Consider the following 57,671-nt stretch of genomic DNA (forward strand, 5'->3'; position numbering starts at 1 on the left):
TTCCTCTTTTCAATCTCTCACTTAGCCTTGCGCCTCGCTTTCCCTTGTTCGTTTTGGGACTGCAAAGATGGGAACTTTTTGTATTCCCTGCAAGTGTTTAAGGCTTTTATTTTCATCTACAGGGGCTTTTCGGGGCAGCAGAGAGGACAGCGGCTTTGAAATCAGAAGATTATAAAGTGAAATTTGATCAAACAATTTTTAGGGGGTGTTTGTAAAGGGGGTCAAAAGGGTAAGTGGATAGGGTTTGAGGATATAATATTGGGAGCTATATGTGCGATCCAGGCTCTGAGCGAAGAGAAAGGAACCTTCATCTGATATAGCCTGGAAAGGTTATAGATATATAAAGCTTACCGTGTATAACAAGAAACAATGATCAAAGCAGGCGATCAGCCAAACGGACGAACGGCGGCAGGTTTCAGCTCCTCGAGCTCCCCGTATAGAAAGCTCTTGTTATTAACCTGGGTGCCTATGTTCCTCGTATTTATTTACAGGGCCTGTATCTATAATACCATTAATAGCGCTGTAATACTTTAACAGCAAACTGGCAAACTTTGCTGTATAGACAAAGCAAAGGTCGGGGAATCTTCGCGTCCAAAGAAAGAAACCGTTCAATACTGCTACATGTACTTTTTAAGATAGGCCCAAAAACAGATTCGATCTGCACCTTTTTATATCTCCTTTATATAAACTCAAATTAACCTCCATACACCCCCCTACCAACTTCGGCTTTTCTTCGCATTTTATCGAAGCTGGTACGACGCTGGTACGACTTTCGTACGGAGCTGACAAGGCATTGATTAACCGTGATCAGAAGTGAATCCGAACAAGATGTGAAGCATCCTGACCTCGGCTTAACCATGATACAAAGGGGATCCGGATAAGAAGCGAAGCATTCCGGCCTTTTTTACGAAATCAACAAACAGCTTAAAAAACAATATCCAAAGAAAAAGAGGAACCACATAATGCAATTCCTCTTCAACTAAAACTTCTTATTAACTACTAAAGGCAATTCTTTAGTATTGCCCTGTCGATAACATCACCAACGTACAACCTTCCACCGTTTCAATACCTCGCTCGCGCGCCATCTGTTCAAGCTCATCATTTTCCGTACCCGGATTAAATATGATCCTCTTAGGATTAGTCCCTAATATATAATCATACAACGGTGGCTGATTGCGGGTACCTATATAAAGAGTTACCGTATCAACATCCTGATGAAGTTCTTTTGCTTCCTCAATAGGAACTCCGGCAACATCTCCTTTCTTAATACCCACATTGACAATTTCATGTCCATGTCTTACTAACTTATTCGAAGCGAGATACGCGTAACGACTTGAATCAGGCGTAGCTCCTAGTACTAATGTCTTTTTCATCTTTATATAATTTATCAGGAAATAGACTATCTCCTCTAATTAGTTATTTATACATCTCATATACAGCATCTGCACAATTCATGCCATCAATAGCTGCGGACACGATTCCTCCGGCATACCCAGCTCCCTCCCCGCAGGGAAACAAACCTATAGCATCGGGATGTTGTAAACTTGCCTTATCTCTGGGAATGCGGACGGGTGAAGAAGTGCGGGATTCTACACCTACGAGAATGGCCTCATTAGTAAAGTATCCCCTCATTTTTTTACCGAACGCAGGCAGAGCTTTCTTCAGCCTGGTGTATACTAATTCAGGCAGAACTTCCGTCAGATCTGTACTCCTCGTTCCAGGAAGATAGGAGTTTACAGGAAGATCCATGGAGACCCGGCCTTCTGCGAAGTCGACCATGCGTTGTGCAGGGGCGACCAGACTCCCCCCTCCTGCCTGGTAGGCCTTCCTTTCTGCGTCGGCCTGAAAAGCGAGTAGCCTGAAAGGATCGTCGGGAGATCCGGGGACATCTTCCAGATTGATTTGCACCACTGTGCCGGAGTTGGCAAATGGATTATTTCTTTTGGAGGGCGACCACCCATTCACGACGATCTCATTGAAATCTGTCGAGCAGGGAGCGATGATACCACCGGGACACATACAGAATGAGAATACGCCGCGGTCGTTTACCTGTTCCACCAAACTATAATAAGATGGCGGAAGATACGGATCGCGAACCTCGCAATGATATTGGGCTTTGTCTATGAGCTGCTGGGGGTGTTCAATGCGCACACCCAGAGCAAAAGGCTTGGCCTCGATCTGCAAATCATGCTCGCGCATCAGATAATAGATGTCGCGGGCTGAATGTCCGGTTGCCAGGATCAATGCGTCTGCTTCGTGATTAGCGCCATCAGCGGTCTTAACTCCTTTTATATGTCCGCTTTTGAGGATAAAGCCGATGACTTTGGTATCAAAAAAGATTTCTCCTCCAGCATTGAGAATAGACTCGCGCATGGCGGTGATGATTTGCGGGAGCTTATTGGTTCCGATATGCGGACGGGCATCTACCAGAATATCTTCCGTAGCGCCATGTGCCACGAACGCCTTGAGCACATACTGCACATCTCCACGCTTATTGGAACGGGTGTATAGTTTGCCGTCGGAGTATGTCCCCGCCCCTCCTTCACCAAAACAATAGTTGGATTCGGGATTAATCAGTCCCTCTTTATTAATGGCTGCCAGGTCGCGACGTCTTTGCTTAACATCCTTACCTCGCTCGATGATGACGGGTTTTAAACCCAGTTCGATACACCGCAAGGCTGCAAAAAGACCGGCTGGCCCCGCACCAACGATTAAAACAGCTTTTTTGTCGCTGACATTCGGATAGTTAACTGAAAAAACTTCAGGTGCGGGCATTTCTTCGAGGTAGACCTGCACCTTCAGGCGGTAAACGACCTGTTTCCCCCTTGCGTCTATAGAGCGTTTATGAATTTTAACGTGTTTGAGCTTCTGGCGGTTCACCTTGAGGGCAGTAGCAACTTTGTTATAAAGTATGTCAGCATCTGCCGTTTCGTGCGGAAGTAGCACAATTTCAATTTCTTTCATCGAAAAAAGCCGGGTTTTTATCCCGGACGGTAACAAAGGTATGAATTTTGACGTCTTAGATCTGAATCAAAAAATTTAACTTTAACATTATGAGAAAACTAGTCTATACAATTGCAGCTTTATTTGCAGTCCTTTCTTTTTCGTCGTGCGGCTATAACAGCATGGTTCAGCTGGATGAGCAGGTACAGTCTCAATGGGCACAGGTACAGAACGTTTACCAAAGACGCGCAGACCTGATTCCTAACCTGGTCAACACGGTAAAAGGAGCAGCGAACTTTGAAAAAGAAACCCTGACTCAGGTAATCGAAGCACGTGCTAAAGCTACGTCTGTTAATGTTGATCCTGACAAGCTGACCCCAGAAAACATAGAGAAATTCCAAAGTGCCCAGGGCCAGTTAAGCTCTGCCATCGGACGTTTGTTAATGGTTACTGAAAACTATCCTCAACTAAAAGCTAACGCTAATTTCCAGGAATTGCAGGCGCAGCTGGAAGGTACTGAAAACCGTATCACCGTTGAAAGACAGAAGTTCAATGAAGTAACTCAACAGTACAACTCCAAGATCAGAACTTTCCCGAACAACCTGACTTCAGGCATGTTTGGATTTGAGAAGAAGGGATATTTCCAGGCTGAAGCCGGATCTGACAAGGCTCCTAAAGTCGAGTTTTAACAATCGCTATGGGCAAGAAACCAGATTTATTTACGGACTTTGAACAAGAGCAGATCCGTATAGCTATTGAAAATGCTGAGAAAAACACATCCGGTGAGATCCGGATTTGTGCTGAACGCAACTGCCCTGAACCAAGTGCATTTGATCGTGCTGCGAACTATTTCCTTAAAATTGGAATGGACAAGACATCCCAGCGCAATGGGGTGCTTATTTATATTGCGACAGATGATCATAAGTTTGCCATCATTGGCGACGAGGGTATCAATAAGCAGGTGCCTGAGGGATTCTGGGATAGCACAAAGGAACGGATGATCGGCAAATTCAGAACTGGCAGCCTTGCTTCGGGTATCATCGAAGGCATAACTGCAGCGGGTGAACAGTTGCAAAAGCTGTTTCCGGTGCAAGACGGCGACAAAAATGAATTATCAGATGACATCTCGTACATCTGATAAGAGAATGAACAACATGAATGTAAAACAAGGTATTTTAATTGCATTAGCCTTTCTTTTAGTCAGCACAGGCCTTTTCGCCCAGGAGCTTCCTCCGAGGTCTAATACACTGGTGACTGATTATACAAACACACTTTCCCCGGACCAGAAGGCGCAGCTTGAGCGCAAGCTCGTGGCTTTTAACGATACGTCGTCTACTCAGATCGCCGTGGTGATGATTAAGTCGGTTGGCGTTTATGACATCGCCGACTATACCGTCAGGTTGGCAGAGAGCTGGGGTGTAGGACAGAAGGGTAAAAACAACGGAGTGGTACTCCTGGCAGCTATCGGCGACAGGAAGGTAACCATCCAGACTGGCTACGGTGTGGAAGGAGCACTTCCAGATGCAATTACCAAGCGAATTATCACGAATGAAATAAGACCGGCGTTCCAGCGTGGTGACTATTACACTGGGCTTGAGCGGGCGACCGATGCGATCATCTCTTATACTAAAGGCGAGTACAAAAGTGACAAGCCTGCAAGTAAAAGGTCCGGATCTAAAGGATTCCCTGTCGGCTTAGTCATCCTGATCGTTATCGTTATCGCGGTACTGAACAGAAGAGGCGGCGGCGGTGGCGGCGGCCGGGTGATCGGAAGTCGCGGTGGCGCGGATTTGCTATGGTGGACTATGCTGTCCGGAATGGCAGGTCGCGGTGGCCATGGCGGTGGTGGCGGCGGCTTTGGAGGAGGTGGATTTGGTGGTGGCGGCGGCGGCTTCGGAGGTTTCGGAGGTGGAAGCTTCGGCGGTGGCGGTTCAAGCGGCGACTGGTAGCACTACCCCTAATAAATTAACTCACTCAATATGATTAGAAAAGATTTTATAGAAGCCGAGATTCAGAAGCTGGCTCAGGTGTTAGCAAAAATACTGGGACTGAAGAACGACGGAAACGTTGATGAAGGGATTGATACCGCTTTTGAAGCACTGTCTGAATCTTTCGGCTTGAGTCGCGAAGATTTAGAACAGACTTCAGTTGAAGACTTCCAGAGTCATCTGGCAAGCAAAGCATATTCTCCGGAGAAACTGAATTTGATGGCTCAGCTGATGTTTGAGACGGTCTACCCATTTCAGGAAGTAGCGGAAACATTCCTGATCCTCCATAAAACGGCTGCCGTTATTAACCTGCTGGAAACGGAACATCGTCAGCAAAGTTTCGAGAACTTAGCCCGTCAGGAACAGATCAATTCGTTCTTAAACAACAGACAGTATGAGTGATCTGAAATGGGATAAAATATCATCCCGTTATCTGGTGAGAGAAAAGTGGGCGACGCTGCGAGTGGACACTTGCAAAATGCCCGACGGCACTCTGATCGATGACTACTACGTTCTGGAATATCCTGATTGGGTGAATGCGGTTGCCTTTACTGAAGACGACCAGGTACTGCTGATCAGACAGTATCGCCATGGAGCTGAAGAAGTATTCCTGGAGATTCCCGGCGGCTGCATAGATGAAGGCGAGACACCGGAAGAGGCTGTCGTACGCGAACTTTTAGAAGAAACCGGATATGCGTTTGATTCCATAGAGAAGGTTGGAGAGGTTTATGCCAATCCCTCTACCGCTGCTAACCTTTCACATGCATTTGTTCTTCAGGGAGGCAGGAAGGTTCAGGAGCAACACCTGGATGGACGTGAGGAGATAGAAGTTCTTACCGTAAGTATTCCTGAACTTAAGGAGTTGCTTCTAAAGAACGAAATCAAGCAGGCCCTCCATGTAAGCGGCATATTCTTTGCACTGGCTAAATTGGGGAAACTGTAATAACCGAAATTCATTGACACAAAAAAGGCTATCTTTTAATTGAGATAGCCTTTTTTGCTTGGGTAAGACGAGGTAAGAGTTAGCTCATCTTTAATTTCTTTTGAATGTCCTGAACATAGTTCTTGAACTTCTTGTCTGTGTCTATAAGATCTTCAACTGTCTGGCATGCGTAGATTACTGTAGAGTGATCACGACCGCCAAAGAACTGACCGATAGATTTAAGTGACGTTTTAGTGTGGCTCTTAGCAAGATACATCGATATCTGGCGGGCCTGTACAATTTCTCTCTTTCGTGTTTTAGACTTAACCATCTCGACCGGAACTTCGAAATACTCACAAACAAGCTTCTGAATGTACTCCATAGAGATTTCTCTGGAAGTGTGCTTAATGAAGTTCTTGAGCATGGATTTGGCCAGTGCCAGGTCGATGTCCTTCTTGTTCAGCGTCGATTGTGCAAGTAACGACACCATTGCTCCTTCCAGTTCACGAACGTTATTGTCAATATTGTGTGCTACATACTCAATAACCTCAGCAGGAAGTTCAATACCATCGGCATACATCTTCTTCTTCAGGATGGCCATACGGGTCTCCAGATCAGGTACCTGAAGGTCTGCTGAAAGTCCCCATTTGAAACGGCTTAGCAAGCGTTCTTCTAAACCTGCCAGATCTTTAGGTGCCTTATCAGAGGTTAAGATAACCTGTTTGCCAGATTGATGAAGGTGATTAAAGATATGGAAGAAAATATCCTGTGTCTTTTCCTTACCGGCGAAATTATGCACATCATCCATAATGATAACGTCCATCGCCTGGTAGAAGTTCACGAAGTCATTGATCGTATTGTTCTTTAATGAATCTACGAACTGCTGACAGAACTTTTCACATGATACATAGATTACTAATTTGTCGGGACTAGTTCTTTTAATCTCATTCCCGATAGCCTGACCCAGGTGAGTCTTGCCAAGACCAACACCTCCATAAAGTAACAGGGGGTTAAAAGACGTTCCTCCGGGTTTCGCAGCAACAGCATATCCCGCAGAGCGTGCAAGACGATTACAATCTCCCTCTATAAAATTCTCGAAACAATAATTAGGATTGAGCTGAGGGTCTACCTGCAGTTTTTTAAGGCCAGGTATTACAAAAGGATTTTTGATATCCTTGTTCAGAGTCACCGCTACCGGTATAGACTGGTATTTGGCTTCCGATCCATTGCCTGTAGAAGGCATGTTAGTCGTGTACGGTTTATTGCTTGACGACTTCTCAACAACGATATTGTATTCCAGCCTGCCTTCATCACCAAGTTGCTTTTTTACGGTTTTACGTAAAAGACCAACATAGTGCTCTTCAAGCCATTCATAAAAGAATAAGCTTGGCACTTGTATGGTAAGCACATTTCCCTCAAGACGCAATGCTTTTATTGGTTCGAACCAAGTCTTATAGCTCTGTGTTGGAATATTGTCTTTTATGATCTGAAGACATTGATTCCAAACGTTCGTACCAGTTTTTTCCATGAAGCTTTTTCTTAATAATTTGATTTCCAGACGCTGCAGCGAAGATTTCGCTGGCCGTTTTGGAACATCGAATATTCGAAAAATTTCCTGCTTTAAGAACAAAAATTTGAAATATATTTAACTGGCTCAACAGCAGAAGCATAGGTCATTTTGCCTGTTTTTTTACTTCCAAATGCAAAATCCAGGCGTCCGAGGTTAATGCCGGCGAAACCAACCTGGTTAATGATGACCTGTCTGCCAAGGGCATTTTTCACTTCTGTAGGTGTCGTTAAGAAGGTATGGGTATGTCCTCCAATGATAAGGTCTGTGTGTTGTGTACTGGCAGCGAGCACATGGTCTGAAACCTTGTTATGATCGTATTTATATCCCAGGTGAGACAGGCAAATAATGAGATCACACTTCTCTTCGTTCTTTAGTCTTGATTCTATTTCTTGTGCCGTCTTGAGAGGATCAAGATATACGGTATTTCCATACTGTTGCTTATTCACCAGACCGTCGAGCTGAATGCCGAGGCCATATACACCAACCTTGATTCTGCCTTTCTGAAATATCTGATAGTTCTTTGTCTTCCCGTGCAGCGGAGTATCGCTGAAATCGTAGTTAGCCGTCAGGAAAGGGAAGTTGGCATGAGGAAGTTGCTTCTGGAAGCCTTCTATCCCGTTATCGAAGTCGTGATTACCCATAGTTCCCGCATCGTAGCCCATCGCAGACATCAGTTTTAATTCCGCCTCTCCTCCGTAGAAGTTAAAATAGGGTGTCCCCTGAAAGATATCACCTGCGTCGAACAGCAAAACATGTTCTTCTTCGGCCCTTATCTTTTTAATTAATGCAGCACGTGGAGCGACGCCGGCCATACCAGCATAACGCACGTCATCGGCAGGGAAAGGATCGATCCTGCTATGCACATCGTTCGTATGCAGGATCGTTAGCTTTTGAATATCCTCAGAAGCAAAAAGGTGCTGATGCTCTAAACCTAAGGCCAGAACTGCTGAACCGGTTAACGCATTCTTGATAAATTTCCTTCTGTTCATTTGCTGGTATCGTTATCGCTCTGTATTCTGTTATCCAATATGGAGGTGATGGCTTTGCCTTGCGCTTGTTGTTGTTTAATGTGACTCAGGATCGCATCGCGTAAGCGATAGGTACTATCAAACCTTCCAATTGCTCGCGTATACACTTCTGCTTTATCGCCCCCATTAGCCAGATAATCGATGGTGAGTACCGTGTAGTCTTTCGAGGGATCAAAGTCTGCACCGTTGATTTGTATATCTACTGCCTTACCATTTTTTATTTTAAATCGCGCCCCTGATACCGGATCACCGTTTAACGCGGCAATGTAATTGAACAACTCCTGCACGTCTGTCCCTTTCAGGGTAACGGTTACGAAGTAGTTCTCAAAAGGCATCAATTCGTAGATCTTGGAGGCCTTGATGGGCCCGGCGGAGATCGAGTTCCGCAGTCCGAAGTAATTGGTATGCACAAAGTCGAAGCGGAGATCCGTGCGTTTGCCCTCCTGGTACATGATGTCTGCCACCAGGTTGTTTAGCAAGCCCTCGGGCTTCTTACGTTCTAGATTTACAGCGGCCGCACCGATTATCGCATTCATCTGAGAATCGATACTCAGTTTGTAAGGTCGGTAGAGGGCCAGCACAGCGGAATCTGCCGGAATACCTTTGATGTTATATAAGGCTGCATTCTGAGATGTCTGGTGCAGCTTGGGTGAACAGGCAGAAAGGACGATCAGTAACGAAAGGACTGCTATGCCCGACTGCCTGTTTAGGTATGATAATAACGTGTTCATTATGTAACGTATTTTAAAACATTTGCTGCACGTCGCCTCTGATAACTTGCGTTGCAGACTCGTAGGGATTGCTTTCCAGGGAGGAAAGATGATTTAAAATCACCTTGCTTAATTCTATCGCCGGTGCATCCGGAGAAAGTGATTGTGCGGCGTTATTAATCAGCACCAATGTATCCTCCTTTATTTTGCTGACAGTAGACCATGCGGAACCCGATACATAAAGCTGTTGAGTGGTGTTATGCTGAAACTCGTTTCTAATCTCCGCCTTGAGTATGTGTTGATATTCGGCCAGGGTCAGTCCTGATGCATTGGTTCTTAATAGAAGATTTACCGGGTTGATTCTTTCCACAAGCAGAATCAGGCGCTCATAGGCCTGAAGCCGCAAGGGCAGCAAGGTGCCCTGACTATCCTTTTTTATATCAAGTAAACGGAGCTTAAACTGCTGATCGAGATAAGGTCGAATAACCAGATAAGCGATAAAAAAAACGCAGATTCCAGAGAGGGAATACTTGACTATGTCGAGAAAAAAGAGGGAAATTGATGACATCGGAATGTTTGTTGTCAAAGCGTCAAATCGCCTATATGTAAACAAAAATGATGAAATTACCTTATATTTGTGCAAATAAAATGAAAGAAATGAGTATGGAGACTATATCACTTATACCGGTTTCTTTGACAGAGGGGGCAGCGAAGGAGCTCAGAAAGCTTAAACAACAACAGGAGCTGAGCGACGATTTCGGACTCCGTATCGGTGTTGAAGGCGGGGGATGCTCCGGGATGAATTATATTCTGGGCTTTGATCAAAAGAAAGAAGGGGATCAGGAATTTTTTCTTGACGGCATAAAAATATACATGCACAAAGCGCATGGTCTGTACCTGGCAGGAATGCAGATTGACTTCCAAGATGGATTGAATTCAAGAGGATTTACTTTTAACAATCCGAATGCATCCAGCACTTGTGGATGCGGAACATCGTTTGCAGTTTAACATTCTATAGCAAAATACGAGAGGCTGCGTCATTTATAAATGACGCAGCCTCTCGTATTTTATGCCTGTGGGTATTTATGTGAAGGCCACCATTTCAGGAATCTTGAGCCCTATTTTTGCTTAAGATCAGAAAGGAAAGCGTCCGACTCCTTGATCACGCCGGCGTAGGCGCTATCCAATCTCTTAATCTTCTCTTCCTCTTCTTTAAAGTAAGCAACCGCTTCGTCATTGGACTTATCGCCCAGCTCGGCATCAAAAGCACGCATCCAGGAATTCATTTGTTCGTCCGCACTGTCTAATCGGGCTCTCAGCACCGTGATTCTTTGTGACGCAGCTCCGGTATCCAATCCAGGCTTTACCTGTTTAAGGCTGTCGAGCTTTGAAGATAGGGTATCGAGCTTCATCCTGTTCCTTATAGCCTTTTCGCTATCGATCATAACCTTATCATGAAGCTCCAAGGCTTTTGCCCTTGCTTCTTTATAATCAGGCCCTGAACTGCAAGCCTGCATTACAAGCGGCAGTATCACTGCTATAGCATATTTTTTCATCCTATATATGTTTAATTTGATCTGATTCATGAAGGTAATGGAACTTCATGAATTTAACATATCTCAACAAAAAAAATGCGTGAGCTGAGCAGTTCACGCATTTTTAAATAAGTTAACGAATATTAATAACCGTCATTTTGTGTATATAGGCCCTGCCGTACGTCCAGTTGGGACTGAGGAATTGGGTAGATTACATATTCTTTGATGAAGTTCTGCATTTGGTTCAGCACGTCCTCAGTTTCTATCCATGCTGGGATCTTCGTCTCGACCAGGCCGCTTCTCACCAGATCATGCCATCTGCTTCCTTCTCCCGCAAACTCCTTTCTCCTTTCCTCCATCAATTGTGCGAGGGTAACGTTAGACAAAGGCGCTAACCTTGCTCTTGAACGCACCTGGTTCAAAATGGCGTCTACTTCAGCCTGCGTTCCCGGCGCACCATTCAGGATACACTCTGCCTTCAGCATCAGGATATCTGTGTATCGCATAACGATGAAATTGATAGGCCAGTCGAGCCGGCTACTGGTCGGCACCTTAGATATATCGACATACTTCTTAAAGAAGGAGCGTGTTTCGGTTTTTCCATTAAAAGTAAAGCCTGTCTGGATGGAGAAATTTCTCCGGATATCATTCGCTTCATACGAATTCAGCAGGTTTGTGGAAACCGGACGTATGGTTAAGCCGCCCTGGGTCGTTTTTCCTAGCGACTGGAACCATTCATCGGGTACCAGCACCCATGGAAAGGTTGCTCCCAGAACAGGATTCACACCGGTGATGTATTGAATGTCGAACACTACTTCGGCATTCCCTTCATTGGTATAGGAAAATATATCGCTATACGCCGTTGTCGCACTGCCAGTATTTGTCAGCATAGAATATTTACCGCTACCAATTATTTCGTTGAGTAGAGTCAGTGCATTACTCCATTCATTCAGCCCAAGTCCGGGACCCTTCACCCCATAAGTGGGACCAGAGCGGGTCATGTGAACCAGCGCAAGCAGGCCTTTAGCGGCAAACTTTGTTGCTCTGCCCTTGTCGACGGAAGCGTACTGTTCAGGAAGGTTCTCCTGGGCGAATTGTAAGTCTGATATAATAAACTGATACACCTCTTCAACAGGACTTCTTCCGACAGAGGTTGCCTCCTCTGCCAGCAATGGCCGTTCAATGATAGGCAGTGCACCAAACCATCTCACCAGATCGAAGTAGAAGAATGCACGCAGGAACCTGGCTTCGGCAGACAGACGCGTCTTCAGGCTTTCATCTCTGATAACTGCCCCATTCTTCTCTATCTGATCTAATACCGTGTTGGCTTTCAATACTCCGTTGAAATTCTCCGACCATGCTTCGATGATATATGGATTACTCGCGATGGTTTTATGGAAGCTGTTTACCCCTTCCCAGTCACGGACTCCTCCGTCCGATGTGGCGTATAGATTGTCGGAACGCGTCTCTGACAAGTTTAATTGCCGGTCCGGATATGCCCTCAAACTGGCGTAGGTGGCATTCACGGCTTGCACAAAATCGTCGGGACTGTCGTAGAAGCGCGCCGTCGAGGCATCAGATATAGGTGCTTGATCCAGTTCTTTTTCACAAGACGCAAATAGAATGGAAAATGATATGATAGTGCTAAAAAGTATCTTTTTCATGAGATTAGAATAGAAAGGTTAAAAAGTGAAGTTTACTCCGAGTATTAAAGACTTGGGTAGCGGAAGACCCCCATAGTCTCCTGCCTCAGGGAAGGTAGTGCTGCCACTTAGATTGGTATTGGTCGCTTCCGGATTGAACCCGCCTCCATAGCTATCGCGCCCGAAGAAGTTTTCTGCTGTCACGTAAATACGCGCGCCCTGTACCTGTTTGGTTTTGATTACCCTTCCGAGGTCATATCCAAAAGTGATGTTCCTGACCCTGAAGTAGTCTGAAGAATACAACCAGTCGGTGTTCTTAATCCTTCCAAATGTTGAATAGGCCTTACCGACTTCCCCATTTCCGGGATCAGCTTCAGACCTCCACCTGTCAGCCCATGTACCCAGCACATTATCTACGAGCCCCGTTCCAGTCCTGTTCACAGAACGACCAAACAAGGAATAGATAGATCCTCCATTTTGTCCTTGGACCAGCACGCTAAGGTCGAAACCTTTATACCGGAAGCTATTCGTAATGCCCCATGAATATTTGGGAGTAGGCTGACCAACAATTACACGGTCATTAGCATCTATGACACCGTCCCCGTTTGCGTCGACATACCTGGGGTCCCCGGCAGTTTGCGATCCATATCTGGCAACGTTATTGTCAATATCCTGTTGACTCAAGATCCCCTGCTGCTGAACGACGTAAATACTATACATGGGCTCACCAACCCTTAGAATACTATGTTCAATGTCAAAAGACGAAGGAATCAATATCTGGTTTTGCCCGTTGGGAAGCGAGACCACCTTATTTCTGTTATGACTCAAATTGGCCGTTGTGTTCCACTGAAAATCGCCCGTCAGGTTCCTTGAAGTAATTTCAAACTCCCATCCCTGGTTCTTTACTTCGCCCGTATTACCTAGCAAAGTGGAAAACCCTGTTGTTTGTGGAATGGGGATGTTCAACAACAGATTAGAATTATTCTTTGTATACACGTCAAAAGCACCGGTAATTCGGTTACTAAACAAGCCAAAGTCCACACCAACGTCAAAGGTGTTCGATACTTCCCAGGATACATTCGGATTGACAAGACGGTTAGGTGCCTGCCCGATTACCTGCACCCCGTTAAAGGTATAGTTATAGTTTGCTAGTGTGGCGATACCGCTGTAGTCGCCCACATTATAGTTACCGGCTTTACCCCAGCTTGCCCTTAACTTCAGATCGCTGATCTGTGGTACTTCCCGGAGGAAATTCTCCTCAGATATTCTCCAACCGATGGATGCTGAAGGAAACCAACCCCACTTGGTGTTCTCACCAAATCTCGATGATCCATCACGTCTGATACTCGCTGAAAACAGATATTTAGAGTCAAAACCGTACTGTACACGCCCAAAATAGGATAGCAGCACATTTTTCGATTCCGTGGTGTTACCGGTAATTCCCGCAGCTTTATTCAGAGTAGTGACTACGTCGTTCGTAAAACCTCCGACAGAACTGAACTCGCCATTTTCAAACTTATCCGCATTATAAGAAGCCCCCGCCAGCAAGGCCAGGTCATGCACCTTATTGAACTGCTTGTTGTAAGAAAGCGTATTCTCGTTCACAAAGGTCTGTCTCCTATACGTAGAATAACTTCCGGATGTGTTGGTTGTAAGCTGTGACTGACGGCTGGACAAGGTACCCGTTATGGTATAAGGGGTGTACCGTTTAAAGTTGTTATCCGTATGATCCAGATTCAGGGTAGTCCTGAAGTTCAACCCTTCCATAATTTTATAATCTCCAAATACTGTCGCCAGCGTCCGGAACCGCTTTGTCTGCGCGGATGTATACTCCAGTTTGCCAATAGGGCTGTTGGGCGAAGTACTCCACCGATACTGACCAAAGTTGCCGGTGTTGGCATAAACACCCATCGTATCTTCTTGCACCGGAGTCATGCTCACCAACTGGTGGAGGATATTATCCTTCCCTTCTACCCCGGGGTCGTCTGTAATCGAATAGGTAGGAGACAGATTAATTCCGAACTTCAGTTTGCTGTTGGCATTTACCTCAACGTTCGCTCTTGCTGAGTAAGAACGATAGCCCATATGCTTGACCATCCCTTCCTGGTCGGTAAGATTTCCGGAAACGAAGTAGTTGACGGCATCCGTAGCTCCGCTGGCAGAAAGCTGGTAATTCTGCGTAAGTCCTCTCTGAAACGCTTCATCCTGCCAATCAATGACGCGTAAGCCCGGGTAGCCAGGCTGTATCCAGCGATCATCTATCATATAGTTGGTGTTGACATCGTTCGGTCCAAGCTGCTTGTCGGCCGCCAGCCCCGAGTTCAGCACCTGCCTTCTTTCAGCAGTGGTCTGAGCGGCAGTCCTCCCCGGCCCTGAAGCAACCCACTGCCCATTGATCACCTCAATAGCACGATCGATCCACTCCTCTCCCGTCAACATATCCAGCTTCTTACTACGTTCAACAGAACCACCGTAGGCGTTGAAAGTAATCTTAGGCCTTCCTGTCTTACCCCTTCTGGTGGTGATCAGAACAACCCCGTTTGATGCGCGCGAACCATAAATTGCCGCGGAAGATGCATCCTTCAAAACCTGAATAGATTCTATATCATTCGGATTGATATTATCCAGTGGATTGCCAGACGCATAGTTACCCGAGCCGTTAGGTGCCGCAGGCGCCAACGGAAATCCGTCAATTACATAGAGCGGTTCGTTTCCGGCAGAGATAGAACCGGTACCTCTCACCTGCACACTCATTCCCTTTCCCGGTGAGCCGGTTGTCTGCTTAACGTTCACACCGGCCATCTGGCCAACCATGGCCTGGTCCACCCGCTGAACAGGGCGTTCTTCGAGATTGTCGGCATTGAATGTAGCCACAGCCCCGGTAAGACTCCCTTTCTTCTGCGTACCATAACCAATTACCACAACCTCTTCAAGACTCTTCGTGGAAGAAGTCATTTGAACGTTGATGACCGGATTATTTCCCACAGTAACCTGTTGGGCATTGTATCCGATATACTTAAATATCAACACTTGTCCCGGAGATGCGTTTATCGAAAACCTGCCATCCGTATCAGTTGCCGTCCCCCCGGAGGCACCCTTAATGGTAACAGAGACTCCCGGCAAGGTTTCCTTATCACCCGCGTCGGAAACTTGCCCAGATATTTTCGACTGGGCGTAAGAATTGAAATTTAGAAAAAAGATCATGAATAAGAACAGGCATACCCTATTCTTAGAAAAGCATAGAATCGCTTTCATAGAGGTAAAATTTGGTTAAAAGATGTAGTAATTATCGGTAAATAATTTTCGTAGCTGTTTTCCTTATTGGTAGCTTTTATAAACATAGCAGATGCATTCCAAAAATGCAACCTGTAGTATCCTGCTCGGGTGTTGCAACACTAAATTCTTTGGACGCCGTCAAATCGAGAGAATTCAAAACCAGAAACATATCCTCGTGTTACCTTTCCATAACTGCTGTCTATCAGATTCTTCAAAGACCTTGCCCCAACAACCGCATCAGCCTGCCTCTGTTATGTGGAAGTTACAGGTACGACGTTTGGAGATGCCCAAGTATCAACACTATGAAAAACAGACTTCTCTACCTAAGCTCAGTGCTGTCAGCACAGCTCCTGTCCGCAGAAGCACAAACTGAATTACCTTTACAGGATGCTGCGTTCGAAATCCGCGTCGTAGCGGATAAGCTCAGTGATCCCTGGGAGCTTACCAATGGCCCGGATAATCATCTGTGGGTGACCGAATCGAAAGGCTATCGCGTCCTGCGAATCGATCCTGCAAGCGGAAAGAAACAGGTACTAGCAGACTTGAACAAAGAAAGAAAATTTCCACGATTTGATAAAGTTGCTAAAAAAGACGGAGGCATACCCTGGCCACAGGGGGGACTGATGGGGATGGCGCTACACCCATCATTACTCACAGGAAAGCCATTCGTTTACCTCGCATACATCTATGACTACAAAGGCAATCCGGGTAATGTAAACGGTGGCCAGAGCGGAGGCGGACACAAGTTTCTGCAGCGTATTGTCAGATATACTTACGATCCACAGAAAGCGAAGCTTATTCAGCCTGTCATACTCTGTGATACGATCCCTGCAAGCAACGATCATAATGGCGGTAGGCTACTCATTGCACCGGTAAACGACAAGCATTATCTATTCTTAAGCATAGGCGACATGGGTGCCGGACAGTTTTCTAACGGCGCGCGTCAGAATAAGGCTCAGAACCAGTATAGCTACGAAGGAAAGGTCCTTAGATTCAATCTGGAAGCAGACGAAGACGACTTGAAAGAAAACCAGTGGATTCCAAACGACAACCCATTTAACGCATCCGGACAAAATGCAGTATGGTCGACCGGACACCGGAATCCACAAGGATTAACCTATGCAGAAATTAATGGCGTAGAAAGAATATACGCCGTAGAGCACGGCCCCTATTCTGACGATGAAGTAAACCTGATTGAAAAGGGCAGCAACTACGGCCATCCCCTTGTAGTTGGATACGACGATGGCAACTATAACGGTCTTGCCGCGTCAGTCTCCGACAAGGAAGACTATCCCGGCGTTTGGAACACTAGCTATCCCCTGATCAAGGATGAAAAGGCCAATGCCCGTCAGATCGGCGCACCTTACAGAAATCCAGTAACCAGCTTCTATCCTACAGGCAACAAATTGCTCACCGAGCTCTACCAGAATATAAAAAAGGGCGGAGAAAGGCAGGAATGGCAGTCATTTGCACCGTCGAGCGTGGAGGTATATCAATCAGAGGCGATTCCTGGCTGGAAAAACTCCTTACTCATCCCTACGCTTAAGGGCTCCCGACTAATAAGAGTCAAGCTGGACAATAACGGAAAGGTAGCCAACAGCAACGTATATGAATATGTGAGAGGTCAGGTGCGCTACCGCGATGTTGCCGTATCAAACGACGGCTTGAAGCTCTACCTGGCTGTCGACAGTTCTGCAGTAAGCTCCGGACCGTCAAAAGCCGATCCAATGCAAGTTTCATACAGAGGCTGCATTTTGGAGCTAACCTATAAGTCCGAAACCGCCCATTCCTACAATGGCACAAAGGAGAATCCTGCTTCATATCCACCTTCATTAGAAACTTTGCTCAGCTTTGAAAGGAAAAATATGTAATTTAGAATAAGGCAGCGCCGAATCCTCCTGCCTTGTTCTCAATTACAATCAAACCTACCAAACTCAATAAGATGGAAACTACTTTTCAGAGTCAAACCACGCTATCACAAGAGCAGGCTGAGGAAATCCTGCAGGTTTTCAAGGCCCGCTTCGAAAAAAACATGAACCGTCATGACAGTGTGGACTGGACCCGCGTGCAGAAGAAACTGGAAGCTTCGCCCGACAAGCTTTGGTCGCTCCATGAGATGGAAAGAACGGGTGGCGAGCCTGACGTTATCGGAAAAGAGGGCGACAACTACATCTTTGTTGATTGTTCAGCAGAAAGTCCGAAAGGTCGCAGAAGCATCTGTTACGATCGCGCAGCACTTGATTCCAGAAAAGAGAACAAACCCTGGAGTAACGCACTTGAAATGGCGGCGGACATGGGGATAGAGATCCTGAACGAAGAGCAATACAGGCAGCTGCAGCAACTCGGAAAATTTGATACGAAAACCTCCAGCTGGATAGAGACACCAGCCGATATAAGGAAACTGGGAGGAGCACTATTCGGTGACCGCCGTTATAATACCGTTTTCACTTATCACAATGGTGCTGATTCTTATTATGCAGCAAGAGGGTTTCGTGGAATGATCAAGATCTAAGCCATAAGCAGATTCTGCATCCCAAGCTTAACTTCCTACCTGGTGGATTAAAACTTCCGATACATCAATCAGGTATAAAAATTTTGGCCGATGTGAATTTCTTAAACCAATAATGCTAATTTCATCACATGAATACAGCACAGCATTCCGGCATGCATCTGGAAAAACCCATCAGCAGTGGATACGCCTCCGTCAATGATACTCAGGTCTATTACCAAATATACGGTGAGGGTCGACCTATAATTTTATTACACGGTGCTTTTATGACTATTGAGACGAACTGGGGGGAGCTAATTTCGGAGCTGTCGAAAACAAGGAAAGTAATTGCCCTGGAATTGCAAGGACATGGTCGCACTCCGTTTTCAGATAGGCCCCTTTCACGCGCTACTTTAGCAAGCGATATTGAAGGCGTAATGGATTACCTGAACATTGACCGGGCCGATGTAGCAGGCTATAGCTTTGGTGGCTCTGTAGCCTACCAGTTTGCCGTACAGTACCCTGAAAGGTTGAGAAAATTGGCAATTATTTCTTCCGCCTATAAAACAGAAGGCTGGGCACCAGAAACAAACGCAGCCTTTAAAGCAATGAAGCCTGAATTCTTCTCCAATACCCCCATGCAGACCGCGTATAAAGCAGTAGCACCCGATAAAACAAAGTGGATCCCTTTCCTCGAAAAGATGATTGCTTTAGCCGGAGAACCTTATAACACAGGAGATGAAAATATCGCCAACATTACCTCTCCCATTCTGTTGATCGCCGGCGACAACGATGGACTGAACAAAATAGAGTTGATCAAAACCTACGAATCGATTGCAGGCGCTACGAATCCCGACCCTGGCGTCATGCCTGAATCACAGCTCGCCATCCTACCCGGGCAGGGACATGTAAGTTTGATGTACCAAACACAAACAATTTTCAGCTATCTGGATAGCTTTTTAGGGTAATCCGGAGCGGAAGAGGGGCAGGAACCCCACAGCAGAATTGGACGAATTCGTATTAGCATGAAAGAGGGTGTACATTAAATTGCGATCGCCCTCTCTTGTGTTTGCCCCACTAAGTTTCGGCCATGTCAAACCCGTTTCAATTCTTCGACAGTTCGATCAATGTTACAAGATTAAACACATCAGCGTCTTATTGCATTTCAATTCCTATATGGTGCGATTAACGGTTTTCGTACTCACTAAGCATCGTTCCAAAACTTCTATTTCAATTCCTACATGGTGCGATTAAGGACCTCATTCCCTGTTCTTTGCAACATAGGTCTAAGTATTTCAATTCCTACATGATGCGATTAAGGGAACATCCCATCAGCAGCTCTTAGTGTATTTACTTAATTTCAATTCCTACATGGTGCGATTAAGGGTTAATTTAACGAGGTCGCGAGTAAACGCGTGCTGAAATTTCAATTCCTACATGGTGCGATTAAGGGTATATGGGCTTAAACTCTCCCAATATTGCAAACAAATTTCAATTCCTACATGGTGCGATTAAGGGACAACCCCGCCACGATCATGAAATAATATAGATTATTTCAATTCCTACATGGTGCGATTAAGGGGTGTAATGGGGGCGAACGTGGGAGCCACAAGCGGCAATTTCAATTCCTACATGGTGCGATTAAGGGCCCGATAAGCAAATCTTTCAAAGGGTATCCACTTAATTTCAATTCCTACATGGTGCGATTAAGGGTAACAATAAATTCATTTGGTGGATGGAAGGTTAAACTATTTCAATTCCTACATGGTGCGATTAAGGGACAAAGCGCAACAGCAGCGCCAAATTTATTCTTTATTTCAATTCCTACATGGTGCGATTAAGGGTACCTACAATCTTCATACGTTAGCCCGCCGTCAAACGATTTCAATTCCTACATGGTGCGATTAAGGGGCTACGCCCCACCCAGAGGTGTTAAGCTCTTAAAAAATTTCAATTCCTACATGGTGCGATTAAGGGTTAAATCCCATCTGAATAACTGGCAAACCTGCGTATTTCAATTCCTACATGGTGCGATTAAGGGTTCCAATGAAAAGTCGAGGCTTAAACCCTCTCCGATTTCAATTCCTACATGGTGCGATTAAGGGTGTATACGCATTATTATTTTTTATTTGAGGTTATCAATTTCAATTCCTACATGGTGCGATTAAGGGGGTGATCTATATATCTGTTGGATGTAATATGAAAGATTTCAATTCCTACATGGTGCGATTAAGGGAGAGCTGATAATATACGACAAGCATCTTTCCGAGAATTTCAATTCCTACATGGTGCGATTAAGGGTTTATTCAAAATTTCACAATGACGCCACTTCAAGAGCATTTCAATTCCTACATGGTGCGATTAAGGGGGTCATAGGCGGTTGTGCCTTCCCCATTCAATTTTATTTCAATTCCTACATGGTGCGATTAAGGGCCGTCGATTTACGTTTGTAAAAGTAGGCTTTTTTGCTAACCAAACAAGTTTCTTAACTCGGATTTCTAACCAAAGTTAGTCGTTCACGAATAAACAGATTTTATGCTGGAGATCGACAACCTCGTTCAACCACACTAGAGGCTGAATAATGAATGGAAATTAAAATTTAACATGTCAAAGAACATTGCTTTCGTCTTCACCGACGACTAAATGAACGTATTGAGTTCATTCTTTTCATAACCAATGACCTCTTTTTCGAGCCATTTTTCTTCTCGACTTTTGAATAGAATAATACTATCTTCATCCGGCCTGATAATAGTTTCAGCCCGACTAATCAGCTCTTTTAATTTCACCGGACTAATCTCCCCTTCGAAAACAGAGTTCTGGATCCAGTTCAAATATTGCCGGCACAACTTGAGCATCCTCTGCACGCGCCTTTCCTTAATATCGTATACTAAAATTACATACATAAAATTCTATCTAAAATGAGCATTACCATCTTGCTTTGAACGGTTTGTATTCTTCAATTCCAAGGATATGTTTGCTAAGCTTATAACATTCTAACTTGATCAAGTGCTTATAACTTACATTCCTACCAAGTTTCGGGTGTTTAAAGGTCTCATTTATTCGCTCTTCCCAAACTTTAACAAACGCCTTTTTACCTGCAGGGTTTAACAGGCAGCTGTTCAGATTCCTGACGAAGTCTTTCGACTGAATCTCTTTTTTATTCAACACCCTGAATATGGTGCGATCTACAATGATTGGCTTGAATATTTCTGCAATATCTAATGCCAGAGAATAGCGACGAAAACCAGGTTCATGCAAAAAACTAATCGTGGGATTAAGCTGCGTATGATAAATCTGGCCAAGACACAGCGAATAGCACATCATATTTCCGAAAGAGATAAGCGCATTGATTTCATTTTCAGGAGGCTGCTTCTTGCGCCCATCCATCGAGTGGCTGTTAATGATAGAGTCGAAGGCATGGTAATAAGCCTGGCGGATATTTCCTTCAATCCCCATTAATTCATTTACTGCCAAACACTGTGGAATAAGCTCCGAATAACCCTCTATCGATCGCAGCTCTGCACTCACATCCTTTTCCCTGTTAAGATAATAGCGCAGGTTTTTGGACATATTGAAGGCTGCTCCGCTTACGAAATTCCTGGCTATCTTCATTCGCTTTTTTTTATCTGAGTAGTGCTGAGTTTGTGCAATCTGCATTTTACCGGCAAGCAGATATTCTTTCGGAAAGAAACTTCCGGTATAATGTTCATAATAATCAAAGAAATGAACAGCAATACCCGACTTCCCAAGGAAATTATATAGGGCGCTATTGGCGTCTAAACTGCCAAAACAGTAAAAATCAGAGACACCTTCAACAGGTATATACTTAGGCTGCCCCTCTCTCCCCTCCTCATCCACTGGTGTAAATTTCAGAGTATTGTCTTTTCGGCTCATGCGGCCGGGATTGAACAGGTAATAGGTTTTCTTCATACCGTTTGCTTTCAGATCGAATGTATGGGTTGTTTAAACATCTCAATTAAGGTTACAGGTCATGCATCATCATTAATGTAGCAGAAATCATAATAGCTACAAGTTTTGCAAATGGGCCTATCTAACAGTGGCGGACAATTCTCTGATTTAACAATCTGATCAATACTCCGTTCCCAGTCTTCTATTTCTAAAATATCTGCAGGAGAAAGGCAAACCCGCTCGGTTTGTCGCATTTTAGGATATTCAATTACCCCGCTAACACCCTCTACACCATTGCGCAGAAGTTTATAAATGTAGTATTTCACCTGAGCTATATGTGCCTTTTCTACTTTGTTAGACTTCTTAACTTCATGAACAACTTTGTTCCTGGCATCATAAAAATCAATTTTTATTCCATCTATCTCTACTTCGGTGTATTTCTCTGAACGGGAAGCATAAGAAGTCTCTCCGATCAGTTTGCCTTCGGCTACTGTTTCTGAGGTATGTTCCATGCGAATGCCGTTGGCATGCAGCCAAAGTTCGCGCTTACAGACATGGTAAAGGTTGATAAGGGTGGCGTTGATTTGCATAGCTTGCTAGATAAAGAAGGAATCACTAAAGGCTTTTGTATTGAGTCCGGCTTCCAAAGAATAAGGCCTACCATCGCTTCTTTCCTCATCCCAGTGTGAGAAATAAACATAGCCATATTCCTCGCGCCCAAAACCCTCCTGAATCTTTTTCACATCAGAAGAATAACTGATCAATGAGAAACAAAATTTTGACAGGATACTTTGCAAATGCTTAAAACGCGTTTTATCCTCAATGCTGAATCCCTGGGTTCGGTTATGAATGACCTCCTTATAAGCCTCCCAAACTAATTTACCATTAACTTCAGCTTCGCCAAAATAGGCGTTCAGCCTACTCAATAAATCTAGATCGCATTTCGAAAATATAGCCTCAGTTGTCTCCTTTACCGTTATTTTCACAGGCAATGTAAGTGGCACAAATACCGAAACATTATCCTGATCAATAATCCTGAATTTTTTGTCGACGTCCTTATAGTTAAGTTTTGCTATGGAGGATTGATAGGAGGACAAGTTATCAGCGTAATTTCTATTATTTGACCTTATTATTTTGCTGATAACCTGATTGTAGAGATAGCCAAAATCTTTCTCTTTTAAGATTCTCTCATAGTCAGATCTGCCGATGTTTTCACGTGTTATTTTAAATCGCAGATCTTTATGATGAAGAGCTTTTGCATCATTATAATTAAAAAGATAAACTTCGCAGCCCGCTTTATTGGCATTTCTGTTGACACGACCGGCCAACTGCTCATCCGAATCAATCAAAGACCTATTTTTAAAACCCAGGTCCATATCAATATCAACGCCAGCTTCAACAACCTGTGTTGTTATGAGAAGGATGTTTAATGTCTTATCTGATAATTTAAGTGTATTTATAATCTCTTTTCTCCTGGCTTCTAAAACTGTCCCGGATAATAGCAAGACCTGATCAAAGGGATGAGATAAATTCATAACAGCCTCGTAAAATTCTGAAGCTGACTTCTTAAAAATAAATTCGATTATAGTTCTTACCGATCCTGTTTCCGACTTCTCAATCCGGTATTCTTCAGATTTCCGAATTACAACTTCTGCTAATTCATCCAACGATATTTCCGCTTCAAAATAATCAAACCGGAAATTCACCCGCTCACTGAAATTGGGATTTCGAAGATAGCGTGAAGCATTTGGAAGGAGTGATATGTATGTATTTTTGTAGTCCGAAAGCAGATCAATATCGCCGATCTTAGGCAAGGTAGCCGACATCAAGATAAAGCGGATATTAAAAAAACGGGAGTATTCAGAAATAAAGTACATAAGCTTGTCCCATATTTCCGGATTATAAGACTGTAATTCGTCAACAACAACCACCGAATTCGCCAGCCGGTGAAGCAAATAGTTACTCTCCTTTTGATTCGTCTTAAGGATATCGAAAAATCGGATGTGAGATAATACCGTTACCGGATAAAAAGCAAAAAGTCTACTGATAAAATCCTTTTTAGCATCTCCGAAATAACCATCCGCATCAGCCTCACCGATATTACTGAACCCTGCTTTGGAATGGAGTTCAGCCAGCTCATTCTCTTCGAATCCAAAGGATGCTTTTAATGCTTGACAGGTTTGCGTAATTAAACTGGTAAACGGAAAAACATAATATACTTTGTTGATTTCTGGATTCGCTCTCAACAGCTCAGATACCGCAATCATCGATAAATTTGTTTTCCCACCACCTGTAGGCGCCTCAATATAAAACAAACGTTCCTTAAGGTTCTGACGCAGAGTCTGAATAAGTTCTGCTGCCATTTTTCGCCGGATAAGATTCAAATTGCTACTTGATTTTTCCATCGGAATAGCAAAGTGGTCAGCCTGTTCGGCATCCTTATATATTGCCTTATTGTGTTGATAGTTTTGTAAGTGATCAATAAGCTTCTCAACGCGTTCCCTGCTTTTGAATACTCCAAAATCATAGGTCGGACAGTCATTCACGTACTCATGCGTGGCAAGATAATCGGACGCTGTAAGTAGAGAAAAATTGAGTTTTAAAAGAGTAAAAAGAGGGAATCCAGACTTTAAAATATTATCTATCTGTGCTAAATAATTTCTTTCAAGGTTCAATGGTACAACTTCGGCAAGCCTTGGATCAATCCCCAATTGATAAATGCTGAGATATTTTTTTAGCTCACTTTCGTTGTTCCCAAAATTTATCTCCTGTTTCAGTGGCTCAGAAAGAGTTGGAGAGTGATGTTTGAAAATGCTATAAGAAAGGACTATCGAAAACGCATCTACAAACCGCTTCTCAATCGGAAGAAGAGAATTATCAGATTGGTGCTTTTGAATCTGTTTGAGAATAAAGAGATAGGCCCCTAATGTGGAATGATTGGAACCAAGTGGGTTTCCTCTAATTAGTTTGAATAGAGGATTATTCATTTTCAGAGGATCAGCCTGAAAGTTTATATTCACCTTCCCGAAATCATGAAAACATATCGTATAGGCAAATGCCTCCTTGAGATAGTTTCCTACAATCTCGATGCTAATCTGGGGTATTTTATTCAGTTTTATTACTTCATGTATCAGGGCATCGATTGAATTATCCAAAAAATGCTCTTCAACGAGAATCGTGAAATAAGAATTGACGAGACTGATGTGCTCATTCAACGTTTCAGATAACTTAGAGGATTTTGTATGCGCCAAATACTTTGATACATCAGGCAGCCATTCTGAAAGATCAGGAATGGCTGCCATTATCTGTCTGGTGCTTTTAAAGGAGCTGGACATATTTGTCAAGATCTCTTAGGTAAAACAAACCAGGCAAGGTAATTCCTTCAGCAGTTAACAGATTAGAATAAGCAACTGGCTCTATTTTGTACTGGCTCAATATATTGTCAAAGCTTGTTGGTATCCTTTCAAAATACATGAATGTTTCAGGGCCTGGTTTTAGTTCGAACGGATTATATTCCTCCTCAACCGGTTCATTTAAATTGTGTTTGACAATAAAGCTCTTTCTGAAGGAGCCTGCAAATTCCTTTCCTGCAGAAGTTCTATTTATCCTTTCAAATTCATACTGCCTGAAACTATTCTCCCCCTCTTTGTCAATCCATGAAGCCTGATATTCGTTCTTACCTAGATACGGAATATATTCTGCATTGCCATCCTGTAGATATCCATACAACTTCTTGTGCTCTAGCTCCTGAATGTTTAATAGCAGATAACACCTATACGCCGGCTTAATAAGCATACTTTCCTCTATCAGCAAATTTCCATCCTGGTTAGCGTAACCAACCGTATTGGTATATTTTACTGAGGTCCTTTGAAAATTCCCTTTTTCGGTCCCGAGCGGTTCTATGCCTATGAGCAAATCCTTTAGTTTTTGATAGTATTCGGGCATCTCGCCCTTTTTTTCATACCCCTTTAATCCGATGATTGCTCCTAAGACTCCTAACAAGGCTGGTTTATGCAACAAATTATAAGAAAGGAGTAAGCCATCATTATAATCAGGTTTCTTAAAAAAGCCAAAATCTGCCCGCAAATCAAACGAGACTAATTTTTGCGAATCCATTTTAATTCAAGTCAAAGATAATACTTCCTTCAGGACGATTAATTACGCTTGTTGCAGCCTCATTGAGATAGATCTCAATAGTCTTGATCTCCTTTTTGATGTTTTCTTTTGATAGAATAGCGGCTATTTTACTCAGGTCGACTTCTTTGTTTTCATTCACAGAAATCAGGTCCACGAAAGATGGCAAAACCAATTTAGAACCTTTGTTTAGCTCCACCCAAAGCAGCAATTCATTTTCAACTCCTGCTTTCGACGATGAATCGTAAAACGTTGCTCCATTGCGCAAAGCTTCTTTCAGCTTGCTAATATCATCATTTGTTAAACCTTCATTACCCACCGCTTTGTTCATATCCTCCAGATTTCGTGGATTAACTGAAAGGTGATGAACATAATGCCCTTCCTTCAATTTAAACTGTGTTCCCAGTGTCGTTTGCATAGAATCAGTGCTCTTCTCATTTGAGTTTCTGAAAGGAGAAGATATCTGCTCGGAATAAATGACGTTCTCGACAAATTTGTTTACACCATGAGTAAACTGAACCGTGCCATGCAATGAAAGATTTGCTCCCTCTTCGGCAAATGTCCCTCCGAATAGTCTCACATCAATGCATTTTAAAAGGTTTTCGAGCACTATTTTCCTAGCCTTAACAGGTTCCTTTTTATCCACCTTGGGAAATTCGCCAAAGTTCTTTACATATGTTTCTTTCAAACTTCTTGGCTGCATCTCATCACTAATGCTTTTGAAATAAAATACTTTTTCTGAAGGATATTGTTTAACTAGGTAGTTACGGACCGTATATTTTAACGCTTTGTCTGTAGCATAAACGGTTCCGTCAGATAAAGTACGCGGCTGATGGGTGAAGTCCGCATTGTAGTTAGCATTGATGGCTTTTACAATTACACAGCCAAATACACGATTGTTAAATGGATTGCTCATGAGTGATGGGTTTTAGGGTTATTCTTCTGTTGTTTCTGATTGTTGTTCGTCGTCTTTCTTATTCCCAAAAAGCTGATTGTCAGAGAAGAATCCAGCAAGTATCGTTGGAATAAAATCCCGCAAATTTGCTTTGGTTTCATAGTCCATAATTTCCGCAAATGGCGTTCTGAAGTTTTTCGAGAAAACTTCATGCTTGTAGAGATCAAATAATCTGGCTACTGCTTTGTTCATTTCTTGTGATTTCACCTGTTGCAGAAAAGCTTCAAGCCGTTGATAACTTCTGTCGGCTGTTCTACTTTTAGAAAAGAGGTAATAGACAACCTGTCCGATTGTAAAAGCATACTCGTCATCAGTTGTTATCCCTGCCTGACTTTGTGTGAGTTGCTGCATAAATGCCCGATGGGCTTGTAGTTTACTCGCCATAGTAATATTGGGGTCTATATGTTTTTGGTTGAATTTTTCAGAAAGGCTGAACCATATATTGAGCTTTTGCCTGATATTAAGATTCTGGGAATGCTGATTGCCTTTGACCTCGTCCAGGCGAATATCGTCTAATACAACAGTCTGCATCAGACTATCGAAAACTTCAGCAGAGATAGCCTGCCGTTTTGATTTATAAATAAAATCATAGAACGCCTTTCGATGTGTCATTACCATCAGGTAAGTGTTGGCCGACTTACAGTATTTAGAATCTATTTCACCAAAGTATTTCCGTTGAAAATCACCGCTCTTCGTTTTCGTTATCAAAGCGTTATTCAGAACGGGAATAAGAACATGATATTCAAGATCAAAAACATTTTCTAAAGAACGGCGGTACTGAGCATTGAATAAATCTTCAATGACCCAGTTTTCATTATCTCGTCCTTTTAATTCGTAGTCAAACTTGCTTACAAAATCAAAGTCTTTAATCTCTCCTTGTTGATAAAAGAGTAAATAATAATTCTCAAACTCCCGCTTATGGTCGCTATAAAGCGTTTCAATAATTTGTTTATAACTAATCTTTTCGCCATCGTCTGCGTTTTTTTTGAATAAGGCGATAGACTTACCCTTTAATTCATCATCGTAGATGAAGAGAGGAAGGGGCCTTGGCAGTATCCCCTTGCCTAATAAAGCCTTGAATTCAAATAAGGCTCTTGCTTCTCCTGATGTAATTCTTCCCGCAATATCAAAAGTTGCTGTTTGATGTAACAAAAACGGTTTTTTTGTTGGGAACCCATTAAAGAAATCGCTGGTGCCGTATTTTACTTCATCAATGATTTCATCATACTCATTCGTATTAAAAAGCTTATCTGCCAGATACTTTGAATTCGCTTTTTCATAACTTTCAATTGGTTCATCCAGATAAAAAATTACATAATCGCTGTCCTTCAGTTCTGCATACTCGGGTATCCGATCAAGCCACTGATGAAAGTTCTGTTCTCCGTTTAAAGCCTGTTTAAAAATCTCCAACCGCTGCCTTTGATTTTCATCGTCGAGCAAGTCAAAGCCTTTGTTGAAATATGCCGAAATGCGCTCATAAACCTGCGACTTGTTGTCTTTCTTATTTAAGAGATATTTTTCTCCATTTATCAGATTCTCCCTCTTTAGAGCAATGCTGTAAGGTGAACAGGAGTGAATCGCTTTAACTGGCAGATCAAAACACTTATTTGTGTTAACACACCAGGTTAGAGTAGTTAAGGTTGCAAAGTACTGAAGGAGCTTTACCTTTTCAGGTTCCTGATCTTTCTTTCGCGTAAAGGCCCAGCCGATCAATGAATTCTCATCTGAGAAGACCCTTTCATCCTCTTTCTGAATCCGTAAGAGAATGTGCAAACCTTCCTTCGGTTTCAGGCCCAACGTCTTAAAATCAGTATCGAGCGTGTCAATGAATTGAGCGATTTCTTTTATCATGTGATACGTTTTAGGTTTATAATCTCATTAGCTATTCTTTACTTCCACACTCCCAAATCCCATCCCATTCAACATTCCCAATCCACAATCCATCAGGATATTAATCACCTTCCCCGTCCCCTTTACCACCAGTTCAAAGCCATAAAACCCGCGTACCTTACTCTCTTCTTGCGTATTCTCCTTAATGGTAACTAATCGTGATCTTAATCTATCTGGAAAGAGATTCAAGCCGACTTCCAACCTATCTGAAGTTGGATCGCCGCCGATGGCCCGGATCTTCTCCCTTAAATTATTCTTCAGGAGCGGAATGAAATTCGCGTCTAATGGAGACAGGTAATTATAATACCCCCGTTCATTTTTCTCGCCAACTACTAATGGTGATATGGGCTTTAGTATGACAGTATGTAAAGAATCGTCAATGGGAGTAGGATTCGGCAGTAAAGAGACCTGCTGAACAACGAACCTCGCCGTCGCCCCGACGCCGCCAATGGAGACTTCCTGATTGATAAAAACGCCTTTAATCAGATGCTCGGCAAACTTCGGCATATAGCAGCTAAGCTGGAAACTAAGTTCCTTGCTTTGCAGTCTGAGCGAATTATGTTCTATGCAAAAGTCCCCTTTTAAGTTAGAATAGGTGAATAGTTTGAAATGCTTATTGCTTTCGATCTGGCTATATCCTCTTTCATGTAAAAAGCTGGCGTATTGCTCATCAGCTAAAGCCAGCTTTTTATAAATTACTCCTGAAAGTGCATACTGATAGGAGTAAGGCAGGAACGTTTTGCCCGGATTAGGAGATAAGGTAATTAGGAAACGCATAAGGTTTATAAAAAGGCAATATAGAGGTTATATATAACTAAACAAAAAGGCTTTCCGGAATTCAAGTATAAATTTCTAAGGGGGCAAGGGTTTGCTAAACCCAAGGTTACGAGTAAGAGAAACTTGAATAATTGGCTCGATATAAAAAGAAAAAAGCCTGCAAATTGAAAGATTTGCAGGCTTTTTTCTTTTTATAAAATTCAGCGGAGAGGGAGGGATTCGAACCCTCGATACCCTTTTGAGGTATACACACTTTCCAGGCGTGCTCTTTCGACCACTCAGACACCTCTCCTTTAGTGGGACGCAAAACTAAGAATTTCTATCAGAACTACCCAAGCTTTGCAAAATAAATCTTAAAATACCGTTTTAGACGCTACAGGCGACGATTTGCTCAACTCCCCACGCAAATTAGTTTCCAACAAGTGAGTGATTCGCTCGGCAGTAAAGCCCCGTCCCAACAGGAACATCAGCTTCGTAACCGCAGCTTCGTAACTCATATCAAAGCCACTTGCAACACCCATATCCTTCAGCGGGCGACTGGTTTCATATCTTCCCAGTTCCACCGTTCCGACCTTACATTGCGAAATGTCCAGAATAACCTTTCCATTATCAATAGCCGACTGCAGGCAGTTCAGGAACCATTCATCCGTAGAAGTATTGCCAGCACCAAAGGTTTCCAGGATAATCGCACTCGTTGCCGAATTTACAATCGCTTTGACTGTCTCCTGACTGATACCTGGATACAATTTCAATACAGCAATGGAGTTATTCAGCTTCTTATGTACCCTAAAGATACACTCATCACATTTGCGTATGCTCGAATCATTATATCGTAGATGAACGCCAGCCTCTGCAAGCACAGGGTAATTAGGCGACCTGAAAGCTTCAAATTTCGCTGAGTTATATTTAAAAGCCCGGTTTCCCCTGAAAAGCTGAAAGTCGAAATAGATACAAACCTCCGGCACACGTGCCTTGCCATTCTGCTTCGCAGAAGCGATCTCAAGAGCCGTTATCAGGTTTTCCTTGGCGTCTGTACGAATCTCCCCTATTGGGAGCTGAGAACCCGTGAAAATTACCGGCTTATTTAAACCCTCCAACATGAAGCTCAAGGCAGAAGCCGTAAACGCCATCGTGTCAGATCCATGAAGAACTACAAAGCCGTCATACAAAGCGTAATTGCGCTCTATAATATCCGCAAGCTCTATCCAGACCTCCGGTGTCATGTTCGAAGAGTCAATGATCTCAGCGAAAGAGTGAACCGTTATCTCATAATTCAGACGCCTTAATTCCGGAACATTTTCAGTAATTAAATTGAAGTCAAGAGGCATTAACGTACCCGTAACCTTGTCCTGAACCATGCCTATGGTTCCCCCGGTATAAATAATGAGTACCTTTGTCATCCTAGCTCAGCTCTGTATTTTTTGTTAAAGATAAAAAAGGAATGCATTTATCATATACCAAATATTCTTTTTGAATTTTCAGTGGTGACAGCAGCGACCTCTTCGATCCGCAAATTTTTAATCGCAGCAACCTTTGCAGCGATGTACGGCAAATAGCTACTTTCGTTCGTTTTACCTCTGAAAGGAACCGGTGCCAAGTATGGAGAATCAGTCTCCAGAACAATATGACGCAGATCAATCTCTTGCACCACCTTATCGAGTCCCGAATTCTTATAGGTCAGTACTCCGCCAATCCCCAGATAAAAGCCTAGCTCCAGTATACGATGTGCCTGCTCCAGAGTTCCCGAAAAACAATGGAATATGCCCCTCAGCTTTTCGTCTTTTTCTTCAAGCAAAATTTGATAGACTTCATCAAAGGCTTCCCGGCAGTGTATCACAATAGGCAGATCCAGCTCCTTTGCCCAACGAATCTGCTTCCGGAAAGCATCCTGCTGTTGAACAAGTGTCGTTTTCTCCCAATAGAGATCAATGCCAATCTCGCCGATCGCCACCACAGAAGGCAGCACACTGTTTTGAAGGAGCTTTAGCTCCTCCAGGTAATTCTCTTTGACATTACATGGGTGAAGTCCGATCATAGGGAAACAATGATCAGGATATTCATTTGTTAAGCCAGCCACCAGTTCCAGTGACTCGCTGTCCACATTAGGCAGGAAAAGCCTCGTTACATCATTCTCAAAGCACCGATTCATTAACAGCTTACGGCTTTCCGTATCCGTTTCGTAGTAAAGGTGCGTATGCGTGTCCGTAAAAATCATTAATGCAAATATCGTTCATTAGAAACAAAAAAGCCGCTTCAGTAAACTGAAACGGCTTCTTAATGACATTATTATTGTATTACTTAACTTCTTCGAAGTCAACATCGGTAACTGTATCACCGCTGTTGCCTGCGTTTCCGCCAGTTGCTCCGGCACCTGGATTAGCAGCACCCTGTGCTCCCGGATCCTGAGTACCTTTGTACATATCTTCAGAAGCAGCAGTCCATGCAGTCTGCAATTCTTCCTGAGCTACATCGATATCAGCGAAGTTTTTAGCTGCATAAGCATCTTTCAATTTAGCCAGTGCAGTCTCGATAGGAGCTTTCTTCTCAGCAGGAACTTTATCACCGTATTCTTTCAACTGCTTTTCAGTTGAGAAGATCAGTGCATCAGCTGAGTTCAGCTTATCGATTTCTTCTTTCGCTTTTTTGTCAGATTCAGCATTTGCTTCTGCCTCTTCCTTCATCTTCTTGATTTCTTCGTCTGTCAGACCAGAAGAAGCCTCAATACGGATCTTCTGCTCTTTACCAGTTGCCTTGTCTTTAGCAGACACGTGCAGGATACCGTTTGCATCAATATCAAAAGTTACTTCGATCTGAGGCACACCACGAGGTGCTGGTGGAATTCCATCTAAGTGGAAACGACCAATTGTACGGTTCTGGTTAGCCATCGGACGCTCACCCTGAAGGATGTGGATCTCTACTGAAGGCTGGTTATCAGAAGCGGTAGAGAAAGTCTCTGACTTCTTGCTAGGGATAGTTGTGTTAGACTCAATTAATTTCGTCATCACACCACCCATTGTTTCAATACCTAATGAAAGTGGAGTAACATCAAGAAGCAATACATCTTTCACTTCTCCTGTCAATACACCACCCTGGATAGCAGCACCAATTGCCACAACCTCATCCGGATTAACACCTTTAGAAGGCTCTTTTCCAAAGAAAGCTTTAACAGCATCCACAATAGCAGGGATACGTGTAGAACCACCTACCAGGATGATCTCATCGATATCCGAAGTAGACAATCCAGCGTTCTTTAAAGCTGAACGGCAAGGATCAATAGTACGTTTGATCAGGCTATCTGCCAATTGCTCAAATTTCGCACGGCTTAATGTACGAACCAAGTGCTTAGGACCACTTTGGTCAGCTGTGATATATGGAAGGTTTACTTCAGTCTGAGTTGAACTTGAAAGCTCAATTTTCGCTTTCTCAGCAGCTTCCTTCAAACGCTGAAGAGCCATAGGATCTTTTGCAAGGTCCATTCCGTTCTCCGCTTTGAATTCTGCAGCTAACCAGTCAATGATCACCTGATCGAAGTCATCACCACCCAGGTGAGTATCACCGTCAGTTGATTTCACTTCAAACACACCGTCACCTAACTCCAGGATAGAAACGTCATGTGTACCACCACCGCAGTCAAATACCGCGATCTTCATATCCTTATGAGCCTTATCCAAACCGTACGCTAAAGCAGCAGCAGTTGGCTCATTGATAATTCTCTTAACGGTAAGACCAGCAATTTCACCGGCTTCTTTCGTAGCCTGACGCTGAGCATCATTAAAGTAAGCAGGAACAGTGATAACTGCTTCTGTAACCTCATGACCTAAGAAATCTTCAGCAGTCTTCTTCATTTTCTGAAGAACCATTGCAGAAATCTCCTGAGGAGTATATTTACGACCGTCGATATCAACACGCGGAGTGTTGTTATCGCCTTTCACTACTGCATACGGCACACGCTCTAATTCACGGGACACTTCATTGAAGCCATTTCCCATGAAACGCTTGATCGAATAGATCGTTTTTGTAGGGTTCGTGATAGCCTGACGCTTTGCAGGATCTCCAACCTTACGCTCTCCGTTTTCAACAAACGCCACAATCGATGGTGTTGTGCGTTTTCCCTCGCTGTTGGCTATAACTACAGGCTCATTACCTTCCATTACGGCAACGCAAGAGTTTGTTGTTCCTAAGTCGATACCAATAATCTTTGACATATTATATTCGCTATTAAATTCTTTAAAATCAATACAACCTTACTTATCAATGCTTATGCCAAGCTTTTAATCAACCACTTTGTCATAGCCCACAGGCATCAAAGCAGTAAAGATTTGGCGACAAATGACAAGTTGACAGAAGTATTATTTGTTTGATACGGCTGATGCCTTCTTTACCGGAGCTTTCTTGATAGGTGCTTTCAGCTTTGGCTTTGACGGCTTTGCCACTGCAGGTGCCTTCTTCGGACCTTGCACCGCTTTCTTCACACGGTTTACCTTTACCAGTTCAACCTCGAAATCCAGGGTACTGAAGGGAGCGATGTCCTGACCTGCCCCGCGTGGTCCGTACGCCAGGCTTGAAGGTATCAGAAAGCGTGCCTTCGCGCCCTCGTTAAGCAACAGCAATCCTTCGTCCCAACCCGGAATCACTTCACCCTCGCCTACAACAAAGCTGATCGGCTCATAATCTCGTCCCGGTTGCTCCAGTCCGCCTTTCTTCGCTTCCGCCTCAATACTCGAATCAAACAGCTTTCCACTTAGCGTGCGACCTACATAGTTCACAAAAACAGTATCACCGGCAGCCGGTAAAGCTTTAGCCGAAGGGCGTAAGATTGCATATCTTAATCCGGATGGCGTAGAAGTCATCTTCAACTGGTTCTTCGAAATAAAAGCATCCAAACCTCCCAGCTCATTCACCTTCAGCGAGTCTGCCGTCTTTGCCTGCGCATCAAGCATTTTCTGGCGTTCAGCCATCGCCTGCTCCATGGACTGCACTTTCTCCACCTTGATCACAAACTGCAGACTGCTTCCCACTGGGAAAAAAGCAGGACGTTCCATTTGCCCGTCCTTGAATAACGAATCAGCCGGGATCTTTACCAGCGCGCTGTCCTTCTCTGCCATTAAGGGAAAGAAATACATCAGGTCTGAAATATTACGGCTGCTATCTACTGCCAGGGTAACGGGCCTGCCGGCATCAAAAGAATTGAACAAGACAGAATCTTTATCCGTCTTCTGGATGAAGTTGAAGGTAATCACGTCCTTCATCTTTATTCTCTCGCCAGGGTTCTTCGTCAGGATCTCATATGAAACACCATTAGGCAGTGTCACTGCATTATTTTTTGGCTGTGCAGCTTCCGTTTTCTTAGCCTTAGCCGATTTCTTTTTTGATTGGGCAAATCCCTGTACCGACAATAACATCAGGAGGGCAATAATCACATTTTGCGATCTCATAATAACAAGTAATAATAACAACTTATAATAAAAATCCGGCTGGGTACTAGCCAGCCGGATATACAATTTATAATTTAAAATGTCTGATTAGTGTCCGTGACCGTCATCAGCAGAATGACCAGGAGCCATCGGAGCCGCAGGAGCTGCAGAACCAGGAACCGGCTTAATGATATCAAGCACTTCCATTTCAAACACTAATGGCATGAACGGAGGAATGATCTGGCTTCCCTGCTCACCATACGCTAATTTCGAAGGAATGATGAACTTCACCTTGCTGCCTTTAGAAAGCAACAGTAAGCCTTCGTCAAAACCAGGAATAGTAGCGTTTACACCTGCAGGAACCTTCATAGGCTCATAAGGACGCATTGGGTTAAATAATCCAGGAGTTTTCTTCGCAGTTTCCAATACGCTGGTATCAAAAACTTTTCCTGTAAGGAAGCTACCTGTATAGTTCAATTTTACAGTATCACCAACAGCCGGTTTAGCACCTGTACCTTCTTTTTCAACCACATAATTCAATCCTGAAGCTGTAACGGTAGGCTTCAAATCATTTTTCGCCAGATAACCGCTTATCTTACCAGCTTCCTGGTCTTTTGCTTTCGCAACTTCCGCTTTCAGGTATTCGTCTACCTTACCCTGGAAAATACTGTCAGTCATCGTGCCTTTAGGAATAACCTTGTCCACTTTGAAAGTGAAGATCATATACTTCCCTTTCGTGTTCTCCGGCTTAGGCATATTCATTTTAGCCTGAAGAGAATCCAGGTTGATTTTGAATGTAGCACTATCACCTTCACTCAGCATAGCAAGGGCTGCATAAATATCGCCCTGAAATGCAGACTTCTGCTGCGCAACAAACATAGGTCTGTCGTAATCGTATGAATTAGATAGAACCGAATCTTCTTCGGTCGTCTGAACAGCATGTAATGCAACGAAGTCACCTTCTTTGATTACCTCACCGTCTTTATCCTGGTGGATAATATACTGCATATCCCCCTCACCTTTTTTAAACTGTTTGCAGCTAGTAAATGCTAACGCTGCAACTCCCAACATAATTAAGCTTTTGTTCATTTTATTTTGTGGTTACTGTATTAATAGACTTTTATATTCAACGAGAATTTCTTTAAACTTGGTAACAGTCGCTTCCAATGATAAATCAGACTGGCCTCCTGCTGCGTTCCGATGCCCGCCGCCCTTGAAATATTTCTTACATATTTCGTTAGCCGGGAAATCACCGGTAGAGCGCAACGACAGCTTCACCACATCCGGACGCTCAATAATAAGCGCCGCCAGGCGGATCCCGTTAATGGTCAGCGCATAATTCACCAAACCTTCAGAATCACCCGTTGTAATGGCGAACTCCTTAAGCTCCTCCGCCGATACATGGATAAGTGCAGCATTATATTCTGGCAGTACTTCCAGCTTATTCAACAAGCAATGACCCAGGAACCGTAAACGGCTTTCGGAGAAGTTATCGTATACCAACTGATGTATTTTCCAATTTTCTGCCCCCCTGGAGATCAGGTCCGCAACAATAATATGCACTGCAGGCGTAGTAGTTGGGAAGCGGAATGAGCCCGAATCGGTCATGATGCCTGTATAAAGACAGGTAGCCACATCCTTATTGATCAGATCTTCCTCCTCCATCACCTTGCAGATGAATTCATATACGAGCTGAGCTGTTGAGCAAGCGTTGATGCTCCAGTATCGATAATCATCAAAATCCTGAGGCTCCAAATGATGGTCAATCATCACCTTTAACGCAGACGACTGTTCAACAGGCGTTGCCATATCATAGATTCTGCTTAAGGCATTGAAGTCGAGGCAAAAAATAAGCTCAGCCTCAGCAATGTGCTTTGCACACAGCTCCACCTCATGCGGATAAACCAGCACCTCGGGGTTATTAGGCAACCATTGAAGAAAAATAGGATAATCAGAAGGGGTAATCACCTTAACATGGTGGCCTTTCTGAATCAGGTAGTTATAAAGTCCCAAAGATGAGCCCATTGCATCTCCATCAGGTTTGTGATGGGTGGTAATAACAATTCGCTTAGGGTAAGCCAATATTTCTTTGAGGGCGTTTATCTCTGGCATCATTTATTTAAAGAAATGCAAAGCTATTAAAAAGCTCGACGTTACAAAACCCAATAATTTCATATGTTCCGCGCATGACCTCCGCTATTTACTTTTCCAAAATGTTTTATGCTCCGATTAAAATCATAATTTTGCAGCAATATAAAAAAAACGATGGCAACAAACAGAACATTTACTATGATTAAACCAGATGGCGTAGCAAACGGCCATATGGGAGCTATTATCGATGATATCACAAAAGGGGGATTCAAAATCGTCGCATTAAAGTACACCAAACTATCTGCCGAAACAGCAGGTGCATTTTATGCCGTTCATAAAGAGCGTCCTTTCTATGCAGATCTTGTTTCTTTCATGAGTTCTGGCCCTATCATCGCAGCAATCCTGGAAAAAGACAACGCAGTAGAAGATTTCCGTAAACTGATCGGCGCAACAGACCCTACTAAAGCAGAACCTGGAACTATCCGTAACAAATACGCAAAATCAATCGACGCGAACGCTGTTCACGGATCTGATTCGGACGAAAATGCAGAGATCGAAGGAAGCTTTTTCTTCTCTCAGTTAGAGCGTTTCTAAGAAATCTTAAATAAAAATCTTATGAGACCGCCTGGTAAAACAGGCGGTCTTTTTTTTCGCCGACCCAAATCCCCCTTTTACCGAAAACTTTCCTTTACTGACCTAATACAGGTTTTCATGCCGTGTTTTCTGTTCTACATTTGATTCAACAAAACAGAACAAAAACTCAAAACTTAAAACTCACTGCCATGAAAACCCTACAAACTCTGACCGTAGCATTCTTAATCACTTTGTCCATGAGCGCCTTCGCAGCCGGAGAGCCAAACAACAAAAGATTTATCATGAGCTACGCAGTCGAAACCTACATCGACGCCATGACAAACGGCGACATCAAAGAACTTCCGGCACTACTAGACGCAGACGTTAAATTCAGCAGTACACTGTCCGACAAGGTGGTAACGTTTAGCAAGCCAGCAATAGTAAGATCTTTAAAAGACATTGAAAATGTAAAACAGAATTGCGTAAGCAGCTACAAAATACTGGAGCAAAACCAGGTACAGGCCCTTATAAAAGTAAGCATGAAATACAAAGACTTCACAAAGGTGAACTATATAACCATGGAAAACACCTCCGACGGCTGGAAAATCACGAACGTGTCCAGCTCCTACAACTAATTCCCTCTCTATATATACGGCAAAGGCTTCTTCGCGGGAGCCTTTGCTATGTACAGGAATTTCTTCTTACAGGAAGACGATTTCTTCGAGCACCTGGCTACCCGCCCGCTCATTCATTTTTTCCAAAATCTGCGAACGGATCATTACCAGCTCATTTTTCAAAACAGAAGATTCCACACGGATAAATAACTTCTTCTCACGAATGTAAAGCTGCCGCGTTCGGTTAGCTACAGCCGGACCCATCATTTCAGGCCAGGCAGCTACCAGGGCCGTCTCGTCAAACTTCCTTTTAAGTTTATAAACCTGCAACATTTGCTCAATAGCTTCCTTGATCGGCTTATCGTTCGTTTTTCTCATGGCTGACAGCTCCTTTCGACACTACAAAAGTAGTTAACTCCACACCGATTGCGGCAAATATTCCTTCAATTCGTGTTCTGCTGGTATCTGTGATAAATATCTGTCCGAAGTCATCATGTGAAACCATCGTCATCAGCTTCCTGATGCGTTTATCATCCAGCTTATCGAAGATATCATCCAGCAAAAGCAAAGGCTTATAACCCTTTTTCAACTGAAGAAAGCTATACTGCGCCAACTTCAATGCGATCAGGAAAGACTTTTGCTGACCCTGAGATCCAAACTTTTTCATCGGCATCCCGTGCACACTGAAGTTCAGGTCATCCTTATGAATACCCAGGGTAGTGCGCTGCAGAAAGCGATCACGCTCAACGGAGCTTCTCAGCAGCTCATGAAAGTCATTGTCAAATAAAGGAGATTCATATTTCAGCTCTGCCTGTTCGGCGTCTTCGGTCAGGTACTGATAATGCTTTTGAAAAACAGGAATAAACACTGCCATGAAATCTTTCCTTTTCTCAAAGATCTTTTGTCCGGATGCAACAAGCTGATCGTCCAAAATGGCGAGCAGCTCCGGATCATAGCTTCCCCGCTCGGCGATCGACTTAAGCATCGCATTCCGGTTCAGCAGGTTTTTATTATATACAATCAGCTCGTCGAGATATTGCGCATCGGTTTGAGAGATCACATTATCTATAAAACGGCGACGTTCCTCGCTCCCCTCTGTAATAATATTCACGTCATTCGGCGAAATCATTACCGAGGGGAAAAGGCCGATATGATCCGCCAGACGCTGATATTCCTTCTTATTTCTTCTGAACTGCTTTTTTTGGTTGCGCTTCAGCGAGCAGGAGACAACCTCCCTGGCACTGTCTTTATCGAAAGAACCCTGCACCATGAAGAAATCAGCGTTGCTTCTTATTTGCTGGGTATCGATGGGGTTGAAATAACTTTTACATAGCGAAAGGTAATGGATGGCATCCAACAAATTGGTTTTTCCTGCTCCATTATCCCCTGTGAAAGCATTTACCGTCGGCGAAAGCGCCAGTTCTGCTTCTTCGTAATTTTTAAAATTTAGTAATGTTAGTTTCTCCAGCCACATACGATCTGCTACAAACCTAGATAAAATCAGAGTATATAAGAAGAGGCTATATCATTAATTAAATGCACGCCGGCAGGAACGGGTCTCTGCTCTATACATCCGTTCATCATCAGTAAGTGACCAACTGGTGGCAAGCTGGTGGGTGTAGCTACAGTGATGCCACGGTGCAGCCACGTTGAGGCCACGTTTTTCCGGAAAAAGGTGGCCTCACCGTGGCCTCACTGTGGCCGCATGGTGGCATCACCCTCTAGCTTGCCACCAGCAAACCTTAACGATACCACCAGCAAACCAAGCGCTCCATACCGAAGGTCTTCCAGAGCTGCCTGACGCCACTGATCAGGTACCAGCGCAAACCTATAATTTCAACTTTCTAAAACAATTCCTCTTTTATTCCTCAGACCACTTGACAGTAACCCTTAAAAATGTATTTTTGCAAACTTTAACTAACGCAAATGGCGACAAATCAAACGGATACTACAACTCAGTCTAACATGATGAACAACCCAGGAAGTTTTGTGCAGGAGAATAAGAAAAGTCTGGCCATCATTGGTGGAGCTATAGTAGCACTTATATTACTGTACATCGGATATCAGCAATTCTACCTGGCACCTCGTGCAAAGACTGCTGCGAATGAAATGTTTAAGGCAGAAGAATATATAGCTGTTGACTCTCTGGCAGACAGAGCGATCAAAGGCGACGGTTCTTATCCGGGATTTGAAAAGATCGCAGAAGAGTATTCAAGCACTAAATCTGCCAACCTGGCTAACGCTTACCTTGGTGGATTATACCTGCAAAAAGGTGAATTTGAAAAAGCTATTGACGCTTTAGGAAACTACAGCAGCACGGGCAGTCCGGTTATCGACCCATTGGTTTTAGGAATGATGGGAGATGCGCATTCAGAACTGAAGCAATACGATAAATCGATCACTTACTATAAAAAGGCAGCTGACAAATCAGACAATACCTTTACCGCTCCTCTTTTCTTAAAGAAACTGGGTTTGGTTTATGAAGAGCAAAAAGACTTCAAGGCAGCTGCAGAGTCTTACAAGAAGATCAAAGAAAAGTATCCAACAAGCTATGAAGCATCTGTTGTAGATGCTTATATCGCTCGCGCAGAGGCTGCTTTGTAATTTCAGAATTAAAAAACACACGAAATGGTTATCTTCAGGGTAACCATTTTTCATTTACAACGGTTTCATTAATACACTATGGCAACTCAGCTGAAAAACCTTTCCGACTTTTCTCATACGACAATTCCCTCATCAGCAGACTTCAGGTTCGCGATTATTACCGCTCAGTGGAATGCTGAAGTTACAGGCGCTTTGTATCAGGGGGCTTATGATATGCTGATCCAGCAGGGCACTCCCGAAGACAACATTATATCTGTTGCCGTGCCGGGTAGTTACGAGCTGATTGCCGGAGCAGAGATGATGCTGAGCTCCAGGAAAGTAGATGCGGTGATTTGCCTTGGCTGCATCATCCAGGGAGACACGCCTCATTTTGATTACATCTGCAATGGCGTGGCCAACGGAATCGCTAACGTAGGAATCAAACACAGCGTCCCGGTAATTTTTGGGGTTCTGACAACCCTCAACCTGGAACAGGCACAGGAAAGAGCCGGCGGTAAACACGGAAATAAAGGCACTGAAGCTGCGGCTTCTGCAATACTAATGGCAGATCTTCAGCGTTCATTAAAATAAACAAAAGCCGAAGCCAGCTTGTTATTGATATTGTTTGACTTATTTTTCGCATGAAAAGAATTTTTCTCGGCCTTGTGGTTTTAATCGTACTATCCACCTGCCTACAGTCGTGTTCCAACAAGTTATGTCCGGCTTATAACTCATATCCGAAGTCCCGAAGATAGCCAGGCGCTTCTTCATCAACACTTTTCCCATGAACTGGATCCAACTAGAATCTATAAAACAACTACAGGACATTAAAAACGCTCCCGGTCATAGCATCATATTCAAGCACAGCACCCGTTGCTCCATCAGCATGATGGCCAGAAAGAGGTTTGAGCTGGATGAAGATGCTATTCCTGAAGGTACGCCCCTGTACTTTCTTGATTTAATCAGGCATCGGGACGTTTCCGGCGCAGTAGCGGAGCTTTTCAATGTTTATCATGAATCGCCACAGGTACTCGTCATCAAGGATGGCATCTGCATTTACCACGCATCACATGGAGAAATCTCCGGTGAAGTGGCCTCTGCACATATTTCCTAGGCATCGTTTAAGTATCTTTATATCTAAGGAGATTGTCATTTCCACTGCCCCGTAGCAGATATCTTAGATCTAATTAATTACATTTGTGCTATGATTGAATTGCCGGTAATACCTGCCAACCAGGCTCAGCGGAGACCAAATTGGCTAAGGGTGAAACTACCCGTGGGAAAAGAATACGCGAATGTAAGAGGATTAGTGGATACTCATAAGCTTCACACGATTTGTGAAAGCGGCAATTGCCCGAATATGGGTGAGTGCTGGGGTGCTGGTACCGCTACATTTATGATCCTTGGCAATATCTGCACACGCTCCTGCTCGTTTTGCGCAGTGGCTACAGGACGCCCGCTGGCGGTTGACCTGGATGAGCCTAACCGCGTGGCGAATTCAATCAAACTAATGAGCGTTAAGCATGCGGTGATTACATCGGTTGACCGCGATGACCTGAAAGATGGAGGCTCGATTATCTGGGCTGAAACCATTCGTGCCATTCGCAGGGAAAGTCCGGAAACCACCATGGAAACGCTTATCCCCGATTTCAGAGGCATCTGGGATAATCTCTACCGCGTTTGCGAAGAGCGTCCGGAAGTAATTTCGCATAATATTGAGACGGTAAAACGCCTCACCCGCGAAGTTCGTATCCAGGCGAAATACGATCGTAGCATGGAAGCGTTGAAGCGGATATCCGAGTTCGGCATACGCACCAAATCAGGCATCATGCTTGGTCTGGGCGAAACGGAAGCGGATGTAATCGAGACCATGCAGGATCTTGCTGATACAGGAGTTCATATTCTGACTCTCGGACAGTATCTACAACCTACTAAAAATCACCATCCGGTAATTGACTGGATCCACCCGGATCAGTTTGCTAAATACAAGGAAATTGGTCAGGATATGGGATTCAAGTATGTAGAAAGCGGACCGCTGGTTCGTTCTTCCTATCACGCAGAAAAGCATCTTTTTGATCAGGTAAGATAAGCGGCGATCGTTGAGGGCAGCTTGCGCAGCAGATCTGATGCCGGAATAACGTAGTCGGGGGTCTTCTGACCGATTGCTCCGTGCAGATATACACCAAGCATCGCGGCGTCTTCCGGCTTGTAGCCTTGTGCGATGAAAGAGGTGATAATCCCGGTCAGCACATCACCCATGCCACCGGTCGCCATTGCGGGACTTCCCGTCGGATTAAACAGGCATGTTCCGTCGGGCAGAAAAATCACAGTATAGCGATTCTTCAGAACGATGGTACAACCAAGAGTCATGGCCCTGTCGCGACCACTCTCTAAACGCTCCCACCAGGATTTATGTTCTCCAAACAGGCGATCGAACTCTTTCATGTGGGGCGTGAGTACGGAGCCTTCGGGAATGAGCTGCACCAGTTCATAATTGCTGGCGATCAGAGTCAAAGCGTCGGCATCCAAAACCATCGGTTTTTGGTAGGTCCGCATTATCCGGGTAAGGAGCTTGAGACTGTTAGCTTCCGTTCCTAAGCCCGGACCAATCCCCAGAGAAGTGTATTTATCAGCGTTAAGGTCCAGTTCCTGAGCTCCAGTCCTGACGAGTGCCATTATTTCCGGTGCTCTGCTGTTCAGGGCAGTGAGCCCTTCCTCAGGTATACATGCGGTGGTCAGGCCTGCCCCGGAGTACAAACATGCTTCTGCACTTAAAAGCGCTGCGCCCATTGTTTCTGCTGAGCCTGCTACCATCAAGGCATGTCCATAAGTTCCCTTGTGGCTAAAGTTGTCGCGCTTTACCAGGCGACAAGCGATATCTTCTTTTTCAATGAGCTTATAGGGAGAGTCAAGGGACTGTATATACGCCTCGTCGAGGCCTATATCTACTACGCGGTGTTCCCCGAGGAAAAAGGCCGATTCAGGCAGTAAAAAGTTGATCTTAGGTCGCTGGAATGTGATGGCTAATTTGGCATGAACAACACAATCATCTGCAGTCAAAGGCCCTTCGGCCCTGAATCCTGTCGGCATATCCACCGCTATAACTTTCTTATTCCAGAAATTTATCTTCTTCACGAGTGCCTCCCACTTCCCGCTGAGCGGCTTATTCAGGCCAGAGCCCAGCATAGCGTCTATCAAAAGCACCGCAGGCTCTTCCGTCAGTTCTGCGGCGTCGCGTATCTCCCGTACCGGGATCTTATAGGAGCTGAGCGCTTCCAGATTAGCAATAAAGTCTGCGCTGCTTTTTTCCGTAAATCGAACAATCTTGATGTCAAGCGCCTGAAAACCTTTGTCGTGAAGCATGCGCGCTATGGAAAGACCATCGCCCCCATTATTTCCGGTACCACAGTAGATCGCTATGCTATTGTACTTCTCAGAAAACTCGCTCATGAAAGAACTTACAAACGCGCCGGCCGCCTTTTCCATCAGGTCAAGGGAGCTGATCTTTGCTGAATCGATCGTCTGCGCGTCTGCAGCACGCATCTGTTCCGTGTTGAGAAGATTTTCCATAGCCTATCTAACGTCGCATTTCCAGTTTCAGGAATTGTCCGGTAAAGCTCTTTTTTACTTTTGTCAGTCCCTCGGGAGTTCCTTCGAAGAGAACCTGTCCTCCGCCGGCGCCACCTTCAGGACCCAGGTCGATTACCCAATCTGCTACTTTAACCACATCGAGGTTGTGTTCAATTACCAAAATGGTATTTCCATGATCTACCAGGCGGTTTAAAACCCCCAGCAAGACATTGATGTCTTCAAAATGGAGACCCGTGGTAGGTTCATCCAATATATAGAAGGTTTTTCCTGTATCTTTCTTGGAAAGCTCGGTAGCCAGCTTCACACGCTGTGCTTCACCACCCGAGAGTGTTGTTGACGATTGTCCGAGTTTGATATAGCCCAGGCCGACATCGTAGAGCGTTTTTATTTTCCGGTGGATGGAGGGAATCAGCTCAAAGAATTCTACCGCCTCTTCAATGCTCATATCCAGCACATCGCTGATGGATTTTCCTTTATAGCGCACCTCCAGGGTTTCGCGGTTATAGCGTCTGCCGTTGCATTCCTCACAAGGAACCTGCACATCAGGCAGGAAGTTCATTTCAATAATCTTCATTCCGGCACCCTGACAGGTTTCGCATCTTCCTCCTTTAACGTTGAAGGAGAAGCGTCCGGGTTTATATCCCCTGATCTTTGCTTCGGGCAGGCCGACAAACAGGTTGCGGATATCCGAGAACACGCCGGTATACGTAGAAGGATTGGAACGAGGCGTACGACCTATCGGCGTCTGGTCAATTTCGATCACCTTATCAATATGCTCCAGACCTTCGATAGCCTTAAAAGGCATCGGTGTCTTCTTCGCTCTGAAGAAATGTTTGTTGAGTATAGGATATAGCGTCTCGGCGATAAGACTTGATTTTCCGCTCCCGGACACACCGGTAACACAGATCAGCTTTCCAAGAGGAAATGACACGGTTACATTACGCAGGTTGTTCCCCGTTGCATTCCGGAGAATCAGCTGCTCGCCGGTGCCTTTTCTTCTTTCGGCAGGTATGGCAATCTCTTTTTCTCCGCTGAGGTAGGCGTTGGTAAGAGTTTTTGCCAGTCTTACCTCTGAGGGAGTACCCTGAGCGACGACCTGACCACCGTGAACACCCGCTGCCGGCCCCATATCGATTACATGATCGGCTTCGAGGATCATGTCCTTGTCATGCTCTACCACAAGTACGGAGTTACCGATATCGCGAAGGTTCTTCAGTGCGGAAATAAGGCGTGCATTATCCCGCTGATGAAGTCCGATACTCGGCTCATCCAATATATAAAGCACATTAACGAGCTGCGACCCGATCTGGGTAGCCAGACGAATACGCTGCGCCTCTCCTCCGGAGAGGGTCCTGGCAGTTCTGTTAAGGGTCAGGTAGTTCAGGCCTACATCCAGAAGAAAGCCTAGTCTGGAACGGATCTCCTTTAGTATTTCCTTCGCGATAATACTCTGCCGCTCGTTGAGACGGGATTCCACTTCATCAAACCAGAGGGACAGGCTGTTGATATCCATAGAGGCGAGCTCATAGATATTCTTTTCGCCAACCTTGAAATGGAGGGATTCTTTTTTAAGTCGGGCACCGTGACATACCGGACAAACCTTTAATACACGGAAGTCGTCCAGATCTTTCAGCATATCTTCTGCCTTTTTCTCAGACTGTTCCTCAAGCATCTTGATGATGCCATCAAATGTTACCTGATAATTCTGGACATTCCACTTATTATACTGAACCGGTACGGTCAACAGCTCATCAGAGCCGTGCAATATAATTTCCAAAATGTCTTTGGGTAGTTTCTCGATAGGATCAGACAAAGAAAACTCTTTCTTTTTGCTGAGGGCCTTCAGCATCTGGAAGATCCAGGTTTCCCTGAACTCACCTATAGGTGCCAGCCCCCCTTTCATTATACTCAGCTTTGGATCAGGAATAACGGATGATTCGTCGATCTCGTAGATGGAACCCAGGCCATCACAGCGTTCGCAGGCCCCATAAGGAGAGTTGAACGAAAAGGTGTTAGGTTGAGGTTCATCATAGGAGATACCAGACTCCGGATCCATCAGGTATTTACTGAAAAAGAACTCGTTATTGTCCTGGTCGGCGATCTTGATGATGCCCTTTGCGATTTTTAGTGCTGACTGGATAGAGCTGTAGAGGCGCTTTGAATCTTTCTCCGTTACGTTGAGCCTGTCAACGACCATCTCGATATCGTGGATGCGGTAACGGTCCAGTTGCATTTTTGGTGTGAGATCAACGATTTCCCCATCTACACGAACCTTCAGGTAGCCTTGCTTACGGATCTGTTCGAAAAGCTCACGATAGTGGCCCTTACGGCCTTTCACCACGGGAGCTAAGATATTGACAGCTTTACCGTCAAACTGCTGTAGTATACTGCGGAGCATCTGATCTTCAGACATGCGCTCCATTTTTTTACCCGTTACATACGAATAAGCATCTGCCGTTCTTGCGAATAAAAGACGCATGAAGTCATAGATCTCTGTTATGGTACCTACCGTAGAACGTGGATTTTTAGAGGTTGTCTTTTGTTCGATGGCGATGACGGGACTTAATCCGGAAATCTTATCCACATCCGGACGTTCCATTCCACCGAGGAATTGTCTGGAATAGGCGCTGAAGGTTTCCATGTAACGTCTTTGCCCCTCCGCATATATCGTATCAAAAGCCAGCGATGACTTGCCACTTCCACTGAGGCCGGTAATGACTACCAGCTGGTTCCTCGGAAATGATACGTCGATATTTTTAAGGTTATGAACCCTGGCTCCGTAAACCTCTACCTCACTTTGCTCGCCAAGATCTGGTGTGCTTTTATTCATTAATTTGTATCTCTAGAAATATGGACGATAAAGATCGGGTAATAGTCTGTAATTAACATCCTGTCTGTGTAATTTTAGGAGCAAAGGTCCTGACGCATATTTCTCCCCAGAAGTTAGCATCAGAACCTTCGCTCTTAAAAAATTAACAAAAATCTAGAGGTCTTGTTTCCGGAGAAGATTAAGCGCATCGATGGCGTTGCGCTCGGTAACAGGATCGATAACCCGGTGTTTCGGCTGCTCCGTATCACGGGCAAGGAGGCTCTCTCCTCTTCTGGCAAATCCGTATTTAATTGGATTTTCAATTACTTCTTTCATGGAAGCCAGCTTGTAGACGTAGGAAGCTGTCTCCCTGTTTAACTTCAGCTTAAAGTAATTGTCATGTCCCTGGACCGCAATCTGTCTCTTTAAGCTATTCTCACCAACGTTATATGCAGCGGCGACAAGGGTCCAGTTATTGAACTCCTTATACAAGTCGCGCAAATATTTCGCGGCAGCAACAGTAGACTTTCTCATATTTTGTCTGTCGTCACGGGAACGGTTAACCACCAGTCCGTAACTCCTTGCTGTTTGTGGCATAAACTGCCAGTAGCCGGACGCTCCTTTAGGAGATGTTCCTCCAACTAAGCCACTTTCAACCAAAGGAAGATATTTGAAGTCTTCCGGAATGCCGTACTGCTTGAGTATCGGCTCGATTACAGGAAACCAGCGTGCAGCTCTTTGGTGCAACCGATTTGTCTGAATATGCTCATAACTGCTGGCTTTTAAATACTTTTCCATCCTCTGGGAAACCTTTACATGCTGTACCGGTATTTCCTCGCTGGCAAACTCAAATGAGATGACAGGGGATGATTCTTTTTCGTCGCGGGGAGAAGGGACATCCACTTTTTGTGGAAACGACTTAACGTGTGTTACTGAAGTTTTGCTGACACCTACTTTTGCTAAAACGGTGATCAGAACAACTGCAATACACGCGATCAAATGTTTCTTAATCATGCGTACCTTACTATGTTTATTATTAAAAAGACCACAAAGGTACGGAATATATATGTGATACACAAGCACTTATGTTTTATACCCTAAAAACCAGGGTGTTAATAACCATTTTTTCACACTTTTCGACCAAACTTATTAGCAAACACTATACAGGTTTAATTGTTAAATTTTGACTAACTTTGCCCCCCATTTAAATAGGTTAGCAGTATAACATGCCAAATAGTAACAATCGGAAAAGTCGCGAGGACAAGTCCTTCAATAACAACCGTTTCGACGCAAGTTCAAAAAACGATCGTCAGGAAAGGTCAAACACAGAAAACAAAAGAAAGTTTGACGGCGACCGCAAACAGTCGTACGGGGATCGCCCCACAAGGTCTGAAAGACCATCGTCAGACGAAAGAGGACAGGATCGCAGAACAAGCGGCGATCGTCCATTCGCAAAAAGACCATTCAGTCAGGATTCAAGAGAAAAAAGCCGTGATTCAAGATCAGGAGGAGAGCGTTCTTCCGACAGAAGATCATTTGGCGGAGACAAGAGAGAAGGATTTTCATCAGGCCGTCCGCAAGGAGACCGTCCTTATGAAAAGAAAGCTTTTGAAAGAAGACCATTTGGCGAAGACAAACGAGGAGGCGCTTCAGGCGGCCGCAGCACGGGAGACCGTCCGTTCGAAAAGAAATCATTCGACAGAAGACCGTCTGGTGATGACAGAAGATCAGGAGCAGCAGGCAGCAGACCACAAAGCGACCGTCCTTTCGAAAGAAAACCTTTTGGAAGCGACAGAAAGCCTTTCGGAGAAGATAAGAGAGAAAGGCGCCCATACGGTGATGACAGAAAGCCTTTCGGAGAAGATAAGAGAGAAAGACGCCCATACGGTGATGACAGAAAGCCGGGAAGACCGTCTGACAGACCGCAGTCTGAGCGCCCGTACGAGAAGAAGCCTTTTCGCACTGACGAGAGAAGAAGCGGCGACAGAAGACCTTCTGACCGCCGTGCAGATACCGGTGAGAACCGTACCTGGACCTCGGAAGAGCATGTTGGCAAGCCAAACATGCGTCTGCGGAAGAAGACAACAGCGCCCTCCGGAGTTTCAGACCTTATCCGTCTGAACAGATACATTGCAAATGCCGGCATCTGCTCACGCAGGAAGGCAGATGAGTTGATTGAAGCAGGCGTTATCAGCGTAAACGGGGAGGCCGTCACCGAGCTTGGTCACAAGATCAATCCGATGACAGACGTCATCCGTTATAACGGAGCAACTCTGAAGCGCGAAAAGATGACTTATGTGCTTCTGAACAAGCCAAAGGATTATATCACCACTACTGACGACCCTCAGGAACGCAGAACGGTTATGCAACTGGTTGAGAAAGCTTCCAAGGAGCGGATCTACCCTATCGGAAGACTGGATAGAAACACAACCGGTTTGTTACTGATGACCAATGACGGTGATCTTGCTGACAAACTTTCTCACCCGCGTAATAATATCACCAAGATCTACCAGGTGGAGCTTAGTAAGAGCTTGAGTCAGGGAGACCTGAATAAGATCGCTTTCGGCCTGGAGCTGGAAGATGGCCTGATCAAGGTTGACGAAATAAGTTATGTTGCAGGGGCAAGTAAAAAAGAAGTTGGCGTTCAGATCCATAGCGGTAAAAATCGTATCGTAAGAAGGATCTTCGAACACCTCGGTTATGAAGTAGTGAAACTTGACAGGGTTGTTTATGCCAACCTGACCAAGAAAGACCTTCCAAGAGGCCGATGGAGATATTTGGATGAAAAGGAAATCATCCAGCTTAAGCATCTGATAAAGTAAAAAACAAAACCCCGGAACAATTCGGGGTTTTGTTTTTTATAGGAGTATAAAGTGTTTATCTTAGTGTATAACCCTGATAAATGAAAAGAAATATCTTTATCCTGCTTATGGCATCTCTTACGATTGGAAACACGTACGCACAAAAGCGAAATCTCGTTATTGGTACCTATACAAAGAACGGAAAGAGCGAAGGTATTTATGTTTATGAGTTCGATAGCCAGACAGGCAAAGCAACCTATAAAAACAAGGCAACGGGGGTTGCTAACCCGTCTTACCTGGACATCAGCAAGGATGGCAAGTTTGTTTATGCAGCCAACGAAAATAAAGAGGGTGGCGTAAGCGCATTTTCTTTTGACCCTGTAACAGGAGCCCTGCAGCTTCTCAACAGTCAGCCGACCCATGGCAGCTCAGCCTGCTATATCGACATTGACAACAGCAGGAAATTTGTATTCTCCGCAAATTATGGCTCGGGTAACCTGGTTGTATATCCGGTGCAAAAAGACGGGTCACTGGCCCCGGCGGCTCAGGTGATTCAACATACCGGTAGCAGTGCCGACCCAAACCGTCAGAAGTCTTCTCATGTACATTCGACAATCCTTTCACCAGATCAGAAGTTTCTGCTGGTGAGTGACCTCGGCACAGATAAGATTTCCAGCTACGCTTTCGATAACAAGAATATCAAAGAGCCCTTAAGACCGGCTGATCCTCCTTTTGCTACTGCGGCGCCGGGAAGCGGACCAAGGCACCTGGATTTTCACCCCAACAGCCGTTATGTTTATGCCCTGATGGAAATGACCGGGGATGTTATTGTTTATTCTTATAAGAACGGAAGCCTGAATGCCGTTCAGACAATTTCCATGCTTGCACCGGATTTCAGAGGAAAAACGGGAGCGGCGGACATTCATGTATCTCCCGATGGGAAATTTGTATATGCATCTAACCGGGGTGACGCCAACGAAATCGTGATATTTAGCATTGACCAAAGCACTGGAAAGCTTACAGTTGCAGGCCGACAGTCAACACTTGGAAAAACGCCAAGGAATTTCGTTATCGACCAGGCAGGCGATTATCTTCTGGCCGCCAATCAGGACAGCGACCAGGTCGTGATATTTAAGAGAGACCAGCAGAGCGGGCAATTAACGGATACGGGTGAAAGGATTGACGTAGGAATGCCCGTTTGTTTGAAACTTAGCGGAAAATAAAATTCCGGTGTCACTATTGGGTTACCGGATTCTTTTCTATTACTTCTCTGTAGTAATCTTCATAGATCGGAAGGATGAAGCTCAGGTCAAATTCTTTTGCTCTGGCCAGCGCATTGGCTTTAAATTCGGCCAGGCGCTCCCTGTCTTCAAGAATATAAACTGCGTTTCTCGCCATGTCTTCCACATCTCCGACATTGCTCATGAAGCCTGTAACACCCTGAATGTTCAGTTCAGGCAAGCCCCCTGCGTTTGAGGATATCACGGGTACCTGACAGGCCATCGCTTCCAGTGCTGCCAATCCAAAGCTTTCTGATTCTGAAGGCATCAGAAAGAGATCTGCAACGGAAAGAATTTCTTCTACTGCCTCTTGTTTTCCAAGATATCTTACATTGTCGCAAATACCCAGGTCGCGGCACAGCCTTTCACAGTTTGCACGGTCTGGACCATCACCCACCATCAGCAGCTTGGAGGGAATAGTTTGGAGCACTTTATGAAACACGCGAACAACATCCTTTGCTCTCTTCACTTTGCGGAAGTTAGAAGTGTGGACCATTATCAGTTCATTGTTCGGCGCAATTGCCTTTTTGAAATGATCCTTCCGTTTTTGACTGAAGCGGGTAAGATCTATAAAATTGGGAATCACTTTGATATCATTGGTGATTTCGAAATGGTCATAGGTATCTTTTCGCAAGTGTTCAGAAACAGCAGTTACTCCGTCGGACTTGTTGATGGAGAATGTCACAACCGGCTTAAAGGTCACGTCCTTCCCTACCAGCGTGATATCCGTTCCGTGCAACGTGGTTACTACAGGTATATTGATTCCATAGGTAGCCAGTATCTGCTTGGCCATAAAGGCAGCAGATGCGTGGGGAATGGCGTAATGCACATGCAGCAGATCCAGTTTTTCGAACCGTACCACATCTACCAGTTTGCTGGCCAGAACCAGCTCGTATGGCGGATAATCAAACAATGGATACTGAGAAACGGACACTTCATGGTAAAATAAGTTTTCCGAGAAGAAGTCTAGTCTGGCTGGCTGACTATAGGTGATAAAGTGGACCTGATGGCCGTTATCTGCAAGTGCCTTGCCCAGCTCAGTGGCCACTACTCCGCTTCCGCCAAATGTCGGATAGCATACGATTCCAATTTTCATTTTGCAAAATAAAAGGAAAAAGACGAAGATATTGTTTGGTTCGGGTAAATTAAATAGCTACCCGACTATAAAACAGCCTTATTAATTGCCTGATAAATGGCGTCCTGAATCTTTGGTCTTACCCGCAGGCTGCTGAGCTTGTTTGCAGGCTGCTCATAAAGCCGGTTTGACAGAAATATATAGATGAGCTTACTCTTCGGATCTACCCATACACACGTTCCGGTAAAACCGGTATGTCCATAGGTTTGAGGAGATGCGAGTTCTGAAGGGTATCTGTTTACCGGATCCGGATCCCAGCGGTCAAATCCAAGCCCCCTTCTACTAACATTGCTCTGTCTGCTGGTGAACATATCAATAGTTGAAGGCTGAAAGTACTGCTTGCCGCCGTAGATCCCCCCGTTCAACATCATCTGGAACAGTATCGCGAGGTCGTTTGCTGAGGAAAACAGCCCGGCATGTCCGGCAACTCCGCCAGCAAGTGCGGCCCCCTGATCATGGACATATCCCTCAATGAGGGTCTTTCTGAAATAAGTATCTTTCTCTGTAGGAACAATTTCCGACTTGTCGAAGCGCAGGCGGGGGGCGAAGCCAGCATATTTCATGCCCAGTGGTTTATAAAATTCGTTTTGCACGTACTGATCCATGGGTTCGGATGCTTGTCGTTCAATAATTTCTTTCATAAAGTACATGCTCAGATCACTATATACGTACTTGCCTGGAGTACGTAATCCGCTGTTGAGCATTTTTGGCAACATGACATCATTGTAGTAATCGCGTTTTATATAGTAGTTGTCGGCTACTTTAATCGGGAACACATCGGAAGAATCGCGACTGAACTCCCCCGGCTTAAGCGAATTATGAAATGGAATGTAAGATACCAGGCCTGCCTGATGAAGCATCAGGTCGCGAACGGGAATAGATTTTTTGTTGGTTTCCCTGGCAAGAGGCAGATAGTAGCCCATAGCAGAGTCAAGACTCAGCTTGTTTTGTTCGTAAAGGCGCATGGAAGCGATGGTTGTTGCAGCGATCTTGGATACAGAAGCCAGGTCAAAGATGTCATTCACACGCGTTTCCCTTTTTTTCTCGTAAGTGTGGGATCCATAAGCCTTGTCGAATATAACCCTGCCATCCTTCACTACCATTACAACAGCACCCGGTGTAACGCGCTGAGCAATAGCTGATCTTACTATATTGTCTATTGGTCGCTCCAAGTCGCCGGAGTTGATTCCCAGTTCCTCAGGTACAGTGTAGGAAAGTCTGATGGTTGCGGTATGAAACCCGTCACCTGCCTTGAACTTCGGTGAAACGGTGGCGGGCAGCTTAGAGCTGGCCGCGGTTCCGCCAAATATAAGTTGTGCGGTAAAGCTTGCAGAGGACGGCGAATCCGAAGCCGACCATATCACGGGTGATTTCAGACTATCGAGATGTGCGAGAGTACTGGCAGTGCTATAAAGCACAACAATGAGCTGCTTGCTACGCTCCATATCTTGAAGGAATCTCAGGGTACTTTCCCTGTAGATAGCTTGTTGACTGACCTGAACGATAACCGCGTTATAGAGTTTCAGATCTGCACTCAGTGAATTAAGATTTGGCTGGGATGAATAGGCCTCTGCAGAAAAACGGTCGACAGTTGTGTATTTATTCGCTATACTGTCAAACATTGTCGCGTTCTCTGATCCAATATTCACACTCGCAAAGCGTTTCTTATCGAGATCGATAACAGGGACAAAGGAAGAGTCATTTTGTAATAAAACAGTTGATTGACGGCTTGCTCTCATTTGTTCCAGCCAGGTCAGCGATGGATTATGACAGGAAGATGCAAAGGAGCTTACGGTGATTAGCAGGGACAGGATAGATATAGAGGAATATATACAGTACTTGAACATATGAAAATGGATAGATTATGACTTAAACGAAATTTTAAGAAATAATTGTCTTTAAAAAAAGAAAGCCCGGGGGATTCCCGGGCCTGGTTAGTTTGAGTGTTTTTCCCATCTCAAAGACAGCTCGGCTTCTGGCCAGCTTACGAGGCAAGCCATTTAATGAAATTTAAAGCTGAGTGGTTAACTAAATATTAGTTGTTGATTAAGAGTTTGTAAACATGAAAGTCCGAAAAATAAATGAACAATACAAATATTACTTAACATTTTGTAAAATGACCGATACGAAGATGAGCAGGATGATGCTGGTTTATTTTGATTATTTTTGCGATTAGAAATTATGTCTGATATTATACAGCTTTTACCAGATTCCGTTGCCAATCAAATAGCCGCGGGCGAGGTAGTACAGAGACCTTCTTCGGCAGTCAAGGAACTTGTTGAAAATTCGATAGATGCGGGTGCCGGAAAAATCCAGTTGATCATTAAGGATGCGGGCAAATCCCTCATTCAGGTTATTGATGATGGATGCGGCATGAGTATTACAGATGCCCGGATGTGCTTTGAGCGCCATGCGACCTCAAAGATCCGCAAGGCAGGGGATCTCTTCGCCATTCGTACTATGGGCTTTCGGGGCGAGGCCATGGCGTCTATTGCTGCGATTGCACAGGTTGAGCTGAAGACACGCCGTCATGAGGACGAACTGGGAACACACATCTGCATCGAGGGGTCAGAAATCGTGAAACAGGAGCCTGTATCCTGCAGTGCGGGTAGCAGCATCAGCATAAAAAACCTTTTCTTTAATACACCGGCCAGACGCAATTTCCTGAAGGGGAATCCTGTGGAACTGCGCCATATCATAGATGAATTCCAGCGTATCGCTCTGGCTCATCCTGAAATACATTTTACCTTTCATCATGATGGTAACGAAATGTTTCATCTGCCGAAGGCTAGTCTTAAACAGCGGATTGTTCATCTGTTCGGAAATGCCTACAACCAGAAGCTTGTTCCGATCGAAGAAGATACAAGCATCATTGTGGTTAAAGGCTTTATCGGGAAGCCTGAATTTGCGCGCAAAACGAGAGGCGAGCAGTTTTTCTTTGTAAACAAGCGTTTTATAAAGGACCCCTACCTGAATCACGCGGTGGTGACAGCCTATGAGGAGCTACTGCCTGAAGATAGCTTTCCGCTTTACGTCCTGTTTATCGACATCGACCCCGCTAAGATTGATATCAATGTACATCCGACGAAAACAGAAATCAAATACCAGGACGAAAAGGCTTTATATGCCATCATCAGGTCTGCGGTTAAGCGTTCGCTGGGGCAATACAATATCACTCCAACGCTCGACTTTGATCAGGAGACCGGCTTTAGCCACATGATCACACAGAAGGCTCCGGAAGAAATTGTGCCTCCACAGATCACTTTCAATCCGGATTTCAATCCTTTCCAGTCTGATAAAAAAAGCGCAAGGTCGTCCTCATACTCGCGCAACTTTGGAGAAGATCAGGGCGAGGTGAGCAAAAACTGGGGCTCTCTGTACGAAATTGTTGATGAAGCAAGGGACAGGCAGCAACAGACTATTCTGGAGATTGAGGATGCCGAGGCTGCCCAGATAAAAAAAGAAGGTCGTCATTTCTTTCAGCTTCACAGCAGATTGATTATCTCCCCTATTAAATCGGGCTTTATGCTGATCGACCAGCAGGCTGCGCATGAGCGGATTCTTTACGAGCGATTCCTGCATCAGCTGGAAAACCGCCAGGGTGCCTGTCAGCAAAGCCTGTTTCCGCAAACTGTTACGCTTAACGCGGCGGATTTTGAACTGGTAAAAGAGCTTTTGCCGGATATACAGTCCTTAGGTTTTCAGATCCGCGAGTTTGGTAAGAACACTGTCATTGTGGAGGGAATTCCTGCCGACATCAGCGCAAATGTGAGCGAAGTGGAAATGCTTGAGCACCTGATCGAAGGATTTAAAAACAATTTAACCCTACTGCGTTTGGATAAACGGGACAATCTCGCGAGAACACTCGCACGGAACGCAGCCTTAAAAGCAGGCACCCGCTTATCTCAGGAAGAAATGAACAACCTGATCGATCAGCTGTTTGCTTGTGAAAGACCTAACTCTTCTCTGACGGGTAAACCGGTAATCATTAAATACTCCATTGAGGAGCTTTTACAGAAATTTGAAAAATAGAACCTTACTTCAAGGAAACGAATGAATAGTTACAGACAGTCACCTTTTTCCAATATTTCACCGGTAGTTAAAAACCTGCTGATTATTAACGCTATCTTCTATCTGGCTACCATGCTGTTTATGAAGAATGGACAGTCGCAGCTTATTCCACTATTTGGTGTCTTTTACTTCGACTCTGAATTATTCAGGGCCTGGCAACCCGTAACCTATATGTTTATGCATAGCGACCAGTCTTTCATGCATATCATGTTTAATATGTTTGCCTTATATAGCTTTGGATCTGCTTTGGAATATATTATGGGTTCAAAGCGGTTTTTGAACTTTTATCTCATCACGGGAATCGGCGCCCTGGCGCTGCAAATGATCATTCAAGCTATTGAAGTTCACTCTGTTGTGGGCAGCATTACGGCAGATATCCGGTCGTTTCCGTTTCAAAGTCAGGAAGACCTGAATAAAGTGGCATCAATATACCTGACACCAATGGTGGGTGCTTCGGGAGCTATTTTTGGCTTGCTTGTGGCATTCGGGCTGTTATTCCCTAATGCAGAATTATTTTTATTATTTATTCCCGTTCCGGTAAAAGCTAAGTATATTATTCCCGTTTATGTCGTTATAGAATTATTCCTGGGTGTGGGGCAATTTTCGGGCGACTCTGTCGCGCACTTTGCACACCTGGGTGGAGCGTTATTTGGTTTTATCTTAATAAAATATTGGAGGATTCACCGTCCCGGAGGTTTTATATGAAAAGATCGGCTGTCAGCGAATTATGGTATAAGGTGGCTCAATCAGGAAGCCGCATGAACTTATTTATCGGAATAAACACCGCGATCTTTGTCATCGTTGGCTTCATCTCTGTAGCTGAATGGTTATTCACGCGCAACACGGCAACAGCAAATCTTATAAAAGAATATATTTCGATGCCCGCCTACCTCCCGGAGCTTTTGTACAAGTTCTGGACGCCGTTGACCTATATGTTCGGT

The 57,671-nt window shown here is 44.4% G+C and carries 50 protein-coding genes, 1 tRNA gene, 1 pseudogene and 1 CRISPR repeat array (1 of these 53 running past the window's edge); of the genes and pseudogenes, 20 read left to right on the plus strand and 32 right to left on the minus strand.

What is annotated here, in order from left to right; all coding sequences use genetic code 11:
* Positions 1-1,013: 1,013 nt before the first annotated feature.
* Positions 1,014-1,373 (minus strand): CoA-binding protein, encoded by a 360-nt coding sequence (locus B0I27_RS15850; RefSeq protein ID WP_106295155.1) that lies wholly within the window; start codon positions 1,371-1,373, stop codon positions 1,014-1,016.
* Between the two features lie 43 nt (positions 1,374-1,416).
* On the minus strand, positions 1,417-2,964 hold the full coding sequence (locus tag B0I27_RS15855; protein ID WP_106295157.1) for an NAD(P)/FAD-dependent oxidoreductase: 1,548 nt from the start codon (positions 2,962-2,964) through the stop codon (positions 1,417-1,419).
* An 89-nt stretch (positions 2,965-3,053) separates the two neighbouring features.
* Here B0I27_RS15855 and B0I27_RS15860 point away from each other — a divergent pair, with 89 nt between their 5' ends.
* The 5 genes from B0I27_RS15860 to B0I27_RS15880 are packed head-to-tail and all read left to right on the plus strand — an operon-like array spanning position 3,054 to position 5,874.
* Positions 3,054-3,632, plus strand: a complete 579-nt coding sequence (locus B0I27_RS15860) for a LemA family protein (protein ID WP_106295159.1) — start codon at positions 3,054-3,056, stop codon at positions 3,630-3,632.
* Positions 3,633-3,640: 8 nt separating this feature from the next.
* Entirely contained in the window at positions 3,641-4,081 is a 441-nt protein-coding gene (locus B0I27_RS15865) for a TPM domain-containing protein (protein WP_106295161.1), read from the plus strand.
* Entirely contained in the window at positions 4,062-4,892 is an 831-nt protein-coding gene (locus B0I27_RS15870) for a TPM domain-containing protein (RefSeq protein ID WP_425428151.1), read from the plus strand. Before B0I27_RS15865 ends, B0I27_RS15870 begins: the two co-directional genes overlap by 20 nt.
* 30 nt (positions 4,893-4,922) lie before the next feature.
* Complete coding sequence (locus B0I27_RS15875) at positions 4,923-5,333, plus strand: hypothetical protein (RefSeq protein WP_106295163.1); 411 nt, start codon at positions 4,923-4,925, stop codon at positions 5,331-5,333.
* Positions 5,326-5,874, plus strand: coding sequence for an NUDIX hydrolase (locus B0I27_RS15880; protein ID WP_106295165.1), 549 nt, complete (start codon positions 5,326-5,328; stop codon positions 5,872-5,874). Before B0I27_RS15875 ends, B0I27_RS15880 begins: the two co-directional genes overlap by 8 nt.
* A gap of 79 nt (positions 5,875-5,953) precedes the next feature.
* Here the strand turns inward: B0I27_RS15880 and dnaA are convergent, their stop codons facing one another.
* The 4 genes from dnaA to B0I27_RS15900 form a co-directional block, all read right to left on the minus strand.
* The gene (gene dnaA, locus B0I27_RS15885; protein WP_106295311.1) at positions 5,954-7,381 is read right to left on the minus strand and encodes a chromosomal replication initiator protein DnaA; all 1,428 of its coding nucleotides are present in this window, start codon (positions 7,379-7,381) and stop codon (positions 5,954-5,956) included.
* A 92-nt stretch (positions 7,382-7,473) separates the two neighbouring features.
* A complete protein-coding gene (locus B0I27_RS15890; protein WP_106295167.1) occupies positions 7,474-8,412 on the minus strand; it encodes a bifunctional metallophosphatase/5'-nucleotidase in 939 nt (312 codons plus the stop codon).
* Positions 8,409-9,182, minus strand: a complete 774-nt coding sequence (locus B0I27_RS15895) for a 5'-nucleotidase C-terminal domain-containing protein (RefSeq protein WP_106295169.1) — start codon at positions 9,180-9,182, stop codon at positions 8,409-8,411. Before B0I27_RS15895 ends, B0I27_RS15890 begins: the two co-directional genes overlap by 4 nt.
* Positions 9,183-9,195: 13 nt before the next feature.
* Complete coding sequence (locus B0I27_RS15900) at positions 9,196-9,729, minus strand: DUF7935 family protein (protein WP_106295171.1); 534 nt, start codon at positions 9,727-9,729, stop codon at positions 9,196-9,198.
* Positions 9,730-9,818: 89 nt separating this feature from the next.
* On the opposite strand from B0I27_RS15900, the gene B0I27_RS15905 reads away from it, so the two are divergent.
* On the plus strand, positions 9,819-10,169 hold the full coding sequence (locus B0I27_RS15905) for a HesB/IscA family protein (protein WP_106295313.1): 351 nt from the start codon (positions 9,819-9,821) through the stop codon (positions 10,167-10,169).
* Between the two features lie 110 nt (positions 10,170-10,279).
* On the opposite strand, the gene B0I27_RS15910 is transcribed toward B0I27_RS15905, so the two are convergent.
* From B0I27_RS15910 to B0I27_RS15920, 3 genes are all read right to left on the minus strand, one after another.
* On the minus strand, positions 10,280-10,717 hold the full coding sequence (locus tag B0I27_RS15910) for a hypothetical protein (RefSeq protein ID WP_146133146.1): 438 nt from the start codon (positions 10,715-10,717) through the stop codon (positions 10,280-10,282).
* A gap of 122 nt (positions 10,718-10,839) precedes the next feature.
* Complete coding sequence (locus B0I27_RS15915) at positions 10,840-12,360, minus strand: RagB/SusD family nutrient uptake outer membrane protein (protein WP_106295175.1); 1,521 nt, start codon at positions 12,358-12,360, stop codon at positions 10,840-10,842.
* A gap of 18 nt (positions 12,361-12,378) precedes the next feature.
* Positions 12,379-15,594 carry a SusC/RagA family TonB-linked outer membrane protein gene (locus B0I27_RS15920; protein ID WP_106295177.1) on the minus strand — a complete coding sequence of 1,072 codons (3,216 nt, stop codon included), beginning with the start codon at positions 15,592-15,594 and terminating at the stop codon, positions 12,379-12,381.
* A gap of 323 nt (positions 15,595-15,917) precedes the next feature.
* Here B0I27_RS15920 and B0I27_RS15925 point away from each other — a divergent pair, with 323 nt between their 5' ends.
* From B0I27_RS15925 to B0I27_RS15935, 3 genes are all read left to right on the plus strand, one after another.
* Entirely contained in the window at positions 15,918-17,486 is a 1,569-nt protein-coding gene (locus B0I27_RS15925) for a PQQ-dependent sugar dehydrogenase (protein WP_181276806.1), read from the plus strand.
* 71 nt (positions 17,487-17,557) lie between these two features.
* A complete protein-coding gene (locus B0I27_RS15930; RefSeq protein ID WP_106295181.1) occupies positions 17,558-18,127 on the plus strand; it encodes a DUF4256 domain-containing protein in 570 nt (189 codons plus the stop codon).
* A gap of 128 nt (positions 18,128-18,255) precedes the next feature.
* Entirely contained in the window at positions 18,256-19,071 is an 816-nt protein-coding gene (locus B0I27_RS15935; RefSeq protein ID WP_106295183.1) for an alpha/beta fold hydrolase, read from the plus strand.
* Between the two features lie 194 nt (positions 19,072-19,265).
* A CRISPR array of direct repeats spans positions 19,266-20,536; the repeat unit is 30 nt; unit sequence ATTTCAATTCCTACATGGTGCGATTAAGGG.
* A 206-nt stretch (positions 20,537-20,742) separates the two neighbouring features.
* Here B0I27_RS15935 and cas2 read toward each other — a convergent pair.
* The 16 genes and pseudogenes from cas2 to B0I27_RS16010 form a co-directional block, all read right to left on the minus strand.
* Positions 20,743-21,006 carry a CRISPR-associated endonuclease Cas2 gene (gene cas2, locus B0I27_RS15940; protein ID WP_106295185.1) on the minus strand — a complete coding sequence of 88 codons (264 nt, stop codon included), beginning with the start codon at positions 21,004-21,006 and terminating at the stop codon, positions 20,743-20,745.
* Between the two features lie 22 nt (positions 21,007-21,028).
* Positions 21,029-22,033 (minus strand): type I-B CRISPR-associated endonuclease Cas1b, encoded by a 1,005-nt coding sequence (cas1b, locus tag B0I27_RS15945; RefSeq protein WP_106295187.1) that lies wholly within the window; start codon positions 22,031-22,033, stop codon positions 21,029-21,031.
* 59 nt (positions 22,034-22,092) lie between these two features.
* Positions 22,093-22,602: a CRISPR-associated protein Cas4 gene (gene cas4, locus B0I27_RS15950; protein WP_106295189.1), complete on the minus strand. Its 510-nt coding sequence runs from the start codon at positions 22,600-22,602 to the stop codon at positions 22,093-22,095.
* A gap of 6 nt (positions 22,603-22,608) precedes the next feature.
* A complete protein-coding gene (locus B0I27_RS15955) occupies positions 22,609-25,347 on the minus strand; it encodes a CRISPR-associated helicase/endonuclease Cas3 (protein ID WP_106295191.1) in 2,739 nt (912 codons plus the stop codon).
* Complete coding sequence (locus B0I27_RS15960; protein WP_425428153.1) at positions 25,331-25,957, minus strand: Cas5 family CRISPR-associated protein; 627 nt, start codon at positions 25,955-25,957, stop codon at positions 25,331-25,333. The genes B0I27_RS15955 and B0I27_RS15960 overlap by 17 nt, the downstream gene beginning before the upstream one ends.
* 39 nt (positions 25,958-25,996) lie before the next feature.
* Positions 25,997-26,128, minus strand: a pseudogene (gene cas5, locus B0I27_RS17925) (CRISPR-associated protein Cas5); the annotation flags it as partial.
* A 1-nt stretch (position 26,129) separates the two neighbouring features.
* Positions 26,130-27,062: a type I CRISPR-associated protein Cas7 gene (locus B0I27_RS15965; protein ID WP_106295195.1), complete on the minus strand. Its 933-nt coding sequence runs from the start codon at positions 27,060-27,062 to the stop codon at positions 26,130-26,132.
* Between the two features lie 18 nt (positions 27,063-27,080).
* Positions 27,081-28,952, minus strand: a complete 1,872-nt coding sequence (locus B0I27_RS15970; protein ID WP_106295197.1) for a hypothetical protein — start codon at positions 28,950-28,952, stop codon at positions 27,081-27,083.
* A gap of 27 nt (positions 28,953-28,979) precedes the next feature.
* Complete coding sequence (cas6, locus tag B0I27_RS15975) at positions 28,980-29,768, minus strand: CRISPR-associated endoribonuclease Cas6 (RefSeq protein ID WP_106295199.1); 789 nt, start codon at positions 29,766-29,768, stop codon at positions 28,980-28,982.
* A gap of 204 nt (positions 29,769-29,972) precedes the next feature.
* Positions 29,973-30,060 (minus strand) — tRNA-Ser (locus B0I27_RS15980).
* A gap of 61 nt (positions 30,061-30,121) precedes the next feature.
* A complete protein-coding gene (locus B0I27_RS15985; RefSeq protein WP_106295201.1) occupies positions 30,122-31,168 on the minus strand; it encodes an asparaginase in 1,047 nt (348 codons plus the stop codon).
* A 50-nt stretch (positions 31,169-31,218) separates the two neighbouring features.
* Entirely contained in the window at positions 31,219-31,983 is a 765-nt protein-coding gene (locus tag B0I27_RS15990; protein ID WP_106295203.1) for a TatD family hydrolase, read from the minus strand.
* A gap of 79 nt (positions 31,984-32,062) precedes the next feature.
* Positions 32,063-33,973: a molecular chaperone DnaK gene (dnaK, locus tag B0I27_RS15995; protein WP_106295205.1), complete on the minus strand. Its 1,911-nt coding sequence runs from the start codon at positions 33,971-33,973 to the stop codon at positions 32,063-32,065.
* A 144-nt stretch (positions 33,974-34,117) separates the two neighbouring features.
* A complete protein-coding gene (locus tag B0I27_RS16000; RefSeq protein WP_245925535.1) occupies positions 34,118-35,203 on the minus strand; it encodes an FKBP-type peptidyl-prolyl cis-trans isomerase in 1,086 nt (361 codons plus the stop codon).
* 87 nt (positions 35,204-35,290) lie between these two features.
* On the minus strand, positions 35,291-36,271 hold the full coding sequence (locus B0I27_RS16005) for an FKBP-type peptidyl-prolyl cis-trans isomerase (protein ID WP_106295207.1): 981 nt from the start codon (positions 36,269-36,271) through the stop codon (positions 35,291-35,293).
* A 12-nt stretch (positions 36,272-36,283) separates the two neighbouring features.
* Positions 36,284-37,294 (minus strand): DHH family phosphoesterase, encoded by a 1,011-nt coding sequence (locus B0I27_RS16010; protein WP_106295209.1) that lies wholly within the window; start codon positions 37,292-37,294, stop codon positions 36,284-36,286.
* 153 nt (positions 37,295-37,447) lie between these two features.
* Between B0I27_RS16010 and B0I27_RS16015 the strand changes: the two genes are divergently transcribed.
* Together B0I27_RS16015 and B0I27_RS16020 are read left to right on the plus strand one after the other, a co-directional pair.
* Entirely contained in the window at positions 37,448-37,867 is a 420-nt protein-coding gene (locus tag B0I27_RS16015) for a nucleoside-diphosphate kinase (RefSeq protein ID WP_106295211.1), read from the plus strand.
* A 188-nt stretch (positions 37,868-38,055) separates the two neighbouring features.
* Entirely contained in the window at positions 38,056-38,481 is a 426-nt protein-coding gene (locus B0I27_RS16020) for a nuclear transport factor 2 family protein (RefSeq protein ID WP_146133147.1), read from the plus strand.
* A gap of 66 nt (positions 38,482-38,547) precedes the next feature.
* Here B0I27_RS16020 and B0I27_RS16025 read toward each other — a convergent pair whose 3' ends face one another.
* A complete protein-coding gene (locus tag B0I27_RS16025; RefSeq protein WP_106295215.1) occupies positions 38,548-38,838 on the minus strand; it encodes a DciA family protein in 291 nt (96 codons plus the stop codon).
* Complete coding sequence (gene recF / locus B0I27_RS16030; RefSeq protein ID WP_106295217.1) at positions 38,819-39,934, minus strand: DNA replication/repair protein RecF; 1,116 nt, start codon at positions 39,932-39,934, stop codon at positions 38,819-38,821. Before recF ends, B0I27_RS16025 begins: the two co-directional genes overlap by 20 nt.
* A 452-nt stretch (positions 39,935-40,386) precedes the next feature.
* Between recF and B0I27_RS16035 the strand changes: the two genes are divergently transcribed.
* The 4 genes from B0I27_RS16035 (at position 40,387) to lipA (ending at position 43,132) form a co-directional block, all read left to right on the plus strand.
* A complete protein-coding gene (locus B0I27_RS16035; RefSeq protein ID WP_106295219.1) occupies positions 40,387-41,064 on the plus strand; it encodes a tetratricopeptide repeat protein in 678 nt (225 codons plus the stop codon).
* 78 nt (positions 41,065-41,142) lie between these two features.
* The gene (gene ribH / locus B0I27_RS16040; protein ID WP_106295221.1) at positions 41,143-41,634 is read left to right on the plus strand and encodes a 6,7-dimethyl-8-ribityllumazine synthase; all 492 of its coding nucleotides are present in this window, start codon (positions 41,143-41,145) and stop codon (positions 41,632-41,634) included.
* Between the two features lie 193 nt (positions 41,635-41,827).
* Positions 41,828-42,157: a bacillithiol system redox-active protein YtxJ gene (ytxJ, locus tag B0I27_RS16045; RefSeq protein ID WP_106295223.1), complete on the plus strand. Its 330-nt coding sequence runs from the start codon at positions 41,828-41,830 to the stop codon at positions 42,155-42,157.
* Between the two features lie 90 nt (positions 42,158-42,247).
* A complete protein-coding gene (lipA, locus tag B0I27_RS16050; protein WP_106295225.1) occupies positions 42,248-43,132 on the plus strand; it encodes a lipoyl synthase in 885 nt (294 codons plus the stop codon).
* Here lipA and B0I27_RS16055 read toward each other — a convergent pair.
* From B0I27_RS16055 to B0I27_RS16065, 3 genes are all read right to left on the minus strand, one after another.
* Positions 43,120-44,613 carry an NAD(P)H-hydrate dehydratase gene (locus tag B0I27_RS16055; RefSeq protein ID WP_106295227.1) on the minus strand — a complete coding sequence of 498 codons (1,494 nt, stop codon included), beginning with the start codon at positions 44,611-44,613 and terminating at the stop codon, positions 43,120-43,122. The genes lipA and B0I27_RS16055 overlap by 13 nt on opposite strands.
* A 7-nt stretch (positions 44,614-44,620) precedes the next feature.
* Positions 44,621-47,464 (minus strand): excinuclease ABC subunit UvrA, encoded by a 2,844-nt coding sequence (gene uvrA, locus B0I27_RS16060; protein WP_106295229.1) that lies wholly within the window; start codon positions 47,462-47,464, stop codon positions 44,621-44,623.
* A gap of 153 nt (positions 47,465-47,617) precedes the next feature.
* Positions 47,618-48,457 carry a lytic transglycosylase domain-containing protein gene (locus B0I27_RS16065; protein ID WP_181276807.1) on the minus strand — a complete coding sequence of 280 codons (840 nt, stop codon included), beginning with the start codon at positions 48,455-48,457 and terminating at the stop codon, positions 47,618-47,620.
* Between the two features lie 212 nt (positions 48,458-48,669).
* On the opposite strand from B0I27_RS16065, the gene B0I27_RS16070 reads away from it, so the two are divergent.
* Together B0I27_RS16070 and B0I27_RS16075 are read left to right on the plus strand one after the other, a co-directional pair.
* Positions 48,670-50,265 carry a pseudouridine synthase gene (locus B0I27_RS16070; RefSeq protein ID WP_106295231.1) on the plus strand — a complete coding sequence of 532 codons (1,596 nt, stop codon included), beginning with the start codon at positions 48,670-48,672 and terminating at the stop codon, positions 50,263-50,265.
* An 80-nt stretch (positions 50,266-50,345) separates the two neighbouring features.
* On the plus strand, positions 50,346-51,467 hold the full coding sequence (locus B0I27_RS16075; protein WP_106295233.1) for a lactonase family protein: 1,122 nt from the start codon (positions 50,346-50,348) through the stop codon (positions 51,465-51,467).
* A gap of 13 nt (positions 51,468-51,480) precedes the next feature.
* On the opposite strand, the gene bshA is transcribed toward B0I27_RS16075, so the two are convergent.
* Entirely contained in the window at positions 51,481-52,620 is a 1,140-nt protein-coding gene (gene bshA / locus B0I27_RS16080; protein ID WP_106295235.1) for an N-acetyl-alpha-D-glucosaminyl L-malate synthase BshA, read from the minus strand.
* Between the two features lie 65 nt (positions 52,621-52,685).
* The gene (locus B0I27_RS16085; RefSeq protein ID WP_106295237.1) at positions 52,686-54,506 is read right to left on the minus strand and encodes a serine hydrolase domain-containing protein; all 1,821 of its coding nucleotides are present in this window, start codon (positions 54,504-54,506) and stop codon (positions 52,686-52,688) included.
* Positions 54,507-54,840: 334 nt separating this feature from the next.
* On the opposite strand from B0I27_RS16085, the gene mutL reads away from it, so the two are divergent.
* The 3 genes in view from mutL to B0I27_RS16100 are tightly spaced (at most 21 nt apart) and all read left to right on the plus strand, a layout consistent with a single transcriptional unit that may run on beyond the window.
* A complete protein-coding gene (mutL, locus tag B0I27_RS16090; protein WP_106295239.1) occupies positions 54,841-56,691 on the plus strand; it encodes a DNA mismatch repair endonuclease MutL in 1,851 nt (616 codons plus the stop codon).
* A 21-nt stretch (positions 56,692-56,712) separates the two neighbouring features.
* Positions 56,713-57,435 (plus strand): rhomboid family intramembrane serine protease, encoded by a 723-nt coding sequence (locus tag B0I27_RS16095; RefSeq protein ID WP_106295241.1) that lies wholly within the window; start codon positions 56,713-56,715, stop codon positions 57,433-57,435.
* On the plus strand, positions 57,432-57,671 hold the 5' portion of the coding sequence (locus tag B0I27_RS16100; protein ID WP_181276808.1) for a rhomboid family intramembrane serine protease. The gene runs 615 nt beyond the window's last position; 240 of the gene's 855 nt are visible here — the first part of the coding sequence; it begins with the start codon at positions 57,432-57,434; its stop codon lies off the right edge, out of view. Before B0I27_RS16095 ends, B0I27_RS16100 begins: the two co-directional genes overlap by 4 nt.

The sequence above is a fragment of the Arcticibacter pallidicorallinus genome (assembly GCF_003002875.1).
GTDB classification, from domain to species: Bacteria; Bacteroidota; Bacteroidia; order Sphingobacteriales; family Sphingobacteriaceae; genus Arcticibacter; species Arcticibacter pallidicorallinus.

Coding starts and splice junctions, on each gene's coding strand:
- B0I27_RS15850 (WP_106295155.1), bottom strand. CDS start 1,373: ATGAAAAAGACATTAGTACTAGGAGCTACGCCTGATTCAAGTCGTTAC.
- B0I27_RS15855 (WP_106295157.1), bottom strand. CDS start 2,964: ATGAAAGAAATTGAAATTGTGCTACTTCCGCACGAAACGGCAGATGCT.
- B0I27_RS15860 (WP_106295159.1), top strand. CDS start 3,054: ATGAGAAAACTAGTCTATACAATTGCAGCTTTATTTGCAGTCCTTTCT.
- B0I27_RS15865 (WP_106295161.1), top strand. CDS start 3,641: ATGGGCAAGAAACCAGATTTATTTACGGACTTTGAACAAGAGCAGATC.
- B0I27_RS15870 (WP_425428151.1), top strand. CDS start 4,062: ATGACATCTCGTACATCTGATAAGAGAATGAACAACATGAATGTAAAA.
- B0I27_RS15875 (WP_106295163.1), top strand. CDS start 4,923: ATGATTAGAAAAGATTTTATAGAAGCCGAGATTCAGAAGCTGGCTCAG.
- B0I27_RS15880 (WP_106295165.1), top strand. CDS start 5,326: ATGAGTGATCTGAAATGGGATAAAATATCATCCCGTTATCTGGTGAGA.
- dnaA (WP_106295311.1), bottom strand. CDS start 7,381: ATGGAAAAAACTGGTACGAACGTTTGGAATCAATGTCTTCAGATCATA.
- B0I27_RS15890 (WP_106295167.1), bottom strand. CDS start 8,412: ATGAACAGAAGGAAATTTATCAAGAATGCGTTAACCGGTTCAGCAGTT.
- B0I27_RS15895 (WP_106295169.1), bottom strand. CDS start 9,182: ATGAACACGTTATTATCATACCTAAACAGGCAGTCGGGCATAGCAGTC.
- B0I27_RS15900 (WP_106295171.1), bottom strand. CDS start 9,729: ATGTCATCAATTTCCCTCTTTTTTCTCGACATAGTCAAGTATTCCCTC.
- B0I27_RS15905 (WP_106295313.1), top strand. CDS start 9,819: ATGAGTATGGAGACTATATCACTTATACCGGTTTCTTTGACAGAGGGG.
- B0I27_RS15910 (WP_146133146.1), bottom strand. CDS start 10,717: ATGAAAAAATATGCTATAGCAGTGATACTGCCGCTTGTAATGCAGGCT.
- B0I27_RS15915 (WP_106295175.1), bottom strand. CDS start 12,360: ATGAAAAAGATACTTTTTAGCACTATCATATCATTTTCCATTCTATTT.
- B0I27_RS15920 (WP_106295177.1), bottom strand. CDS start 15,594: ATGAAAGCGATTCTATGCTTTTCTAAGAATAGGGTATGCCTGTTCTTA.
- B0I27_RS15925 (WP_181276806.1), top strand. CDS start 15,918: ATGAAAAACAGACTTCTCTACCTAAGCTCAGTGCTGTCAGCACAGCTC.
- B0I27_RS15930 (WP_106295181.1), top strand. CDS start 17,558: ATGGAAACTACTTTTCAGAGTCAAACCACGCTATCACAAGAGCAGGCT.
- B0I27_RS15935 (WP_106295183.1), top strand. CDS start 18,256: ATGAATACAGCACAGCATTCCGGCATGCATCTGGAAAAACCCATCAGC.
- cas2 (WP_106295185.1), bottom strand. CDS start 21,006: ATGTATGTAATTTTAGTATACGATATTAAGGAAAGGCGCGTGCAGAGG.
- cas1b (WP_106295187.1), bottom strand. CDS start 22,033: ATGAAGAAAACCTATTACCTGTTCAATCCCGGCCGCATGAGCCGAAAA.
- cas4 (WP_106295189.1), bottom strand. CDS start 22,602: ATGCAAATCAACGCCACCCTTATCAACCTTTACCATGTCTGTAAGCGC.
- B0I27_RS15955 (WP_106295191.1), bottom strand. CDS start 25,347: ATGTCCAGCTCCTTTAAAAGCACCAGACAGATAATGGCAGCCATTCCT.
- B0I27_RS15960 (WP_425428153.1), bottom strand. CDS start 25,957: ATGCCCGAATACTATCAAAAACTAAAGGATTTGCTCATAGGCATAGAA.
- B0I27_RS15965 (WP_106295195.1), bottom strand. CDS start 27,062: ATGAGCAATCCATTTAACAATCGTGTATTTGGCTGTGTAATTGTAAAA.
- B0I27_RS15970 (WP_106295197.1), bottom strand. CDS start 28,952: ATGATAAAAGAAATCGCTCAATTCATTGACACGCTCGATACTGATTTT.
- cas6 (WP_106295199.1), bottom strand. CDS start 29,768: ATGCGTTTCCTAATTACCTTATCTCCTAATCCGGGCAAAACGTTCCTG.
- B0I27_RS15985 (WP_106295201.1), bottom strand. CDS start 31,168: ATGACAAAGGTACTCATTATTTATACCGGGGGAACCATAGGCATGGTT.
- B0I27_RS15990 (WP_106295203.1), bottom strand. CDS start 31,983: ATGATTTTTACGGACACGCATACGCACCTTTACTACGAAACGGATACG.
- dnaK (WP_106295205.1), bottom strand. CDS start 33,973: ATGTCAAAGATTATTGGTATCGACTTAGGAACAACAAACTCTTGCGTT.
- B0I27_RS16000 (WP_245925535.1), bottom strand. CDS start 35,203: ATGAGATCGCAAAATGTGATTATTGCCCTCCTGATGTTATTGTCGGTA.
- B0I27_RS16005 (WP_106295207.1), bottom strand. CDS start 36,271: ATGAACAAAAGCTTAATTATGTTGGGAGTTGCAGCGTTAGCATTTACT.
- B0I27_RS16010 (WP_106295209.1), bottom strand. CDS start 37,294: ATGCCAGAGATAAACGCCCTCAAAGAAATATTGGCTTACCCTAAGCGA.
- B0I27_RS16015 (WP_106295211.1), top strand. CDS start 37,448: ATGGCAACAAACAGAACATTTACTATGATTAAACCAGATGGCGTAGCA.
- B0I27_RS16020 (WP_146133147.1), top strand. CDS start 38,056: ATGAAAACCCTACAAACTCTGACCGTAGCATTCTTAATCACTTTGTCC.
- B0I27_RS16025 (WP_106295215.1), bottom strand. CDS start 38,838: ATGAGAAAAACGAACGATAAGCCGATCAAGGAAGCTATTGAGCAAATG.
- recF (WP_106295217.1), bottom strand. CDS start 39,934: ATGTGGCTGGAGAAACTAACATTACTAAATTTTAAAAATTACGAAGAA.
- B0I27_RS16035 (WP_106295219.1), top strand. CDS start 40,387: ATGGCGACAAATCAAACGGATACTACAACTCAGTCTAACATGATGAAC.
- ribH (WP_106295221.1), top strand. CDS start 41,143: ATGGCAACTCAGCTGAAAAACCTTTCCGACTTTTCTCATACGACAATT.
- ytxJ (WP_106295223.1), top strand. CDS start 41,828: ATGAACTGGATCCAACTAGAATCTATAAAACAACTACAGGACATTAAA.
- lipA (WP_106295225.1), top strand. CDS start 42,248: ATGATTGAATTGCCGGTAATACCTGCCAACCAGGCTCAGCGGAGACCA.
- B0I27_RS16055 (WP_106295227.1), bottom strand. CDS start 44,613: ATGGAAAATCTTCTCAACACGGAACAGATGCGTGCTGCAGACGCGCAG.
- uvrA (WP_106295229.1), bottom strand. CDS start 47,464: ATGAATAAAAGCACACCAGATCTTGGCGAGCAAAGTGAGGTAGAGGTT.
- B0I27_RS16065 (WP_181276807.1), bottom strand. CDS start 48,457: ATGATTAAGAAACATTTGATCGCGTGTATTGCAGTTGTTCTGATCACC.
- B0I27_RS16070 (WP_106295231.1), top strand. CDS start 48,670: ATGCCAAATAGTAACAATCGGAAAAGTCGCGAGGACAAGTCCTTCAAT.
- B0I27_RS16075 (WP_106295233.1), top strand. CDS start 50,346: ATGAAAAGAAATATCTTTATCCTGCTTATGGCATCTCTTACGATTGGA.
- bshA (WP_106295235.1), bottom strand. CDS start 52,620: ATGAAAATTGGAATCGTATGCTATCCGACATTTGGCGGAAGCGGAGTA.
- B0I27_RS16085 (WP_106295237.1), bottom strand. CDS start 54,506: ATGTTCAAGTACTGTATATATTCCTCTATATCTATCCTGTCCCTGCTA.
- mutL (WP_106295239.1), top strand. CDS start 54,841: ATGTCTGATATTATACAGCTTTTACCAGATTCCGTTGCCAATCAAATA.
- B0I27_RS16095 (WP_106295241.1), top strand. CDS start 56,713: ATGAATAGTTACAGACAGTCACCTTTTTCCAATATTTCACCGGTAGTT.